The sequence below is a fragment of the Nonomuraea sp. NPDC004702 genome, from assembly GCF_053601695.1.
Genome location: NZ_JBSGCE010000003.1, coordinates 331918 through 387211 on the forward strand (window position 1 = coordinate 331918; position 55294 = coordinate 387211).

Here is a 55294-nt window from a genome sequence, read left to right on the forward strand (position 1 = left end):
GAGCGTGACCAGCACGGCTCCGGCGACGGCGGCCGGGGTGCGCAAACGCATCAGTTTTCCTTGATCTTGGAGGTGGGGTCGAGCGCGCCCAGGATCAGATCGACGGCGAGGTTCACGACCAGCACGATCGCGCCGTAGACGAGGATGACGGCCTGGGCGACGGGATAGTCCTTCTGCGTGATCGACTCGACGATCTTCAGGCCGAGCCCCGGCCAGGCGAAGACGTACTCCACCAGCACGCTGCCGGCGATCAGCGAGGTGAGCAGCAGCCCGCCCACGGTGAGCGTCGCGGTCAGCGTGTTGGGCAGCACGTGCCGCAGGTGCAGGCGGGCGGCGGGCAGCCGTTTCGACCGGGCCAGCCGCACGTAGTCGGTGCCGAGCTCGCGCAGGGTCTCCACCCGGGAGATGCGGGCGATCATCGCGACCGGGCCGATCGCCAGCGCGGCCACCGGCAGGACGTACGACATCGCCCCCTCCTTGCCGGCCGGCGGGAACAGGCCCAGCCCGATCGACAGGACCGCCACCAGCGCGATGGAGTAGAGGAACTCCGGGACGGCGACGGCGGTGCCGGTGACCGAGCTGAAGGTGATCTCGGTGCCCCGGTTCCGGCCGTTCTCCGTGCGGATGGCCGCCCACATGCCGAGCGGCACGGCCAGCAGCAGCGCCACCACGGTGGCCAGCAGCGCCAGACCCAGCGTGTTGGGCAGCCGGGTGGCGATGACCTGGCCGACCGGTTCGCCCGTCAGGAACGAGGTGCCGAAGTCGCCGGTGAGGATGTGCCCGACGTAGGCGGCGAACTGCTCGGGCAGCGACTTGTCCAGCCCGAGCAGCTGCTCGCGGGCCCTGACCAGCTCGACCGGCGCGGCCGGGCCGAGCGAGGCCCGCACCGGGTCGCCGGGGATGAGGTGGATCATCGCGAACGACGCCACGAGCAGCACCGCCAGCGACACGACGAAGCGCACGAGGCGCCGAACGGTCACTCAGCCTCCCTGGGTGAGGCGGATCGTCGAGGGCAGGTACAGGCCGGCCATCGTCCGGAAGGTGGCGCCCTTGGTGGCGGTCAGCGTGTTCATCTCGACCACGGGCACCAGGTCGGCGTTGTCGAACAGGGCCGACTCCGACGCCAGCCACTTGGCGCAGCCCTCGGGGCCGGTCAGCTTGGCGGCCTCGGCGACCAGCCGCTCGTACTCGGCGTTCTTCAGGTGGGCGAAGTTGGCGCCCTTCGGGGCGGCGGGGCCGGACAGGAAGCCGACCAGCTGCGAGGGCAGCGTGACGCCGATGGGCAGCCAGACGACGTCCCAGTCCTGGGTGGCGTTGAGCGACTCCGACAGCTTGGTGTCGATGACGCCGTTGAGCTTCACGTCCACCCCGATCTTCTTCCACACCGCCGCCATGTACTCGGCGGCGGCCACGATGCTGGGGCCCTTGGTGGTGGCGTACAACAGGCGCAGGGAGAGCTTCTTGCCGTCCTTCTCCCTGACGCCGTCGGCCCCGGTCTTCCAGCCGGCCGCGTCCAGCGCCGCGGTGGCGGCCGCCGTGTCGAAGGCCGGGACGTGGCCGGTGACGGTGTCGCCCTGGCACGGGCGGGGCGGCGGCACGAGTGCGGTGGCCGGCTTGCCGGTGCCGCCCGTGGCGATGCCGCCCAGCTCCTTCATGTCGAGCGCCTGGGTCAGCGCCTTGCGCACGGCGGGATCGTGGCCGGGCCTGTCCTCGCCCTGGTGGTAGAAGAACTGGCCGTTGCCCTGCGGCTCGATCATCTTGCCGAGCGCGGGGTTGGCCTCCAGGCGGGTCCGGTCGGGGCCGAAGAAGGTGGCCGAGTTGAGCGAGCCGGCGAGGAGCAGGTTGGCCGCGGTCTGCTCGTTCGGCACCACCTTGAGCACGAGCGTCTCGGGGAGGTCCTTGGCGGTGCCGCCCTCGGGGCCCCAGGCGTACTCCCGGCGCACCTTGAAGGTGTAGTGGTCGCCGGGGACGGCCTCGGTGAGCTGGTACGGGCCGGTCCCGGAGGTGGCCCGCGCGATGAGCGAACGGTCCTTGACGGCCTTGCCGCAGACGATGAACAGCAGCCGTGAGCTCTCCAGGATGAAGCTGAACGGCTCGGGCGTCGACAGCGTCACGGTGCCGGCGGACTCGTCGGCCTCGGCCTTCATGCCGGCCGGTACGAGCACCCCGTAGATGGGCGACTTGACGGCGGGGTCGGCGATGTGGTTGATGTTCTCGGCGACGTCGGCCGGGGTGAGCTTGGAGCCGTCGGAGCAGGTGACGTTCTTGCGCAGGGTGAAGGTCACCCTGTCGGGCTTGACGTCCCACTTCTCGGCCAGGGCGGGCACGGTCTTGCCGTCCGCCGAGACGGACACCAGGGTGTCGTAGGCCACCGACAGGACCTCGTTGGTGACCGAGAGCACGCCCGTGGCGGGGTCGAGCACCCCGGGGTCCGCGCTGATGGCGGCGGTGAACGTGCCGCCCGTGACAGGCTTGCCCGTACTGCCCGCCGTACCTCCGCCGCTGCCGCACGCGGCCGCTAGCAGGGCCAACGCGGTGAGCACCGCTGTCTTCTTCATGGCGACTCCAGGAGAGCGTGGGGTGGTGACCCACCTTCGTCCCTCGCGGCCCGACCTTCTTCGTCGCCCTTCACAAAAAGCGCGGACGACCTCGTGCTAGCGTCCGAAGATCCGCATCTGCAGCATCACGGTGAGTCGCGCGTCGGGGTCGGACAGGTCGAGCCCGCTGATCTCGGTGAGCCGTTTGAGCCGGTAGCGGAAGGTGTTGGCGTGCACGTGGACCTGCGCGCAGGCGGCGTTGACGTCGCCGAACGCGTCGAGATACGCCCGCAGGGTGGCCACCAGCTCGCTGCCGTGCTCGGCGTCGTGCGCCAGCAGCCGCTCGTACGGGCCGGTGGGCACCTGCTCCTCGGCGGCGACCACGTCGGAGACCTGGAGCAGCAGCGACTCGAAGTGCACGGCCGTGTAACCGGCGACCTGGCCGGCCAGGCCGCGGGCGCGCAGCACGCGCAGCGCCCGGTCGGCGTCGGCGCGGGCCCGCGCGACCTGGGAGAGGTTGGCGGCCAGCCGGCCGACCCCGATGTTGGCCGCGTGCCGCGGCCCGACCCTGGCCAGGAAGGACTCGGCGACGCGCACGGCCCGTGTCTCCTCGTCGCCGCCCGAGCTCAGCGGCAGGACGGCGTAGGCGACCGAGCCGATCATCGCGGCGGCCGCCTTGGGATGGATGGCGCCGACGTGCAGCGCCAGGGCGTCGCAGAAACGTTGCCGGTCGCTCTCGCCGCGCGCCGGGTCGGCCGCGTCGCCGTCGGCGAGCTGGGCGGCGAGCACGCACAGGCGCTCGGTGGCGATGCCGAGCCGGCCCGCGGCGTCGGCCGCGTCGGAACCGCCGGCCAGGACCGTGGACAGCAGGTCGGCGCGCAGCCGCCGCTGGGTGTCGGCGCCGGCGCGCTCGCGCAGCAGCTGCAGCGCGACGATCTTGGCCGCGTCGGCCAGGGCGCGTTCGCGCTGCGGGGTGAGCGGCTCGCGCACGGCGACCCAGATGGAGCCGAGGATCTCGTCGCCGATCCGGACGGCCACGGCCGCCCGGTTGATGCTGTCGCCGTCGAGCTCGATGTAGATCGGGTCGCGGCTCTGGTAGAGCTTCTTGAAGAAGCCGCGCTCGTCGAGCATGCGCTGGAAACGCTCGGGCACCTGACGGCCGAGCACGGTCTCGACCCGGCCGGGGTCGGCTTCGTCCTGCCTGCCGGAGAAGGCCAGGACGCGGGTCGACCGGTCCTCGATGGTGACGGGCGCGTCGAGCAACGCGCAGACGGCGTTGGCCAGCGCGAACAGATCGCCCTGCGGCCCCTTCTCCGGCATGGCCAGGTCGCCCTCGGCCAGCAGCGAGCGCAGCAGCGCGGCGACCTGCGACCAGGACGCGGCCCTGGTCAGCCCGAGCACGGCGACGCCGGTCTCCAGGACCTTGCTGCGCACCTGCTCGTCGACGTCGACCGGCAGCTTGACGACGATGCCGCTGGCCTCGCGGGCGGCGTCGAGCAGGCCGCAGATGGCGGTGGCGCCCTGCACGCCGACGGCCAGCAGCAGCCCGCCCGGCGGCACGTACAGCTCGTCGAGCGGGTCGTAGATGTGCACCCCGGTGACCTCGGTGTCGAGGTCACCGGGCGAGGCGGCCACGTCGAGGACCGTGCTGCCGAGATCGAACAGGATCCGCTCAAGGCTGGCACGCGGACGGCTGTTCATCCGCTCACGATAGTCGACGTAGACCGTCATCAGCCGCGCAGGTGCTCGACGGCGAGACGGGCGGCCTGGCCGATGGCGGCGTCCGCGGCCGGGATGCGGAAGGCCAGGTTGTCGCCGTGCAGGAACACCGCGACGGCGTACCGGCCGCCGTCGGGGTACTCCACGACGCCCGCCTCGTTGCGCACGCCCCACAGAGTGCCGGTCTTGGCCGACACCCGCACCTCGTCCGGGAAGCCCGAGGAGAGGCGGTGCGGCCAGATCTGCCTGCTCATGATGTCGCGCACCTCCGCGCACGCCTCGGCGGTGCCCGCCTCGTCGCGCCAGACGGAACCGAGCAGGGTGGTGATCTCGCGGGGCGTGCCCGCGGTGGTCCGTTCCGGATCGCGCACGGCCAGCGCCCTGATGCGCTCCTCGGGGATGCCGGCCACGTCGATGGTGCCCAGCTCCTCCACCACGGACTCGAACAGCGTCGCGCAGCCGCCGATCAGACGGGTGCGCCTGAGCCCGAGGCCCTCCAGCGTGGCGTTGACGCGGTCGAGGCCCACCCGGCGCAGCAGCACGTCGGTGGCCGCGTTGTCGCTCATCGACATCATGAAGTGGGCCAGGTCGCGCAGCGTCAGCGACACGTCGTCGGCGCAGCCCGAGGTGCCGATGCCGCCGTCCTTGTCCGCCGCGGTGACGGTGAGCCGTTCGGTGCGGTCCACCTCGCCCGCCGCGGCCTGCCTGGCGTACTCCAGCAGGATCGGCAGCTTGAACACCGAGGCCAGGACCACCGGGGCGTCCGGGTCGAGGCCGATCTCGGCCCCGCCGTCCACGTCGCGGGCGTGCACGAAGCCGCGCACGCCCGCCGCCGCGAAGACCTGCCGCGCGTCCCGCTCAAACACGCCGGACCGCCCGGCCGTTGTGCAGGTGCGTGGCGACACCGTCCCGCAGGACGAACGTGACGGTGTCGTGCCTGCCCTCCTCGGGCTGCTCGGCGATGAAGGTGTCCTCGGCGAGGTGGACGTACCTGGCGGTGGTGGCCTGCTGGCCCATGCTGGCCATGAGAGCGCCGGGGATCAGGGTGACCTCGACGCCGTCGTCCGCCGGCGAGACCTCGTAGGCCAGCTGCGGCCCCTCGTACCGGCCGACGTACGGCGCGGGGTCCACGGCGCGCGGCTGCTCCGGCGGGGCGGGCAGGTCGGGGGCCGCCAGCCCGCCCTCCCTGAGCAGCGGCAGCAGCAGGTCGTTCATGACGCCGATGAAGTTGCCGCCGTTGATGCTCATCGCGATCGCGTACGAGCCGTCGTCGGCCACCCGCCAGAACGTGCTCTGGCCCGGGGTCCCGCCGTCGTGGCCGTAGGTGCCCCAGGTGAACAGCTCGAAGCCGAGCCCCCAGTTGGCAGCCATCAGGCCGGGCACGCCCGGCACCGCGACCTGCGGGGTGCGCATCGCGGCGACGCTCTCCGCCGACAGCACCCTGGTGCCGTCCTCGGCCAGGCCGTCCGCGGCGAACATGCGGCCGAAGCGCACCAGCTCGCGCGGGGCCAGGCACATGGTGGCCCCGGCGGGCGCGTTGGAGCGGGGCATCTGCCACTGGGCGTAGACGTCGTTGCCCGGCCCGATGTGCCCGGCCGCCGCGCGGAACAGCACGGCCTCCTCGGCCAGCAGCGCCGCGTGGGTGGCGCCGAGCGGCTTCAGCAGGTGCTCCCGCATGGCCTGCTCCCAGGTCGTGCCGCGCAGCCTGGCCACGATGGCGCCGAGCACGCAGTAGCCGGCGTTGCAGTACGAGAACAGCTCGCCCGGCTCGTGCACCTTGCCCGCGCCGTGCAGGTAGGCCACGAACTTCTCAAGGCTGTCGTCGCCGCGCCCGGTGTCCTCGAACAGGTCGCCGTCGAAGCCGCCGGTGTGCGTCAGGAGCTGCCTGACGGTGATGACGGCGTCGTAGGACAGGGCGAACTCGGGCAGGTAGTGCCCGACCTCCTCGTCCAGGTCGAGCAGGCCCTCCTCGGCGAGCTGCATGATCAGGGCGGCCGTCCACACCTTGGTGGTCGAGCCGACCTGGAAGACGCTGTCGGTGGTGGTCTCGACGCCGGTGTTGCGGTTGACCACGCCGGTGGCCGCCTCATGCAACTGGCCGCCGGTCCACACGGCGATGGCCGCGCCCGGCACGTCGTGCGCCGCGGCCGCTTCGTCGAGGCGTTTCTGCAGGTCCATGCGGTCTCCTCAGGCGATCTTGGGGGTGGCGCGGACGCCGAGGTGGAAGTAGGGCGAGCCGTCGTCGAGCTGGTAGAACACGCCCGAGACCCAGTCGGGGTCGCCCTCGCGGCGGCCGACGAAGGTGACGTCGTCGACGGCGACGAGGTCGAGGTCGAACGGCTCCTGCAGGGCGGCGAGCGCGCCCGTCGACTCGACGCGCAACCTGAGCGCGCCGTCGTGCACGCTGGCGGTCATGCGCGCGCCGACCCGCTCGTAGACGCCGGCGTACCGCTCGACGTCCACCTGCACGGGGGTCTCCGGCGGGCCGAGCACCGGCGGCACGGCCAGGCCGTCGAGCTCGGCGAACAGCTCGGTGGCCACGGCGTGGGTGAGGGCGCCGCTGTGGCCGCCGTTGGTGGTCACGCACACGACGGTGCCGGTGTCGGGCACGACCCAGAGCATGGCGTGCTGGCCGATGGTGTTGCCGCCGTGCGAGATGACGCGGTGGCCGGACCACTCGTCGAGGATCCAGCCGATGCCCCACTGCCTGCCCAGGGTGTGCGGGTTGGGGATGTCGACCTGCGGCTCCCACATCGCCCGCGGGTCGTCCAGCAGGCCGCCCTCCAGGTGGGCGCGGCCGAAGGCGACCACGTCACGCGGACGGGCGCAGATGAGGCCGGCCGGGCCGCACGAGCGCATGAGGCCCCACACCGGGGCCGCCTTGCCGTCCTCGACGTGGCCGTGCGCGGCACGGAAGCGCAGCACGTCCTCCGGCAGCGTCCAGGTGTGGGTCAGGCCGAGCGGCTCGCAGATGTTCTCGCGCAGCACCTCGTCCCAGGTCTTGCCCTCCAGCACCTCCAGGATGCGCCCGGCGATGACGAAGCCGGAGTTGCAGTAGGACTGGGTGGCGCCGAGCGGGTGGTTCTGCGCCAGGTCGGCGCAGGCCTCGACGTACTTCTCGATGCAGTCGTCACCGCGGCCGGTGTCGAGGAACAGGTCGCCGTCGATGCCGCTGGTGTGCGACAGCAGGTGCCGGACCGTGACGGTCTTGGTCACCTCGGCGTCGGCGACCCGGAAGCCGGGCAGCAGCTCGGCGACCGGGGTGTCCAGGGTCAGCCGGCCGCGCTCGACCTGCTGCATGAGCAGGGTCGCCGTCCAGACCTTGGAGACCGAGCCGATCTGGAACAGGGAGTCGGGGGTCGCCTCCACGCCGGTGTCGACGTTGAGCACGCCCGCGGCGAACTCGTGCAGCTCCCCGTTGTGCAGGTAGGCGAGCGCCGCGCCCGGGACCTCGTACTTCTCGATCAGTTCGGCGAGACGCTGACCCATTGATCCAGCCACGCGAGGATCCTTTCGTTGTAGTCGAAGCGGTGTGAAGGCCGTCCGTTGAGGATGAACAGGTGTGAACCACCGGGATACCGGACCAGGCGGACCGGCACCCGGCGCTCGCGCAGCGCCTCGAACCACTGCTCGGCCTGGCCGATCGGGCAGCGGTCGTCCGACCCGCCGTGCAGGATCAGCGTCGGGGTGACGACGTCGCCGGCGTAGGTGATCGGCGACTGCTCGACGAACTCGTCCCTGACCTCGTGCTTGGCCAGGAAATAGCCGAGGTCGGCGGTGCCGGCCATGCTGCGCAGGTCGACCACGACCCCGCCGGGCACGGCGGCGGCGAAGCGCCCGGTCCTGCCGGTGAGCCAGCAGGTCATGTAGCCGCCGTAGCTGTAGCCGGTGACCGCCAGCCGGGCGGGGTCGGCGACGCCCTCCTCGACCAGGACGTCGAGCGGGGTGAGGAAGTCGTCCTCGTCCGAGATGCCCCAGGCGCCGAGCCCGGCGTTGTAGAACGCCTCGCCGTACCCGTCGCTGGCCCGTGGGTTCACCAGCAGCACGGTCCAGCCCTGGGCGGCGAGCGCCTGGTGGTAGAGGTGCACGCCGTCGAAGACGGGCGCCCAGGCGTTGTGCGGGCCGCCGTGGATGTCCAGCAGCAGCGGGCCCGGCTCGGTCAGCGTCTCGTCGCGCAGCACGAACGCCTCGACCGGCGTGCCGTCCGGGGCGGTGAAGGTGCGGCTGCGCGCCTGGAACAGCTCGACGCCCTCGGGGGCGTGGTCGGTGAGGGCCTCGCCGTCGAGGTAGACGTCACCGGAGCTGCGCGGCGTGGCGGCGACGTAGGCCACCCGTCCGGCGGCGACGCTGACGCCGGCCACGTTCCGGTCTTCGTCCACGATGCGCTCGGCGACGCCGCCGGGCGTCAACCGGTACAGGTGGGTGAATCCGCGGTCGCGGACGCAGAACAGCAGGTCGTCGCCGTTCATCGTGGGCGTCGCCCCCGGGTAGCCGGGCGCGCCGATCATCACGTTGCGGTCGAGGCCGATCTCGATCTCGGCGAAGTCATCCCCTTCCAGCGCGAACAGGCGGGTGTGGCCCTCGGGCACTCCGCGGTAACCGGCCACGATCCAGCGGCCGCCCAGCCACCAGACGCCGGCGCAGATCACGCCGTCGCCGCCCGCGCGTTCGAGCGCGCCGTCCTGCTTGGGCTCGACCAGGTAGAGGCCGCCGCAGATGTCCAGGTCGCGGTCGGGGTCCAGGCCGGCGGTGAAGGCCAGCAGGTCGCCGTCCGGGGCCCAGGCGGGCGCGCCGGCGTGGAAGTCGCCCGAGGTCACCTGGGCCGTGGCGCCGTCCTCGACGTCGACGACGAACAGGTGCGTGGTCAGGCCGCACAGCAGCCCGGCGCCGTCGGCCTTGTACTCCAGCGTGTCGATGACGATCGGCGCGTTCGGGTCCACCTCGCCGGACGGCCCGGCGTAGGCGATGCGGGTGCCGTCGGGCGACCAGACGGGCACGCCGGCGCCCAGCGGCGCCGAGGTGAGGACGCGCGGCTCGCCGCCGTCCATGGGCAGCAGATGGATCTGCGGCGGCCCGCCGGCCGGGCGCAGGAAGGCGAGAGTGCGGCCGTCGGTCGACCAGCGGGGGGCCGCGCCGGTCGCCAGCCTGCGCGGGGCGGCGCCCGGGGTGGCCAGCCAGATCTCGGTCACGTTGGCGTCGGACTCGCGGTCCGCGGTCGTCAGGGTGTAGGCGACGGCGGAGCCGTCCGGACGCAGCTGTGGATCACCGGGTACGGCCAGGCCGTACAGGTCGTCGAGGGAGAGGCGGCGCATGACCGAACGCTAGGCCAGGCTGCCGCCGTCCTCTTCATCGTGGACGACGAATAGCGTCTGAGACCTTGTGCCCGGGGCCAAAGCGCCCGGGCCGCCGGTTCGTGCGGGACCTTCTACCGGGCCGCGGCGCTCTCCCGCTCGGCCCGCTGCCTGATCAGCTCCTCGACCGCGCTCGGCAGCGTCGTCTCGAAGTCGATCAGCTTCACCCACGTCGGGGTGACGATGATCCGGACCATGCCGTCGTAGAGCGAGCGGACCTCGGCCTCCCACTCGACCCGCTGCTCGGCCGTCATCTCGTACGAGCCGTTCATCTGGAGGAACTCCTCCGGGATGCCGTCCACGACGTCCAGTTCTGCGCGGCCGCGGATCAGCAGGATCTTGGGCGGGTGCACCTCGGTGTCGATCGTCAGGGCGACCATGGGGTTCGCGCGAAGGGACGCCAGCTTGGGGGCGTTCTTCGTGGTGCACATGACGATCTCGGAACCGTTCCAGGTGAACGAGATCGGGATGTTGCGCGGCGTGCCGTCCTTGGCCACGTACGCCAGCCGGGTCAGGTCGCGGGCCAGCAGCTCCTGGCTGATCGGCCGGTTCAGGATCTCGGTGATCTCGTTCGTCCGCATGGTCGTCCCTTCGGGGTCGTCTTCGTGTTCCGCCCCTGGGACGGAGCCGCCTGAGGGTTCTCGACATCCGCCGGCGACTATTTTCTCGGCCACCGGTGACCTACCCCTGACGGCCACCGGGGTTCGCTCAGTGGTGCGCGCACACGATCAGGCCCGCCGTCCTCGGCACGCGGGAGGCAGCCGTTGCCCGCTGACCGGGCCGAACCGCCGGGCGGCCTCCCGCGTCACCTGACCCCGGTCAGGCGGGGCTGCCGAACCAGCGGGACAGGTGGCCGTCCAGGTCACGCTGGTCGTCGCCGATCCAGGCGACGTGGCCGTCCGGACGCAGCAGGACGCACGGGACGTCGAGGGCCGCGGTGGGATCCGCGAGGTGGTCGACCCGGTCCGACCAGCCGCCGGGGGTCAGGCGTTCGGTGCGGTCCAGCAGCAGCCCGCGGCCGCGGCGCAGCAGGTCGTAGAGGCGACCCTGTTTCACGTCGATGTCGCGCAGGCGGCGGCCGACCAGGTCGGGGCCCTCGCCGAAGTCGTAGCGGACGCCGATCGCGGTGATCTTCTCGATCAGGTGGCGGTTCACCTCGTCGAAGTCCATCAGCTCGGCGAGCAGCCTGCGCACGGCCCGGGGGCCCGGTTCGGCGGACAGCAGCTCCGTCTGGGCGCGGGTGTTGTCCAGCACGTCCGCCGCGACCGGCCGGCGTTCGGCCTGGTAGGTGTCCAGCAGCGGGTCCGGCGCCCAGCCGCGGATCCGCGCGGCCAGCTTCCAGCCGAGGTTGACGGCGTCCTGAACGCCCAGGTTCAGGCCCTGTCCGCCGATGGGCGGGTGGATGTGCGCCGCGTCGCCGGCCAGCAGCACCCGCCCGACCCGGTACCGCTCGGCCAGGCGGGTGGCGTCCCCGAAGCGGGACAACCAGCGCGGGGAGTGCACGCCGAAGTCGGTTCCGGCGACGGCGCGCAGCTGTCGCCTGAAGTCGTCGAGGGTGGGCGGTTCCGCACGGTCGCCGGCCTCGGCCGCGGGCACGACGACGCCGTAGATCCCCCGGCCGAAGGGCCGGAGCCAGAACGGCTGGGGCTTCTCGCGCATCCCGGCCACCGTGGCGGCCACCGTGGCGGCGATCTCCTCCTGCGATACGCCCGCCTCCATCTCGCCCATCAGCGTCCCGTTCCGCGAGGGTTCGCCCGGGAAGCCGACGCCGAGCAGTTTGCGCACCGTGCTGCGCCCGCCGTCGCAGCCGACGAGGTAGCGGGCGCGCACCCGTTCCCCGTCGGCCAGTTCGACGGTCACGCCCTCGTCGTCCTGGTCGAGACCGGTCACCTCGTGACCGCGCCGGACGTGCGCGCCCAGGTCGAGCGCGTGCTCTTCGAGCAGCCGCTCGATGACCGGCTGCGGGATGCCCACCATGTAGGCGTGCGCGGAATCCAGGCCCTTGGGCGCGGGCTTGTCGATGGCGGCGAAGAACCCGGCGGCCGGACGCTGTCGTCCGTGCTGGAGCACGCGCTCCAGCAGGCCGCGCATCGCCATCAGTTCGAGGCTGCGAACGTGCAGACCGACGATGCGGACGAACGACTTGGGCTCGGTCTCCTTCTCCAGGACGAGGACCCGTACGTCGTGCAGCCGCAGTTCGGCGGCGAGCATCGCGCCGGTCGGCCCGCACCCGGCGATGACCACGTCGTGGTCGAGGGGCGCTGCGGTGGGCTGGGGAGAATGCATGGTTGTTGCCTTTCGGGAGTGCCTGCTGGCGCGGCGCTCCCGGCGACACCTGCCTCAGTCGCCGACCGTGACCCCTGAGGGGAGCACCCATGTCGTTGCTGTGTCCACGGGTACCACCTCCTCGATCTCTCGCACGGCCACCGGCAAACTAACAGCGGCACCCGCGGCCCGCCAACAGGTTTTCAGGCAGGCTCCGCGCGGCAGGCGGCCGGTTCTCAGGACGGCGCCCGGTAGCGGGTGGCGAGCGCGGTCGCGCGGGTGTGCAGGGAGTCGCGCAACCACTGCGGGGACAGGGCCTCGGCGTCCGTGCCGAGCTGCCACAACGCCCAGACGGCGTGCCTGTCGTCCTGGAACGTCACCTCCAGCCGCAGCAGGCCGTCGGCGTCGGCCTCTTCGGCGAGGACGGCCAGCGCGGTGCCCAGCAGTTCCTCCCGCCGCCTCGGGGCCATCCGCACCAGCACGGTGACCTGGTCGCCGCCGGTACGGAACCGGGTGCTGCGCTCCTGCCAGGCCCGGTCCAGGTCGACCCGGTCGGGCCGCTGCGCGGGTTCGGGAAGCGCCCTGGCGGCCTGGACGCGCGACAGCCGGTAGGTGCGGTCGGCCCCGGACCTCGTGGCCAGCAGGTAGCCCCGGTCGCGGATGGTGACCAGGCCGATCGGGTCGACCGTCCGCCACTCGGGCGCCCCGCCGAAGGGCGCGTAGTGGATCTCCAGCTTGCGTCCGGCGAAGACCGCGCGCAGGACCTCGGCCGCCACGGCGTCGGGCACCTCCTCGGCGGCCAGCCGGCGGGACAGCAGGTCGGTCTCCGGGTCGATGAGCAGCCGCTCGGCCGCGCCGGCCGCGGTGTCCCGGTAGCTGTCGGGGAGCGCGTCGACCACCTTGAGCATCGCCGAGGCGAGCGCCGAGCCGAGGCCGAACGCCTGCGCGCCGCGCCGCGACCCGGCGACCAGCAGGGCGAGCGCCTCGTCGGGGTTGAGGCCGGTGAGCTCGGTCCGGAAGCCGGGCAGCAACGCGAAACCGCCGTGCCGGCCGCGCTCGGCATAGACCGGGACGCCCGCCGCGGACAGCGCCTCGATGTCGCGCAGCACCGTGCGGGTGGACACCTCCAGCTCGCGGGCGAGGGTGGCCGCCGACAGCCGTCCGTGCTGCCGCAGCAGCAGCACCAGGGAGACCAGCCGGTCGGCACGCATGCGAAAACCCTATCGAGATACACGACACAGGATGTCGTGATTCGTTGGGAGGCTGATCACCATGACGTCGAAGAACGTGACATCGAACGGAGCTGACATGACACTGGAACGAACGGCGATCAACCCGGTCACCTGGTCGGTCGAGATGGGGTTCAACCAGGGCGAGCTGGTCTCCGGGCAGACCCGCACCCTGTACTGCTCCGGGCAGACCGCGATGGGCGACGACGGCACGCCCCGGCATGACGGCGACCTGGCGGCGCAGCTGGCGTTGAGCCTCGACAACCTGGAGGCCGTCCTGGGGAAGGCCGGCATGTCGTTGACGGACCTCGTCCGGCTCAACGTCTACACCACGGACGTGGATCTGCTCTTCCAGCACTACGGCGTGCTGGCGGCGAGGCTGGGGGCCGCCGGGGCGGCGCCGGCCACCACGATGCTCGGCGTGACGAGGCTGGCGATCCCCACCTTGATGGTCGAGCTGGAGGGTACCGCGGTCGCCTGACGCGCCCGCCACGCACTCCTCCCGGGCCCGCTCGTGCGAACTGACCAACAGAACCATTTTGGTCAGTTCGTTCGCTAGCATGCTCAGGGAAGCTCATGAAAGGAGTGCGCCATGACGCATGCGGGCAGGACGACCGGCCGGGCGCTGGTGGTCGGGCTGGGGATCGCCGGCATCGCCACCGCGTTGCGGCTGCGCCAGATCGGCTGGGAGCCGGTGGTGGTGGAACGGGCGCCTGCCCGCCGCTCCGGCGGTTACTTCATCATGCTGTTCGGCGCCGGCGTCGCCTCGGCCGGGCGGTTGGGCGTGCTGGAGGCCATCGGCGACCGCAGCGGCCCCCATGTCACCAGCTACGAGGTGGACCGGGCGGGGCGCCGGCGTCCCGGGATGAACCCGTCCCTCCTCCCCGGCGGGCCCCGGCCGCTGCTGCGCGGCGACGTGGAGCGCGGCCTGTTCGCGGCGCTGCCGGACGACGTGGAGATCCGCTACTCCACCGTCCCCGCCCGCATCACCCAGGACGACGCGGCGGCGGAGGTGACGCTGCACGACACCGCGTCCGGCGCCACCGTGACCGAGCGCTTCGACCTGGTGATCGGCACGGACGGCCTGCGCTCGACGGTGCGCCGGCTCGTCTTCGGCCCCGACGAGGAGTACCTGCACCCGATGGGCTACATGGTCGGCGCCACCGTGCTGGACGGCCCGGTCGACGGCTTCGGCCTGCACGAGGGGCTGGTCCTGGCCGAGCCGGGCCGCTCGGTGTGGGCCTTCCCGTTCGCCGACCACGCCCCGAGCGTGCTGTTCTCCTACCGCACCGCCGACGCCGACGCCGAGTTCCGCCGCCCGCCGGTCGCCTCCATCCGCGCCGCCTTCGGCCCCGAGCCTGCCGGCCCCCTGCTGGAGGGGCTGCTGACCCGCTACGAGCAGGCCCCTGACGCGCTGTTCGACTCGGTGCAGCAGGTCAGGATGCCGCGCTGGCGCCGCGGCCGGGTCGTCCTGGTCGGCGACGCCGCCTGGTGCGTCACCCTGTACGCGGGCATGGGCGCCTCCAGCGGCCTGGCGGGCGGCGAGCTGCTGGGCACCATGCTGCAACGCCACCCCGGCGACCTGCCCGGTGCGTTGCGGGCCTGGGAGGCGCGGATGCGGCCGTTCGTCCACCTGCAGCAGGAGAGCGCGCTGCCCGGACGGCGCATCTTCACCCCGCACGACCGTAAGGAGCAGTTGCTGAGAGCTGGGATGATGCGCCTGATGCGGATGCCGGGCGTCGGCAGGGCCATGGGCAGGAGAATGCTCAACAACAAGGACATGCGGGCCAAGAACCTCGACGTCGCCGCCCTCTGACGCACAACCGAACATCATGCCCCACGACCCGGAGGACAGCGCAGTGAGCCGCCTGATCGAACACCACTCGCACAAGGCCGCCCGCATTCTGGACAGCGCGCGCGAGCTGGTGGCCGACCACGGCGTGCGGAAGGTCACCGTCAGCGAGATCGCCGCGGCGGCCGGGGTCGGCAAGGGCACCGTCTACCTGTACTGGCCCACCAAGGAGGACCTCGTCCTCGGCCTGTTCGCCCGGGAGCTGCTGGCCTTCCTGGAGGCGGTCATCGCCCGCATCACCGCCGACCCCGCCGCCGTGCTGCCGCGCCACCTGGCTCCGCTGCTGATCCGCACCGCGCTGAGCTCCCCGCTGGCCCGCCGCCTCGCCACCAAGGACGCCGACCTGGTGCGGCTGCTCACCGAGCAGACGGGCGACCGCGACCTGTTCGACCGCACCCGGCCCAGCGCGATGTGCCAGGCGGTCATGCCGGTCCTGCGCCGGCACGGTCTGCTCCGCCAGGACCGCCCGCTGGCCGACCAGTCGTACGCCATGCACGCCCTGCTCACCGGCTTCGGCACCGCCATGTCCGTCCCGGACTCCGCGCCGCCCAGCGCCGGCGACCCCGCGGACGTCCTCGCCGACGCCGTGGCCCTGCTGCTCGAACCGGTGATCGTTCCCGCCGGCCAGGCCGTCACCGCGGCCGCCGCCGACACCGCCGCCGCCTTCCGCGAGACGAGGAACGCCGTCCTGGACATCATCGACCGCACCCAGACCGCCGACGACGCCCCCGGCCGGCGGTAGCGGGCGCGGGGACGTCGCCGGGGTCGTTCAGCGGGCGGCGGGCCGGTAGGCGCCGCCGCGCTGCCGGTTGATGACGGCGAAGCGGTTGGTGGCGTTGATGAGCGCGATGAACGCCACCAGCGCGGCGAGCTGGTCGTCGTCGTAGTGCTCGGCGGCGTTCGCCCAGGCCTCGTCGGTGACGCCGCCGGCGCCGTCGGCGATGCGGGTGCCCTGCTCGGTCAGCTCCAGGGCGGCCCGCTCGGCGTCGGTGAACACCGTCGACCCGCGCCACGTGGCCACCAGGTTCAGGCGCGTGAGGGTCTCACCGGCGTGCGCGGCGTTCGTGCCGTGGACGTCGGTGGCGTAGCCGTCGCCGTTGATCTGGCTGGCGCGCAGCATCACCAGGTTCTGGGTCGTGGCCGGCAGCGCCGACTCCTGGATGAGCACCGGGGCCACTGCGCCGTAGTGTCCCAGGGCCTTGGCGACGACCGGGCTGCCGAAGAGGTTGAGGCGGGTTTCCATGATGTGCTCCTTGCTTCTCAGTGGTTCGACCAAGAGATGCCGGAGACCCGCGTCCTGTGACAGCCGAACGTGTGACGTGCGCCACACCGGCGCGGGCCGTCAGCCAGGAGTGGGCTGGGTGCGCCGGGCGTAGGCGCGGGCGGCGCGGGCGCGGTCGCCGCACCGCGTGGAGCACCAGTGGCGGCGGCCGTGCCGCAGCAGGTAGCGGTTGCAGGGCGGAGATCCGCAGCTGGTGAGGCGTTCGGCGTCGGGGCCGGTGAGCAGGTCGGCCGTGTCGGCGGCCAGCGTCGCGAGGGCGCGGTCGAGGATCTCGTTGGTGGGGCACGGCGTCACGCGGTAGGGGCCGTTCTTCTCGTCCCAGTACAGCAGGGCGGCGGTGGGGGCCTTGCTCAGCGCGTCGTTGACGGCGGACAGGGCCGCGGGCAGGACGGGCAGCCCCGCGACCCGCGCGCTGAACAACGCCCTGACGTGCTCGCGCAGCGAGCGCAGCTGCGTCGCGCACATCTCCTGCACCCCGGCGTCGGCCGGCGCGAGGCCGCGCTCGGCGAGCCAGAGATTCGTCGCCGCCGGGGTGCCGAGCAGGTCGACGAACTGCCCTCCGGGCAGCGCGATGGCACTGTTGACGAAGTCGAGGGCGAGGTGGTCCTCCGCCCCCGGCGCGGGCGGCAGCACGGACTCGGCGGTCGGCGTCTCGCTCATGTGTCTCATGGTACGGCTTGCGCTCGTCCGTGAGACACCGTTACCGTCATCACGGATAAACCGCTTCCCATCCGTGAGGAATTCGCATGGCCAACTTTGGCGCGCCCATCGAGCAGATCCCCGTCCGCGTCCTGGGCGGTCCCACCGCCCTGTTCGAGTACGGCGGCCTGCGCTTCCTGACCGACCCGACCTTCGACGCTCCCGGCGACTACCACGTGCCGGGCGGCCGGCTGACCAAGACGGCTCCCCCGTCCGCCACGCCCGCCGACCTCGGCCGCATCGACGTGGTCCTGCTCTCCCACGACGAGCACCCCGACAACCTGGACCACGCGGGCCGCGCGCTGCTGGCCGACGTCCCGCTCACGCTCACCACGCCCGGGGGCGGGCAGCGGCTGGGCGGCACGGCCAGGGGCCTGGCCGACTGGGAGTCGATCGAGCTGGACCGCCGCGACGGCGGCACGATCACCGTCACCGGCGTGCCCGCCGTGCACGGCCCCGGCCCGCGCGAGGAGGTCGAACCGATCACCGGCCAGGTCGTCGGGTTCGTCCTGACCGGGGAGGGCCTGCCCACGGTCTACGTCAGCGGCGACAACGCCTCGCTGGACGCGGTCCGGCAGATCGCCGGCCGGTTCGGCCCGGTGGACACCGCCGTGCTCTTCGCCGGTGGGCCCCGGTTCTCCGTCCTGTTCGACGGGCGGCTGATCGTGCTCGACAGCGCGCAGGCCGTGGCGGCGGCCGGGATCCTCGGCGCCCGCCGGGTGGTGCCCGTGCACTACGACAGCTGGGCCCACTTCACCGAGGGCCGCGACGACCTGGTGGCCGCCTTCACCGCCGGCGGCCTGCTCGACCGCCTGGACCTGGGCGATCGGGCCTGACCACGCCTGCGGGCCTGGGCCACGCCGTCGATGCAACCCCTCTTCGAAAGAGCTCTCTCGTGACGACCAACGTGCCCGTCCGGGCAGCCGACGTCCCGCGCGTCGAGGCGCAGCGCCGCTCCCTGATCGTCCTGGTCATCGCCCAGGTCCTCAGCGGCGTCGGGCTGGCGGCCGGCGTGACCGTCGGCGCCCTGCTCGCCCAGGACATGCTCGGCTCCACCGGCCTGGCCGGGCTGCCCAGCGCCGTGGGCACCGCCGGCTCCGCCCTGGCGGCCGTCGCCGTCGGGCGCCTCTCCCAGGCCCGCGGCCGTCGCCCCGGCCTCGCCCTGGGGTATCTCGCCGGCGCCGTCGGCAGCGGCGGCGTCATCGTCGCCGCCGTCGCCGGCCACCCCGGCCTGCTGTTCCTCTCCCTCTTCCTGTACGGCGCCGGCACCGCCACGAACCTCCAGGCCCGCTACGCCGGAGCCGACCTGGCCGCCCCCGCACGCCGGGCGGCCGCGGTGTCCACCGTGCTGGTCGCCACCACTCTGGGCGGCGTGGCAGGGCCCAACCTCGCCGCGCCCACCGGCAGCCTCGCGGCCGTCCTCGGCATCCCGTACCTGGCCGGGCCGTTCCTGCTCGCCGGTGTCGCCTACGCGCTGGCCGCCCTGGTCCTGGCCGTCTGGCTGCGTCCCGACCCGCTCCTGCTGGCCCGCGTACTCGAAGCCGACCTCACCGCCGCGCCGGAGGACGCTGCCGGTCGGCCGCGTCCGGACGCCGCGCGGCGCCGCCCCGGCGTGCCGGCCGGTGCGCTGGTCATGGTGCTCAGCCAGGTCGTCATGGTCGCGATCATGACCATGACGCCGGTCCACATGCACGACAGCGGCTCCGGCGCCGCCGCGTCCGGCCTGGTCATCGCGATCCACATCGGCGCGATGTACCTGCCCTCGCCGCTGACCGGTCGGCTCGTGGACCGCCACGGCCCGCTCCGGGTCGCCGCCGCCTCCGGGCTGGTCCTGCCGGCCGCCGGAACGCTCGCCGCCGTCGCCCCCGACGACTCCGTCGCCGCGTACGCGGTGGCCCTCGCGCTGCTGGGGCTGGGCTGGAACCTCGGCCTCGTCTCCGGCACCGCGATCATCACCGACGCCGTCCCGCCGGCCACCCGGGCCGGGACGCAGGGCTGGGTCGACGTCTCCATCGCGATCGCCGGCGCCGCCGGCGGCATGGCCTCGGGCCTCGTCGTCGCCGTCGCCGGTTACCCGCTCCTCGCCGTCGGCGGCGGCGTTCTGGCGCTGGCCATCGTGCCGGTGGCGGTCAAGGCCGCGCGCGACCGGTGATCGTTCAGGGACGTTCACCGGCGGGAGCGCCCGCCCACCGTGTCAGGGCGTCGGTGAGGCCGGAGACGTCGGTGACGGAACCGGCCCAGCAGACGTAGCCGTCGGGCCGTACCAGGACGGCGTCCGCCCCGAGCTCCGCCTGCGCGTGCACCCGGCCGATCCTGGCCGACCACGGCCCGGCGGCCCGCGCGAACGCCGCCTCGTCGGCGGTCGTCAGCAGCAGGCCGCGGCCGTCGCGCAGCAGCCGCGCCACCCTGTCGGGCCCGGACGACGTCACCAGGTCGAGGTCGGGGACGCGGCGTCCCAGCAGGTGATGGCGGCGGCCGGGCAGGTCGTAGCGGACGTCCAGCCCGGAGATCATGCCGGCGACGATCCGGTTGGCCTCGGGCACCCGGACGAGCTGCTCGACGATGTCGCGCAGGGCCAGGTTCTCCTCCTCGGGCACGATCAGCACCGCCTGCGCCCGGGTGTTGGCCAGCACGCGCGCGCCGACCGGATGCCGTTCGGAGTGGTAGCTGTCGAGCAGCCCCTCGTGCGCCCATCCGCCGATCTCGGCCGCCAGTTTCCAGCCCAGGTTGAACGCGTCCTGCAGCCCGAGGTTGAGTCCCTGTCCGCCCATGGGCGAGTGGATGTGCGCGGCGTCCCCGGCGAGCAGGACCCGGCCGTGCCGGTACCGTTCGACCTGCCGCGAGGCGTCGGTGAACCGGGACGCCCACCGGACGCCCGTCAGCCGGACCCCCGGCCCGAACTCGTTGCGCAGCGCCCGCTGCACCTCCTCCTCGGTGATCGGGGTGTCGCGGGACAGCGCCTGCTGCTCGGCCCCGTAGAACAGGAACCGGTGCACGCCATCGCCGATGGGCGCGATGTAGCCCTTGCCGGTCTTGTCGGGCGTCATGACGGGCAGCGTCCAGGTCTCCGGCACGGCGCCGTCCGGGTCGGCGATCGTGATGTCGGCGACCACCGAGAGCAGCCTGCCGTCCAGGCCGGGAAAGCCGACGCCCAGCAGCTCGCGGACGGTGCTGCGGCCGCCGTCGCAGCCCACCAGGTAACGCGCGGTGACCCGCGACCCGCCGCCCGCGGGCCCGAGCAGGGTCGCCTCGACCCCGTCGGCGTCCTGCGACAGCGCGGTCACCTCGTGCCCGCGCAGGACCTGGACGCCCAGCTCGCCGAGCCGCTCCTCCAGCAGCGCCTCGACGCGCCCTTGGGGGATGCCGATCGAGTACGGATGCCGGGTGTCCCAGGCGGTGTAGTCCAGTCGGAGCCCGGCGAAATGCCCGCCGGGCACCCGCTGGATCGCCCGGTCCATGAGGGGTTCGAGGAGACCGCGCAACTCCAGCGCCTCCGCGGAGCGGGGCTGGATGCCGAGCGCCTTGGACTGCCCGCTGCGCCGGGGAAGCCGTTCGACGACCACGGCCGCCACCCCTGCCAGGCCCAGCTCTGCGGCGAGCATGAGCCCGGTCGGCCCGGCTCCGACGACGATCACATCGACGTTCATCACGGATGCTCCGTTCGACAGGGATCGGCGATGAGGCCGCCGACCGCTGCGCCGACGCTAACGGCGAGGGTGCCGGTTCCCGCAACGATAGTCACCGCACCGATGACCGAGATTCACACCTTCTGCGACGATCTATAATTTCGACTGATATCGAATTAAGGAGCCGTGTCATGGCCGCCCCCGACAGTGTCGTATGACCGGGATCCCGCACCTGGCCGACGTCGTGGTCATCGGTGCCGGCCAGGCCGGACTGGGAGTCGGATACCACCTGCGCCGGGCCGGCGCCGACTTCGTCATCCTGGACGCCCAGGAGGCCCCCGGCGGCGCGTGGCGGCACGGCTGGCCGGCGCTGCGCCTGTTCACCCTCGCCCGGCACAGCTCGCTGCCCGGCCGCATGATGCCGACTCCCCCTGGCGACGGCTACCCGGACGCCCCCCACGTCGTCTCCTACTTCGCCGACTACGAGCGGCGTTACCGGCTGCCGATCGTCCGGCCCGCCGCGGTGCGAGCGGTGCGGCGGGCCGACGACCGCCTCGCCGTGGAGAGCACCGCCGGACTCTGGCACGCCCGCATCGTCGTCAGCGCCACGGGCACCTGGTGGCGGCCGTACGTGCCGTACTATCCCGGCATCCGCGACTTCTGCGGCGAGCAGTTGCACACCGCCGGCTACCGCGGTCCCGAGCCCTTCCGTGGCCGCCAGGTGCTGGTCGTCGGCGGCGGCAACTCCGCCGCGCAGATCCTCGCCGACCTGTCCCGGGTCACCGAGGTCGCCTGGGCGACGTCGCGCCCGCCCCGGCTGATGCCCGACGAGCTGGACGGCCGCGCCGTGTTCGCCCTGACCGCCCGCCGCTACCGGGCCGTCCTGGCCGGGCGGGACCCCGGGGACATCCCCGACCTGGGCGACATCATCGCCGTCCCGCCCGTGCGCGAGGCCCGTGACCGGGGTGTGCTCAAGGCCGAGCCCATGTTCACCCGGATCACCCCCGACGGGGTGACGTGGTCCGACGGCAGCGCGGCGGCCTTCGACGCCATCGTGTGGGGCACCGGTTTCCGTCCCGCTCTCCACCACCTGGCCCCGCTGCGGCTGCGCGGCCCCGGCGGCGTGATCGCCACCGCGGGCACCCGCGTCCTGGCCGAGCCCCGCCTGCACCTGCACGGCTACGGCGACTGGACCGGCCCCGCCTCCGACACCCTCATCGGCGCCGGCCACAACGCCCGCCACCTCGCCGCCGAGATCGTCACCCAGCTGCGCTCCGGGCCGCCGCGCCGGCGCCCCGCGTAGTCCCGTCGGCCGATCGGGCCGGCGCCGGCTCCACCGCACGAAGCGGGCAGCCGATCTAGGTGCGGTTCAGGCCGGCTTCCAGGTGCGCCAGCGCTGTGTCGATCTCAGCCGGGCCGTCCAGGCCGGGATCGTGCGCCCACTGCATCCAGACCATGGCCACGATCCCGAAGACCGCGCCGACCGCGTCGCGTACGCGCGGGTCGTCGGGAGCACAGCCGGACTTGTCCGCCACGAGCCGGCGGACCTCTGCGATCAGGCCGGGACTCCTGCGCACGTTGGCGGCCAGCAGTTCAGGCACGGTGACCGCGAACACCTCCCGGGCGCGCCCGGCGGCGATCTCCTCCGGCGACAGGGACGCGAAGGCGGCGCGGAAGGCACCCCGCAGCAGGGGGACGGGGGCGCTCGGCGGCTGAGCGGCCAACGCCTCGGTGAGCGGCGGGAAGCGGTCGAGGACGACCAGATGCTCCTTGGTCGGGAAGTAGCGGAAGAAGGTGGCCGGAGAGACTTCGGCGGCCTCGGCGATCATTTCGGTGGTGGTGGCGTGGTAGCCCCGCTCACGAAAGAGCCTGAACGCCTCGCGAAGGATCGTCTCCCGTGTCCTGGCCTTCTTGCGTTCGCGCAGCCCGCCCTCTCCCATGCGGGACACTCTACCGAAGCAATAATGAGAGATGACTATCAAACGATGGTGTACTCTCAAAAACTCCGATCAGGGGAACACGCCCCCAGGACCGCACGCATGGAGGCTCACCATGGGCGACGACATCACCGGCCTGCACCACGTGGGCCACATCGTGCACGACATGACCCAGGCCATGACCACCTACCGCCGACTCGGCTTCACCGTCGCCGCACCCACCTACCCCATGCTGCCGCGGGTCGCCGGAGGAGCCGCCGAGCCGTTCGGCGTGGCCAACGCGCACGTGCAGTTCCCGCGCAACTTCATCGAGCTGGTGGCCGTGATCGACGACGCCGGCCACCTGCCCGGCGAGGCCCGGCCGATCCCGCTGCGGGTGCCCGACGACAGGCTGCCCGGACTTCTGGCCGCCGTCGGCGCCACCACCGCCAACATCGCGTCGTTCCTGCAGCGGTTCCAGGGCCTGCACATCATGATCGCCAACACACCGGACATCGACGTCATCGCCGCGGGACTGACCGCGGCCGGCGTCGACCATGCCGGCGTGCACGCCGTGCAGCGCCCCGTCGAGACCCGCACCGGCACCACGATGGAACCGGTCCGATACCTGGAGATCTCCGCCCCCGGCCTGCCAGCCGGGCGCGTGCCGGAAGGCAGGATCGGATTCGCCGAGAACACGCCGACCCGACCGGGCGGCGTCCAGCCGCACACCGTCCACCCCAACGGCGCCACCGGGCTGGTCGAATGCGTGCTGTGCGTCGCCGACGAGGCGCTCCCCGCGCTGATGCGGCGTTATGCCACCTACTTCGGGCAGGCGTGCGACGGTCGGCCGCACGTCTTCGACCGGGCGGACGTCACCGTCGTCACCGCCTCGGCGCTCGGCGACCTGCTGCCTGGTGAGCAGCCCGCGGCCCTGCCCGCGTTCGTCGCCTGCACGGTGTCGGTGCGGGACATCACCGCCACGCGACAGCACCTGCGCGACAACGACGTGCCCGTACGCGTGACCGGCCGCCAGGAGATCTTCGTGCCCGCCGAGGCCGCGTCGGGCACCGCGATCATCTTCCGCCAGGAGGAGTGAGCCCCGGTGTCCGGACAGCTGCTAAGCTGCCGTTCGTTCGGTACTGGATCTGTGTGGAAGGGAGGTGAGGTTCGATGACCGCGGTGAAGACCGCTGCCCCGTGCAGCGCCCGGACCGACCTCACGTCCCGGGCCCCGGTCTGACCCACTTCCTCTCCCTGCCATGAATCAGGCGGGGTGACGTCCACGTCTCGTCGGGGCCCCTTCTCCGCAAGGGTCTCACGTTGTCACACACGTACACCGATCCATCCGGCCTGTCCCGGTACGGGTGGACCAGCACACTCGACCGAACCTTCACCGAACACTACGAAGCGGGCCTCGTCCCGGCCCGGATCTCCCGGGTCGACCGCGGCCTGTGCACGGCGGTCACCGCCGAGGGCCCGGTGCGGGCCACGTTCGCCGCGCCGCACCCGCCCGACCCGCTCCTGACGCCGTGCACCGGCGACTGGGCCGCGCTGCGCCCAGGCGCCCAGCCGCAGCTGGTGGCGCTGCTGCCGCGGCACAGCGCGATCGTGCGTTCGTCGGCGTCCAGGTCCTCCCACGGACAGGTGCTCGCCGCCAACGTCGACACGGTGCTCATCGCCCTGTCCCTGGCCACGCCCCTGGACGCGGCCAAGCTGGAACGGCTGCTCGCCCTGGCCTGGGAGAGCGGGGCGCAGCCGGTGATCGTCCTGACCAAGGCGGACCTGGCCCACGACGCCGGAGCCGTCCACGACGAGGTCGAGGCGCTGGCGCCCGGCGTGGACGTCCTCGTCACCAGCGTCGCCACCGGTCGCGACATCGACGTGCTGGCCGCGCTGGCGCGCGGCACCACCGTGCTGCTCGGCCCCTCGGGCGCGGGCAAGTCCAGCCTCGGCAACGCGCTGCTCGGCGCGGACCTGCTGGCCACCGGCACGGTGCGGGCGCAGGACGGCAAGGGCCGCCACACCACCGTTCGCCGCGAGCTGCTGCCCCTGCCGGGCGGCGGGGTCCTCATCGACACGCCCGGCCTGCGCGGGATCAGCCTGCACGACGCCGCCGACGGCCTGGAGCAGGTCTTCGCCGAGATCGAAGAGCTCGCCGCGTCCTGCCGTTTCGCCGACTGCGCCCACGACACCGAGCCGGGATGCGCGGTCCAGGCCGCCATCCAGTCGGGTGAGCTGTCCGGACGCCGCCTGCGCAGCTACCGGAAGCTGCAACGGGAGAACGCCTGGGCGGCCTCGCGGACCGACGCCCGGCTGCGCGACGAGCGCGTCAACCACAAGAAGGCCATCACCGGTCACCTGCGCGCCACCTACAGGTTCCGGGACCGGCAGTCATGACCGGCCGCATCCCGCGCCCGTCCGTTCCGTCCGCCACGAACACCGGCCAGGTCCCGCATCCGCAGAAGGACAAGGAGACGAACCCGATCATGACCTCTACCTGGATCACCCGTCCCGAGAACGCCGCCGACGCCGCCGCCGTCCGCGAGATCAACCTCTCGGCCTTCCCCGGCCCGCACGAGGCCGACCTCGTCGAGGCGCTGCGGGCCGACCCGCAGGCGTGGCTGCCCGGCCTGGCCTGGCTGGCCGAGGCTCCCGGCGGCGAGCTCGCCGGATACGCGCTGCTCACCCGCTGCCACGTCGGCGACTCCCCCGCCGTCGCCTTGGGCCCGTGCGCCGTCCGGCCCGGACGCCAGCGACAGGGAGCGGGTTCCGCCGCCATCCGCGCCGCTCTGCGCGCGGCCCGTGAGCAGGGCGAGAACCTGGTGGTCGTGCTCGGTCACGCCGAGTACTACCCGCGGTTCGGCTTCACCCCGGCCTCCGGCTTCGGCATCCGGCCGCCGTTCGAGGTCGAGGACAAGTACATGATGGCGCTCGCCCTCGACCCCGAGCGGCCGGTCCCGAACGGCGTCATCCGCTACGCGGCGGCGTTCGGCGTCTGATCCCCCGCTTCTGACGGCCCTCAGCACCGCTGGGGGCCGTACGGCCGGGCAGGCCGGAATTCTTTCCCGCGCGGACGTCGAGACCGGCGCCGCCGCTCCGACTTCGCTGTGACCGGCTCCCATCAGGGGAGCCGCCTACGGCGAGGAGTCGACATGGGGACGCTGGAGAACAAGAACGCACTGGTGACCGGCGGATCGCGGGGAATCGGGCGGGCGATCGTGCAGCGGCTGGCCCGCGAGGGCGCGGCGGTGCTGTTCACCTACCACCGCGACGGGGCGGCGGCCGAGGCGGTGGTGGCCGAGGTGACGGCCTTCGGCGGGCGGGCGATCGCCGTACGGGCGGACCAGGGGCGCCTGGAGGACCTCAAGCACCTCTTCGGCGAGGTCGACCGGTGCCTGTGCGGTCTGGACGTGGTGGTCAACAACGCGGCGATCAACCCGATGGGAGACATCCGCGACGCCGTCGAGAGCGACTTCGACGAGGTGATGGCGGTCAACACCAAGGGCCCGTTCTTCGTCATGCAGGCCGCCGCGGAAAGGCTCGGTGACGGCGGACGGATCGTCAACATCTCCTCCAGCGGCGCGGTGGCGGGCCTGGCCCTGTACTTCGCCAGCAAGGCGGCGCTGGAGTCGATCACCGCGGTCGCGGCCCGCGAGTTCGGCCCCAGGGGCATCACGGTCAACAGCGTCTCCCCCGGCGCCACCGACACGGACATGATGCGCGCCGCCGCCGGTGAGCACCTGGAGCAGGCCATCGAGCACACCGTGGCCCTGACGCCGCTGCAACGGCTGGGACGTCCGGAGGACATCGCCAACGTCGTCGCCTTCCTGGCCGGGCCCGACGCCCAATGGATCACCGGCCAGAACCTGCGCGTCTCCGGCGGCCTGGTGATCTGACCGGCGGCGGCGAGCCGTTCCGCCGGGGCGTCGCGTCAAGCAGTGGGTTCCAGGGACTCGTCGAACGGTTCCAGAGGGCGGGCGGCGAGCACGCAGCCGGCCGGCACGTACGGCAGGCACGCCTGCACACCGGCGACCTCCTCCTCGCCGATCGACCAGTCCATGGCGGCCGGGCCCGCGCCCAGCAGGACCGCCTCCATGAAGTCGTTCCAGCGTCCGTACGAGCTGAGCAGGACCAGGTCGTCCGGCACGTCCAGGTCCAGGACGACGTAACGGGCGTACTCCTCCTCGGTCTGCGGGCAGAGCAGGGCCTCGGCGGTGACGGCCACCGTGGCGTCGCGGGTGTCCGGGCCGGGCCACGCCCACACCGGCGGACGGCCCCGGCAGTCGAGGCCCCGCCTGGCCATCTCCCCCACCATCGCCTCGTACACCGGCCGGTACGAGGGGATCGACAGGCGGGCCCAGTCGCCGGCCAGTTCGCCCCCGGTCTCCAGCGTGGCCAGGACCGCCCGGTGCTGCACCGTCCACAGACGCATACGACGATTGTGGCAGGACCGGCCGCCGCGCCCGGTGTATCGCGGGCGTATCGAAAAACGCATACCTCACGGCAACAGCCGTCCCCCTTGACTGGGGGGCATGGAAAGGGAGAAGGCTTCGGCCGATGACGGGAGATGGGACCGGCGCTCGTTGTTCCGGGGGGCCGCCGTGCTGGCCGGCGCCGCCGCGACGGCGCCGCTGCTGGACGGGGCGGCCACGGCGCTGGCCGACGGCGGCGACGCCGACGCGCTGTTCAAGGCCGGGAAGTTCGAGCAGGCCGGCCGCGCGTACGAGGAGATCCTGAAGAAGGACCCCGGGAACCTGCACGCGGCCCGCCGGCGCGGCCATGTCGCGCTGCTGTCCAACCGGTTCCCCGAGGCCGAGAAATACCTCAAGACGGCCGTCCGCCTGGCGCCCGGCGACAAGGAGGCCAACGAGCTCCTGGGCGACTGCTACATCCGGCAGGACAAGTTCGCCCTCTCCGTTCCGTGCTGGAAGGCGGCCGGCGCGGAGGACTACGCCAAGTGGTTCGCGGCGATCAGCGGGGAGGCGTACCAGATCAAGGGCGACGTCGGCCGGGTGCGGTTCCTGCAGATGGACCCGCGGCCGCTGGTGGAGGCCTCGGTCAACGGCGGACCGGCGAAGCGCTTCACGTTCTACACCGGCGCCCCGAACCTGAGCCTGACCGCGTCGGCGGCCAAGGAGGCGGGGCTGAAGGCCGTCGTCAGCCAGAAGACCGACTTCGAGGGCACGCCCATCTGGGTGCACTACGGGGTGCTGGACTCCTTCAGGCTGGGCGGCATCGAACTGCGCAACGTCCCCGTCGGCTGGTCGTCGACGGAGTCCGGCGCCGACGTCGGCACCGACGGCGACGGCCTGATCGGCACGTGGGTCTTCTACCACCTGCTGACCACGTTCGACTACGCGGGCCGGCACCTCATCCTGCGCCGCCGCACCCCCGAGGCGGCCAGGGAGGCACGCGCCGCCGCCGCGCGGGCGGGCGCCGAGCCGCTGCCGATGTGGTTGTCCCGTGACCACGACGTGCACAGCGTGGGCAGCATCGCGGGGTCCGGCCCGCGGGTGGTGGGCGTGAACCTCGGCGGGGTCGGCGAGATCGCCGCGGGCATGCCAGGAGAGGTGGCCAGACGTCTGGGGGTCCGGGTCGACCTCGACCGCCCGATCGAGACGTTCGCCCACAGCCACCCGACCATCACCCACCCCTGCTATCCGGAGGAGCTCCGGCTCGGCGACGCCGTCGCTCAGCGGGTCTACTGCGAGGCGGACCCGAACATGCCGGTCAACGTGCCCTGGCCCTACGGGTCGGGCTTCGACGGGATCGGCCACTTCGCCCACTGCTTCTTCAAGCCCTACAACCTCACCCTCGACTTCACCGACATGAAGCTCTACATCGCCCGCGGCAAGGCCGCCTGATCACCCGGGCCGCAGCCGGTCGCGGCGGCGGGTCAGCGAGGCGGTCTCGGCGGTGTTGCCGGCCAGGTCGATGGCGCTGTCGTAGGCGGCGCGCGCCTCCTGGCCGCGGCCCAGCCGGCGCAGCAGGTCGGCGCGGGTGGCGTGGTAGGCGTGGTACCCGGCCAGCCTGTCCCCGAGACGGTCGACGGCCGCCAGCGCCACCTCGGGCCCGTCGAGCTCGGCGACCGCGACGGCCCGGTTGAGCGCGACGATCGGCGAGGGGTCCACGCGGACGAGCTGGTCGTACAGGGCGAGGACCTGCGACCAGTCGGTGTCGCGCATGTCGCGGGCGGAGGTGTGCACGGCGTTGATCGCCGCGAGGATCTGGTAGCGGCCCGGCGCCACCCCGGCGGCGGCCGCGGCCAGACGCTCGCGCACCAGCCGGTGGCCCTCGGCGATCAGCGCCGCGTCCCAGGCCCCGCGGTCCTGCTCGTCGAGCGCGACCAGCTCGCCGCCGGCCGAGACCCGGGCGGGGCGGCGGGCCTCGATGAGCAGCATCAGCGCCAGCAGCCCGGTCACCTCGCCGTCGTCCGGCAGGAGGGCGCGGATCAGGCGGGTGAGCCGGATCGCCTCGGCGGTCAGCTCGTGCCGTACGGGATCGGTGCCGGAGCCGGTGGCCAGGTAGCCCTCGTTGAAGACCAGGAACAGCACGGCGAGCACGCCGGAGACGCGCGCCGGGAGATCCTCGGCGGACGGCACCCGGTAGGGGATGCGCGCCGCCTTGATCTTGGCCTTCGCGCGGGTGATCCGCTGCCCCACGGCGCTCTCCTGGGCCAGGAAGGCGCGGGCGATCTCGGGCATGGTCAGGCCGGCGACCAGGCGCAGCGTCAGCGCCACGCGGGCCTCCATCGCCAGCGCCGGATGACAGCAGGTGAAGATCAGCCGGAGCCGGTCGTCGTCGATGGCGCCGGCAGGCTCGGGTGGGTCGTCGTGGGACATCTGAGCCTTCCTGTGCTTGTCGTCGCGCTTGCTCTCGCGCCGGATCCGGTCGATGGCCTTGCGGTTGGCGGTGGTGGTCAGCCAGGCGCCCGGGTTGGGCGGCACGCCGTCGGCCGGCCACCGCTCGACGGCGGTCGCGAACGCCTCGGCGGCCGCCTCCTCGGCGATGTCGAGGTCACCGAAGCGCCTGGTCAGGGCGGCGACCACCCGCGCCCACTCCTCGTGGTGGGCCCGGGCGACCGCCTCGCGGACGTCGGTCACAGGAACGGTCGCACCTCGACCTTGCGGTTGCAGTGCTTCGACCCGTCGGCGGCGAGCCGGAGCGCCACGTCGAGGTCGGGGGCCTCGATGATCCAGAAGCCGGCGAGGTACTCCTTGGACTCCAGAAAGGGCCCGTCGGTGACCATCGCCTCCGCGCCCCGGTTGTCGATGACGGTGGCCGTGGCGGGCGCGGTGAGGCCGCCGGCGAAGACCCAGTGGCCCTGGGTCCGGAGGCGCTCGTTGAACACGTCGATCGCCGCGTGCTCCTCCGGGGTGGCCGAATTGGTCCTGTCGTCGATCACTGAGATCAGGTATTGCATGTGCAGATCGTCTCCAATGGGTCAGGGCGGCGGATCTCTTGTACGTACTTTTACCTGGAACGCCGAGGGCGGGACGCCCGATCATCTGGTGTGCTCCTCAGCAACCGTGCCGTCTTCGCCAGCTCCGACCTCGACGAGGTCCGCGGCGAGGTCGCCAAGGTGTTCTGCCCGCACCGGCTGGACCTGGCCGGGGACGCGGACCTGCTGTCGGCCCGGTTCAACTCCGTGCAACTCGGCGCGGTCCGCATCAGTTACCTCGACTACGGGGCCGACGTGCACATCGAGCCGGGCGACCTCGACACGTTCTTCCTGGTCATGATCCCGCTCGCCGGACGCAGCCTGATCCGCGCCGGAGACGAGGAGGTCGTCTCCTCCCCGTCCCTGGCCTCGCTGCCCTCGCCGACCCGCCACCTCGACATGCGCTGGGCCGCCGGCTGCCCGCAGTTGCTGGTCAAGTTCGAGCGCACGGCGATCGAACGCGCGCTGGAGCAGATGCTCGGCGAGCCGCTCGACGGCCCGGTCGTCTTCGACCTCGGCATGGACCTGACGACCGGCTGGACCCGCTCCTGGCGTGACATGGCCGACCTGCTGGTCAGGGAGGCCGAGCGGGACGACGGGCTGGCCGGCCACCCGCTGGCCGTCGCCCATCTGGAGAACGCCCTGATCACCCTGCTGCTGACCATGCAGCCCTCCAACTACCTGGACCGGCTGACCGCTCCCAGGCCGCCCGCGCTGCCGAAGGTGGTGCGCCGGGCGATGGAGTTCATCGAAGGGCACGCCCACCTGCCGCTGAGCACCACGGACATCGCCGGCGCCGTCGCGGTCAGCAGCCGCTCCCTGCAGGAGGGTTTCCGCGCGCATCTCGGGCTGTCCCCGATGGCCCATCTCAGGCAGGTGCGGCTGACGCGCGTGCACGACGAGCTCAGGACGGCCGACCCGGCCAGGGCCACGGTGACCACGGTGGCCGCCCGATGGGGATTCCTGCACCAGGGACGGTTCGCCGCCCAGTACCGCGAGAGGTACGGGCAGCCGCCGTCGGAGACGTTGCGCAGAGGTCCCGCGTCAGGCGGATGAGATCCGCGCTCAGCGGATGGCACGGGCGCACGCGCCGCCCGTACCGTTCTTCTCAGGCGCCGATCAGATCCTCCACACCACACCAGAAGGACACCACCATGCGCGACATCCTCATCGTCGGCGCCGGCCAGGCCGGTCTCCACCTGGCCATCGGCCTGCTCCAGCACGGCTACGACGTGACCGTGGTCTCCAACCGCACCCCCGAGTCCATCCGCGACGGCCGGGTGATGTCCGGCCAGGCCATGTTCGGCACCGCGCAGGCCCACGAGCGCGAGCTCGGCCTCGACTGGTGGGCCGACGTCTGCCCGCCCATCGAGGGCATCGCGCTCACGGTCCCGAGCCCGGAGGGCGGCAAGGCCCTCGACTGGGCGGCGCGGCTGGACGTCCCCGCCCGCTCGGTCGACCAGCGGCTGAAGATGCCGGCCTGGCTGGGCGAGTTCGAGCGGCTCGGCGGCAAGCTCGTCCTGCACGACGCCACCCCCGACGACCTGGAGAGCTACGCGGCCCGGTACGACCTGGTCCTGGTCGCCGCGGGCAAGGGCCAGATCGCTTCCCTCTTCGAACGCGACCCCGCCCGCTCCCCCTACGCCACCCCGCAGCGCGCGCTGGCCGTCACCTACGTCAACGGCCTCGCCCCGCGCCCTGGTCACTCGGCGGTCTGCTTCAACCTGCTGCCCGGCGTGGGCGAGTACTTCGTCTTCCCCGCGCTCACGCACACCGGCCCCTGCGAGATCATGGTGTTCGAGGGCGTCCCGGACGGCCCCATGGACTGCTGGGGCGACGTCCGCGGCCCCGCCGAGCACCTGGCCCGCAGCCGCCGGATCCTGGAGACCTTCTTCCCGTGGGAGGCCGAGCGCTGCGCCGGCATCGAGCTCACCGACGCCAACGCGGTGCTGACCGGCCGCTTCGCCCCCACCGTCCGGCGTCCGGTGGCCGTGCTGCCCTCCGGCGCGCCGGTGCTCGGCGTCGCCGACGTCGTGGTGCTCAACGACCCGATCACCGGGCAGGGCAGCAACAACGCCGCCAAATGCGCCGCCACCTACCTGCGGGCCATCGTGGAACGCGGCGACCGGCCGTTCGACGCCGACTGGATGCGCCAGACCTTCGACCTGTTCTGGACGCAGGCCCAGCACGTCACGAACTGGACCAACGCCCTGCTCGCGCCGGCCGAGCCGCACCACCTGGCGCTGCTGGGCGCCGCCGGTCAGCGCCCGGAGATCGCCTCCCGCTTCGTCAACGGCTTCGACGACCCGGCCGACTACGCCGAGTGGTTCATGGACGCCGGCCGTGCCGAGACCTATCTGGGCAGGGTGACGGCATGAGATCGCTCCGTGACGCCTTCGGGCAGTTCGCGACCGGGGTGGCGGTGATCACGACGGTGACCGCCGACGGGGAGCGGGCCGGCGTGACCGTCAACTCCCTCACCTCGGTCTCGCTCGATCCGGCGCTGCTGCTGTGGTGCCTGTCGAACCGGGCGCCCAGCGCGCCGCTCTTCCTGCGGGCCGGGCGGTTCGCCGTCAATGTCCTGGCCGCCGACCAGGGCCACCTGTCCAGCCGCTTCGCCACCCCCGCGGCCGACAAGTTCGCCGGGGTGGAGCTGCTCGGCACGCCGCTGCCGATCCTCGCCGGGACGCTGGCCAGCTTCGTCTGCCGCACCGAGCGCGTCCACGACGGCGGCGACCATCACATCCTCGTCGGAGCGGTGGAACGCTTCCAGCGGGCCGGGGGCGAGCCGCTCGTCTTCCACTCCGGCCGGTACCGGGAGTTCTGGCCCGAGATGAGCGCCGGCGAGGGCCGCGTGGCCAGCCACGCGTGACGGCCACCGGGGGGGTGTCAGTCCTGCGCGGGCGCCGGCGGGCGGCCCGACCGGTCCTCCGCCCGGAGGACCGGCACGCCCGGCAGCCCACCCGCTAAGGGCGCGAGCCGTGCCAGGAGTTCCACAACCCCTGATAGACCCCGCCGGCCGCGACCAGCTCGTCATGCGCGCCGACCTCCACGACGCGGCCGCCCTCCATCACCACCACCCGATCCGCGTCCCGTGCCGTGTGCAGCCGGTGCGCGATCGCGATCACCGTGCGTCCGTCCAGCACCGCCGCCAGCGACCGTTCGGCGCGCCGGGCCGTACGCGGGTCGAGCATGGCGGTGGCCTCGTCGAGGATGACGGTGTGCGGGTCGGCCAGGATGACCCGGGCCAGGGCGAGCTGCTGCACCCGGTCGGGGCCGAGTTCGCCGCCGGAGGAATGCGGGCCGAGCTCGTCGTCCAGCGAGGCCACCCAGTCGGCGCCGACCGCCGCGAGGGCCTTCTCCATCCGGTTGTCGTCGGCCGTGGGGTCGGCCAGCCGGAGGTTGTCGCGGACGGTGCCGAGGAACAGGTGCTGCTCCTGGGTGACCAGCACGACGTGCTTGCGCAGCTGGGCGGGAGACAGGTCGGCGACCGGGACCGAGCCGACGGTGACCGTGCCGAGGCGGGGCCGGTCGATGCCGGCCAGCAGCTTGCCGAGCGTGGACTTGCCGGCTCCCGAGGGGCCGACGACGGCCAGGCGCTCGCCGGGCCGCACGGTCAGGTCCACGCCGGTGACGACGTCGCCGGTCGATTCGTAGGCGAAGTGCACGCCGGCCGCCACGATGTGGTCGTCCCGGGGTTCGGGGGCGACCACGTCGGTCTGCGCCGCCGGGGGCCGGAGCCCTTCGATCCGGGCGAAGGCGGCGCCGCTGCTCTGCAGCTGTTCCATCCACATGAGGACGGTCTCGATGGGCTGCTGGAGCTGGCGCAGGTAGAGCACGCACGAGACGACGGCGCCGAGGGTGACCTGGCCGCCGTCCAGCAGCATGCCGCCGAGCAGCAGGACCAGCACCGGCGGGAGGAGGGCGGAGACCTCCACCGACGGCCAGAGCACACCGCGCAGGAAGAGGGTGCGCAGCTGGGCCACCCGGCCGCGCTCGATCACCCGCTCGGCGGCGCGGGTGCGCCGGTCCTGCAGGCCGAGGGCTTCGATCGTGCGGGCGCCGGCGGCGCCCGCGGCCAGGTGTTCGGCCAGTTCCGAGCGGGCGGCGCCCTCCTCCAGGTAGGCGTCGCGGGCGCGGCGCAGGTACCAGCGGGAGGCGGCCGCGACGCCGGCGAGCGCGACCAGGCCGCAGGCTCCCAGCAGCGGGTCGACCAGGAAGACGGCCGCGACGAGGAAGAGCGCCTGCAGGGAGGAGATCAGCACGGCCGGGGCGGCGTTGCGCAGGGTGTACCCGACCACGCTGACGTCCGTGGTGCCGCGGGCGGTCAGGTCTCCGGTGCGGACGTGCTCGACGGTGGCGGCGGGCAGGGCGAGCACGCGGTCGAGGAACTCCTGCCGGATGTGCTCCTGGACGCGCTCGCTGAAGCGGGTGCCGGTCCGCTCGGCGTATCGGGACAGGACGAGCTGCAGCAGCGCCCCGCCCACGGCGACCGCGGCGAGCAGGTCGATCGCCCCGCCGGCGGAGATGGTGTCGATGATGCGGCCCAGCAGCCACGGGCTGACCAGGGCCGCGGCCGCCGCCAGGCCGTTGAGGAGCAGGGTGGCAGTGAACCCGGGGACGTCGCGGCGGATCAGGCGCAGGGCCGCCTGCCGTACGCGCCTGCGGTCGGCGACGGGGAGGTCGCGGGTCACGACACCACCGTCCGGTACGCGTCGCTGGATTCCAGCAGGTCGCGGTGGGTGCCGGTGGCGGCCACCCGGCCGTCCTCGATCAGGAGGACTTGGTCGGCCTGGGCGAGCAGCAGCGGCGACGTGGTGGCGACGACCGTCGTGCGGCCGGCGCGCGCCGTGCGAAGGCGCTGGGCGAGCAGGGATTCGGTGTGCGCGTCCAGCGCGGAGGTGGGGTCCGCCGCGAGCAGCAGCTCGGGATCGGCCACCAGCGCCCTGGCCAGGCGCACCCGCTGGCGCTGGCCGCCCGACAGGTTGCGGCCGCCCGGCTCGATCACGGAGTCCAGGCCGTGGCGCAGCCCGGCGACCACGTCCTGGGCGGCGGCGACGGCGACCGCGCGACGGATGGTCTCGTCGTCGGCCTCGCCCCGGCCCTGCAGGACCTCGCGCAGCGTACCGGTGAACAGCGCGGCGTCGTGGTCGGCGATCAACGACGTGCCGTCGAACCCGCCGAGGCTCTCCAGCAGCGCCACGCTCTCCTCGGGACGGGCGCTGACCAGCCCCACGAAGCTGCCCGGCGTGATCTCCGGTTCGGTGGAGCGGGGCCGGTCGCCGGGCCGCAGCGCGAGGAAGCGGGTGACCCGCCGGGCGGAGACCAGGCCGTGGGTGATCTGGAAGCTGCCCTCGATGAAGAAGGACACCGGGACCACCAGCATGGCGATGTATCCGTACACGCCGACCAGCTCGCCCACCGTGATCGTGCCTTCCGCGGCCAGCCTGGCGCCCAGCCAGGTCACCGCGGCCAGGAACAGCGCCGGCAGCCCGACGCCCAGCGCGCCGATCCAGCTCGTCAGCGACGCCACCCGGTACCCCTGCTCGCGCAGGCGCGCCGAGTCGGCGAGGTGACGCTCGGCGTAGGCGCCCTTGCCGCCGAACGCGTTGAGCACCCGCAGCCCCTCGATCAGGTCCACCAGCCGGGCGGTCAGCCTGCCCTGGCTCTCGCGGTAGCCGTTCTGCACCTTCATCAACCGCCCCAGCAGCGGCCCGAGCACGATCCCCAGCACCGGCACGCCGAGCAGCACCACCACGGCCAGCACCACGGAGACCTGCAGCAGCAGCGCCGCCACCACCCCGTAGCTGATCACCGCGCCCACCCCGGGGCCGGTCACCGTCAGCGCGGCGGCGATCGTGATGACGTCGCCGATGCCGATCGTCACGACCTCGCCTGCCGAGGTGCGCCTGTTCAGGTCCGCGCCGAGCGTGTTGATCTGCTCCACCAGGGCGCGCACTGTGCGGAAGTTGGCGTCCATCCGGATCTTGGTCATCGTGCGGTGCCGCATCATCGCCAGCCAGGCGTTGACCAGGCCGGCGCCGAGCAGCGCCAGCACCCAGCCGGGCGCCAGGTCGTCGTCGATCGCCCTGGACAGGTACGGCGGGAGCGTGAGGCCCACCGTCCACAGGGTGCCCAGCGTCGCGCCTAAGGCGACCCGGCCCTTCTGCGCCCACGCCAACCAGCACAAATACCGAGCAGCCGCCTTCATGGCGATCACGGTAGACCATGGCCGTACCGGCCGGTCGGCGGGGTTCCTCCGTGGTGGCGCGGTCGCTTCGGGGCCGAGGACGCCTTGGTTCAGCCCCGTGTGACGTCGAAGGGCGGCAGGCCGGCCAGGTCCAGCACGGCTGCGGGCGGGAAGTCCGGCCACGAGTTCGGCGGGTCCTGGTTCAGGTTGCGCAGATGCCTGTCGATGAAGCGCTGGGTGTCCCGCAGCACCCTGGCCGTGGTGGCGGCGTCGATGACGCCGTCCCGCAGCGCGTCGGCGAGCTCGTCGAGGTCCAGGACCTCGTAGCGGGGGCCGGCCGGGGGCACGACGATGTCCACGTAGAGGTCGCGGACCGTCAGCCGCTTCGGGCTCGACTCCTCCACCTCGACCAGGTCGATGTACCACCCGCCTTCGAGTGCGTCCACGAAGGTGACCGGCCTGCGGATCTGCACCCCTTCGTCGGCGATCACGAAGCAGCGATCGGTCGTGGGACGGCCGGGAACCCGCCAAGGGGGAAGGATCTCGACGTCGTAGGCCACGATGTTGTCGCCGGTTCGGACGCCGGAGCACCATTGCCCGGTGCGGTGGTGGACACGTACCTGTTCAAGAGTCACGAATCGCAGTATGGCCGCGCCGGGACGGCAGGGCTGTTCTGACCGCCGCGCGTGGTCACCGGTCCGGAGCGCAGGCGTGCACATCAGCAGTTCTCGACCGGCGGCCCGCAGAACAGGACCTCGGGATGGCGCTTGGAGGGCTTGTTCAGCAGGGGTTGCGGCCGGCCGCGCAGGTGCAGGTCGAAGAAGGCGGCGACGTACCTGCGGGTGAGATCCAGCGAGCGGGTCTCCTTCAGGCCGCTGCCGAGGTCGACGCCGAGCTGCTGGAGCAGCATGTCGTAGTCGGTGAACGACGGGTGCAGCGCCCCCTTCACCACCAGCCAGCGTCTCCACCCGGTCAGGCGTGCCCAGTCGCGTCTCCAGGTGCCGTCGTTCGAGGGGGCGCCCATCAGCATGAACGGCCGCGCCAGTCCGCCGTCGGGGATCGGGAGGAACAGGCTGCCGTCCATGTTGATCCCCGCGCGTACCCGGGCGTCCCGCAGCATGGTCTCCGGGACGGCGGCGCCGCCGATGGACTGGCCGACCATCGCGATCCGGGCCGGATCGATCAGGGCGCCGCCCTTCCACGCGGGCCGCGACCCGGTCAACTGGTCGAGCACGAAACGCGTGTCGATCGCCCGGCTTCTGATCACCCTCTGGCCGAAGTCGTCGTCGTCGGCGTTCGCGCAGGCGGCGCAGGTGGCGATCCGCCCGTCAGGGAAGGTGGTGGCGAAGTTCTCGTAGGTGTGGTCGATGCCGGCCACCACGTACCCCCGGCTCGCCAGGTCCTCGGCCAGACCCGTGAGGGAACTGCGCGGCCAGGTGAAGCCGGGCGACAGCACCACGAGCGGCAGGCCGCGCCGGCGTCCCGAGGGCTCGGCGTCTTCGAGGGCGTTCGTACGGGTGCGGCTCAGCCCGTCCGGCGGAATGCTCTCCAGTTCCTTGATCCCCGATCCCTTCAGGAGCAGCTCCGACTCCTTGGGGGTGACGTACGGCGCCCGCCGTCCGGCCTGCGCCGCCGTCGGGTACCACAGGGAGACCATGAGCTCCCTCGTCCTGGCCGCGGGGACCCACGGGTCGGGACGGGCGGCGTCGGTCAGGTGCAGGGACGTCGTGCCGACCCGGTGCGGGCCGGTCGGCTTCGGGAGGTACGGCGTACCGGGTGCCACGGCGGCGGCGGCGGGTGTCCATGCGAGGGAGGCCGTGAGGGCGAGCACCCCGGCTACGGCGGCTACGAGTACGGGCCTTCTGGGTTTGTCGAGTGCCATGCGGTTGATCTTGCGGTTCCGGGGCAATGCCGACATCGGCCACGAGTCCACAACCCCCTCGGCCGAACGGCTGATCTTGCCCCCCTCCATGGACGCGGACGTTCCGGCATCCGACCTGGGACGGCTGCGCGCCACAGCCCGGCCGGCGCCCTTCGAGCAGGGCGACCTCGCGCGGTTCCCGGCCGACGAACGACTCCAGCCGATCGGCAGCTCATCTCAGCCGCCGACCGGCCAGGCCCGGCCCGTGGTGCTCGTGGACGGCTTCAAGCCCGACCGCCGCCACCAGCTCGCAGCCGTCACCGTCGATCGTGGTGTTCTTGCGCGGCGGCGGCGTCGAGGCGTTCGAACGGGCCGGGGCCGTCGTGCGGCTTCGGCGGGGCGCCGAGGTGGCGGACGCGCAGCTCGTCCATCAGCTCCTCGATGAACGCCGGGCCCTCGTCCCGCATGGCCTGTTGCCGGTTCCGGAGGTCGTCGCTGCCCGGACGCCAGTCGAGGCCCCAGTCGCCGAGGGCGTAAATGATCGGAAGGGTTCGGATGCCGGCTTCGGTGAGGCTGTAGCGGGCGCGCTGACCTCGCGCGGCGGTGCCGCGGGCGAGGATCCCCGCCTCGACGAGCCGCACGAGGCGGTCGGCGAGGATGTTCGAGGCGATGCCCTCGATCGACCCGGTGAGCAGCGCCCGGAAGTGGCGGCGGTCGTGGAAGATGACGTCGCGCAGCACGAGCAACGTCCAGCGATCTCCGAGCACCTCGACGGCGGCGTTGATCGGGCATCCGGACCGTGGTTCCACGATTCCTCTCCTCCTTGACAGGGTTTTCGCTCCTCCTATAGTAGTTGCAAATTGCAAGCACTTTTTCCGAGGAGGAGCTGATGGGTCGCTTCGTCTACGCGATGCAGGTCTCCCTCGACCTGCGGATCGAGCAGGTTCCGGGGGACGCCGGCGCCGGCGAATGGCTGCGTGTCGACGAGGAGCTGCACCGCGCGGCCAACGCGCAGATGCGGGCGCTCGCGCTCATGGTCCACGGGCGGGTCTACTACGAGGTCATGGAGGAGTACTGGCCACGTGCGGGCGAGGACGCGTCGTTGCCGGACTACATGCGTGAGTACGGCGAGATGTGGACCGCCAAGCCCAAGGTGCTCGTCTCCCGCACGCGCCGCAGCGCCGCTCACAACACCCGGATCATCGGCGGCGACGACGCGATCGAGCAGCTCGCCGCCCTGCGCGCCGAGACCGACGGCAGCATCAGCGTGGGCGGCGCGACGCTCGCGACGCAGCTGCTCCGGGCGGGGCTGCTGGACGAGTTGCTGCTCTTCACCCACCCCGCGATCCTCGGCTTCGGCAGGCCGCTGTTCGACGACTACGACCTGCCGATCGATCTCGACCTGCTGGAGCAGCGGACGTTCGAGCAGGGCGTCACGATGCACCGCTACGCCGTCCGGGACGCGAAGGAGGCGAGCTCGTGCTGAAGCAGGTCGCGGAGGGCGTGTGGGTTCACGAGAGCGAGTTCGTGCAGAGCAACGCCGTTGCGGTGCGGGGCCGGGCCGGGGTGCTGCTCATCGACCCCGGGGTGACCGGCGCCGAGCTCGACTGCCTCGCGCACGATCTCGCCGGATCAGGCCGGGCTGTGGTGGCGGGGTTTTCCACCCATCCGGACTGGGATCACCTGCTCTGGCACGCCCGGCTCGGCGACGCGCCCCGTTACGGCACGGCGCGCTGCGCGGCCACCGTCCGCGAGCAGCTGCCGGACGAGGCCGCGAAGGCCCGCGTCGCCGACCACCTGCTGGAGACGGAGATCGCCGGCCAGGTACCGATGGACCTCCTCGGCCTCGTCACCGGCCTGCCCGCCGGAACCACGCGGATCCCCTGGGACGGCCCCGAGGTCCGCATCATCGAGCATCAAGCACACGCCCCCGGCCATGCGGCGCTCTTGATCGAGGAACGCGGGGTTCTCGTCGCCGGCGACATGCTGTCCGACGTCCTGGTTCCGATGCTCGACCTGGACGGCACCGCCGACCCGATCGAGGACTACCTCACCGCCCTCCGGCTGCTGGAGGACGTGGCGGGCGGCGTTGACGTCGTCGTCCCCGGCCACGGTTCCGTCGGCGGGTCCGACCAGATGAAGGCGCGGATCGCGCAGGATCGGGCGTACGTGCTCGGGTTGCGGAACGGCCACGTCTCCGCCGATCCGCGGATCGGCCCGTCGGCCAAGCCGGGCTGGGAGTGGGTGAGCAGCGTGCACGAAGGGCAGCTCCAGAGCCTCGCCGGAAGAAGCGGGCGCGACGGGACGCCCCGCTAGCGAGAGCCCAGAAGCCCCGAGCCGCGGTCGGCCCAGGACCTGTGCGGGCGCGCGCCGGTCAGCAGCAGGCGAGGGTCCGTCGGCCGCGCGCGGCGGACGTCTCCTCGTCCTGGGCGATGCGGCCGCGCATCATGACCTTCATGAAGCGCTGCGTCCTGGCCCGGCCGATGACGAACGGGTTGGGCGCACCCCCGTTCGCCGACTGCGGGCTCGGCCGCAGCCTCCTGAAGGACCTCAACAGACTGTTTCAGCCAGGCATCGGCGGGATGTTGTGGTTGAAGCGGAACATGTTGCCGGGGTCGTGGGCCGTCTTGACGGCGACCAGCCGCTCGTACGCCTCCGGTGTGAACGCCTGCCGCACGTCCTCCGGATCGGTGTGGGCGACGCCCGCCATGAAGTTGAGCGTGCGCATCCCGCTGTTCCAGGGGGCGAGGGTCTGGACGACCCGGTCGTGCCCGGCATGTACGGCCTCGTCCTCGCCGATGCCGAGGACACCGGCGGAGTACAGCTGGAACTGGGCGGCGGTGCGCGCGACCGCGTTCGGCAGGCGCGGCGGCCGGGCGAGGGCGCCGCCGAGATGACGGATCTCGATGCCGACCGCGCTGTTCGACCCGGGGCCCACCAGCGCCAGGATCGCCTCGACGGCGTCGTGGTCGAGGTGGGTGAGCTGGAAGTTGTCGATGTGGTACGAGCCGGGCGTCGGCGGATCGTTGTGGATGGTGCCGACCTCGGTGTACGGGAGGTCGGTGACGGTGTCGAGCAGTGGCGTGGCGATCTCGCGCAGCGGCTTGACCAGCCGGTCGCCGTCCTGCGGCGAGCCGAGGTAGCTCAGGCGCAGGTGCAGGGCGAAACGCCCGCGCAACTCCCCGGGGATCTCGGGCACATCGGGCCAGGGCATCATCAGGAAGGAGGAGCTGAGCTCGTCGGGCGCCTCGGTGACCCAGGTGCGGTAGAAGTGCAGCACGTCGCGGATCGACTCGGCCGGGAAGAACAGGCCGCCGCCGTAGATCCGCGACACCTCCACCAGTTCCACCTCAAGTGAGGTGACCACCCCGAAGTTGCCCTTGCCGCCGCGCAGCGCCCAGAACAGGTCGGTGTTCTCCTCCTGCGAGGCGGTGCGCGGTTCGCCGTCGGCGGTGACGACCTCGATGGAGCGTACGTAATCGGCGGCGTAACCGTAGCGGCGGGACAGCACGCCGATGCCGCCGCCCAGCGTGTAGGAGACGGCGCCGACGAACGGCGCCGAGCCGTTCAGCGGGGCCAGGCCGTGCCGGGCGGCGGAGTGGATGACCTCCCGCCACAACACGCCCGCCTCCAACCGCACGGTGCGGCGCTCGGGGTCGACCCAGTGGCCGTCCATGCGCCGCGTGGAGATGAGGAGGGCCCCGTCGGCGGGCGGCCCCACACCGTGGCCGGTGGCCTGGACGGCGACGCCCAGCCCGTGGTCGCGGGCGAAGCGCACCGCGGCCACCACGTCGTCGGCGCCGGCCGCGCCGACGATGACGGCCGGGTGGTGTACGACGGAGCGGTCGAAGCCCTCCGCCTCCTCGGTGTACCCCGGGTCGCCGGGGAGGAAGACCGGGCCCTTGACGCTGCCGGCGAGTACCGTCACCGCCCCGGCGGTCAGAGCTGGGCCGCCCGTCGACGAAATTTGCTCGATCACTGGCGTGTCCTCACGTGTCGTCATTCAGGGGGTGCGGTCCCGGTCAGCCTGTGGTGAACTCGAAGGTCGGGTTGCGCCGGGCCCCCACCCGCTCCAGCGCCTCGGCCAGCAGGTGGACCTGGTCCAGGGAACTGCTGACCGGGTAGAGCACCAGGTCGTCGACGCCCGCGTCCGACAGAGCGATCAGCTCCTTGAGCAGGCGCTCGTCGGAGTCGAGCGAGTCGGCGCGGACCGACTCGTAGTAGGGCGACTCCTTGGAGCCGTAGTAGTGGGCCACGTACTCGTCGGTGAGCTGGACGGCCTCGGGACCGCAGCAGAAGTAGCGGCCGGTGAGGATGTGCGGCCTGCCGGGCCGCCCAGCCGCGGCCCATGCCTCGGTGACGCCTTGCACGCCGTTCACCAGCAGGTCCAGGCTCAGCGTCGGCGCCACCCAGCCGTCGCCGAAGCGGGCGGCGCGGGCATAGCCGGCGGGGATCAGGCCACCGATGAGCAGCTTGGGACGGCCCTCGCCGGGCAGCGGGGTCGGGCCGGAGATGCTGGTGACCTCACCGTCCCAGACGCGGCGCATCTCGGTCAGGGTGTCGTCGAAGATCTTGCCGTGGCCCTTGTCGGGAGCGCCGCTGAGGGTGAAGTCGTCCGGCCAGCCCCCGATGCCCAGGCCCGCCGTGAGCCGGCCCTGCGAGATCAGGTCGACGGTGGCGAGCTGTTTGGCGAACAGGATCGGGTTGCCCCGCCATCCGACGTTCAGCACGCTGGTGAACAGCTGGACGCGCTCTGTCACCGCCGCGGCGATGCCGAGGGAGACCAGCGGGTCCAGGATGTCGTAGACCAGGCGGTCGATGGATCCCAGGGAGTGGAAGCCGAGGCGCTCGCTGTCCTCCGCCCACTGCTTGACCTCCCGCGCAGGACGTCCGGGAACGGCGATCGGCAGACCGATTCCAATATTCACGAGCACTCCGTCTCAACCAGATCTCACTAGGGCACAACGATCCGGACGGTCCATTTCCGGCCGTCCTCATGCGCCCGCCGAGGGGCACAGCCGTGACGATATTCAGCGAGATCGGCATCGAGCTTGTACGGATCGGACATGCTCCGAACCGGCCGGCCCGGGCGCCTCCGCACCACGCTCTAGGCGGACGTCGTGAGGCGCTGTGCCTGTGCGCGGCCCACCGAGGCGGCCCGCTCCAGATAGTCGGCGATCAGGGCGAGCGCGTCGTCGTCGTAGTGGTCGAGCATCTCGACGAACGCCCTGCCGGGAACGTCCCAAGCCGCACCGATCCGGGCACGGGCCTCCGGGGTCAGGGCGACCAGGGCGCGCCTGCGGTCGGCCGGGTCGGCGTGCCGCACGACGAGACCCGCCTTGTCCAGGCGGTCGACCAGGCGCGTGGCCGAGCCGGGGGTGAGTCCGGCCAGGCGGGCGATCTCGCCGGTGCTGATCGGCCCCTGCTCCAGATCGAGCAGGGCCACGCATTGCAGGTCGGTGGGGTGGAGGCCGAGCCGGTCGGCCATGGCCTGGTTGAACAGCGTGTAGGCCGCGTAGTGGCGCTGACTCTCGTCGCTGATGCGCTTGAGCATCTCGGCTCGATTTGACACGTGCGGCTCCGTACTCCTCATAATGTTCGTCACGCAATCATTGCATGGCACAACTTCTGTGTCGCGCTTTCATTCTATCGACGGGCGTCGTGCTCACGTCGCGAAGAGTCTGCGAAGGGATCTGCACCGACATGACCACTCTTGTCACCGGCGCTCGCGGCGCCGTCGCGATCGCTCTCATCGGCCTCCTGCGCGAGCGGGGATTGTCTGTACGACCGGCGTCCAAGGCCCCCGCCGACTCGTCCGTCGTCAGGTGCGACCTGGGCGATCCGTCCACCTTTGACCGTGTGCTCGCAGGCGTGACCTCGGTGTTCCTGTACGCCGAGCCGTCGCACGCGCAGGAGTTCGCCGCGGCGGCCGAGGCGGCCGGGGTCGAGCATGTCGTGCTGCTGTCCTCGGCCGCCGTGCTCATGCCCGATCCCGACAGCAACCCCTTGGCCGCCACGCATCTCGTCCCGGAACGCGCCCTGGCCGCCTCGCCCGTGCCGAGCACCGTCCTGCGGCCCGGCACCTTCTGCGGCAACGCGATGGCGTGGTCACGGGCCATCAAGTCGGGGACGCCGATCACCCTGCCCTACCCGAACGCGCACGTCGACGCCATCCACGAGGCGGACATCGCGGCGGTCGCGGCCGCCGTGCTGGCCGACCCCGCGCTCGGCGGCAGAGCGTACACACTGACCGGACCCCAGTCGCTCACGTTCACCGACCAGATCGAGATCCTCTCCCGCGTCACCGGGCGGGACATCGCGATCACGCCCGTCACCAGGCAGGAGTGGACGGCCGAAATGGCGCAGTACATGAACGCGGCCTTCGCGGACGCCCTGCTGGACTACTGGCAGAGCTGCGACGGCCGTCCGATCGAGCTCACGCCGGTGGTGGAGGAGCTGACCGGCACGCCCGCGCGGACGTTCGCCTCCTGGGCCGAGGAGAACCGGGCGGCGTTCCTCGGCCGGCACGCCTGATCGCCGCGGCGCGGCCGCTTGCGACTCCGGTCGCAGACAGTTCGCGGCGGTCATACCGGGGTCGCATGCGGCTCTCGGCCTCGGGCCCGATGTCCGGCCGAGGTCATTGCGACACCGTGATCACATGAACGTGACCGTGTTCGGCCTGTCCCTCGTGGAACTCCTGGCCCTGGCAGCCGCCGTCGCGCTGGTGCTGGCCCGCTGGCTGCCGTCCGGAGCGCGCCGGCCGTCGATCCTGGCCGGTGCGGCGGCCCTCGTGGTGTCCGCGGGCGTGCTGGCCGTGCTCGGGATCCGCTGGCAACTCCTCCCCGTTCTCGCAGGCGGGGGCATCGCGCTGGCGTTCGCCGCGCCGTCCCTGCTGGGGCAGCGTGCCGGGCGGCGGGCTCGATGGTGGCTGGCGCTGCCCGGGTCGGCGGCATGCCTGGCGCTGGTCGTCGCGGGCGCGACGGCGGCGTGGGCGCTGCCCCTGCCCGTGTTCCCCGAGCCGTCGGGCGCCTACGCCGTCGGCACCACCGTCGTCCAGTGGACCGACGCTGATCGGGCGGAAGCCGCCACGTCCAGGACCGATGACAAGCGGGTGGTCGTCGTCCAGCTCTGGTATCCCGCGCGGGACGTCGCCCCGGCCGCCGAGCGGGCGCGGTACCTCGGCCGCACGGCACGCGAAGCCCAGGTCGTCGCCCATGGCCAGGCCGAGTACCTGGGCCTTCCCGCCTTCGTTCTGGACGAGCCGGCACGCGCCCGCACGCGTTCGGTGCCCGATGCGCCGGTGGCCGGCGGGGGCCGGTTTCCCTTGGTGCTGTTCTCGCCCGGGCTCGGAGGTGTGCGCACCCAGAACACCGCCTGGGCCGAGGAACTGGCCGGCCGCGGGTACGTCGTGGCCGCACTCGACCACCCGTACGACTCGGCCGTCGTCACCCTCGCCGACGGCCGAACGGTCCGCACGCGCGTCGCGGCCACCGGCGACCAGGCGGAGGACAACAGACGCGCGGCCGGATGGACGGCGGTCAGAGCCGCCGACCTCAGCTTCGTCCTCACCCAGCTCGGCCGCCTGGACCGTGGAGAGATCCCGGGCCTCCTGAGCGGACGCCTCGACGTCCGCCGCGCCGCGGCGACCGGTCACTCCCTCGGGGGCGCCGCCGCCCTGCAGGCCGCCCGCCAGGACCCCCGCTTCGCGGCCGTCATCGACCTGGACGGCTTCCCCCGCGACCCCGTCGCGCGCCCCTTCCACCAGCCCGTGCTCGCGCTCACCCACGACGTCGAACCGGGCGAGTCGCCGGACTACATCCCGCGCCTCACGCAGGTGCTCCAGCTCAGCACGGCGACCGGCTACCGGCTCACCGTCCCCGGCACGGCGCACCTCACCTTCACCGACGCGCCGCTCTTCATGCCGCCCCTGCCCGCGCTCATCGGCTCTCTCGGCCGGACCGCCGGGCCGCGCATCACCGCGGCCGCCACCGTCGCCTTCCTGGACGCCACACTCCGCGGCACCTCCGGCGACCTGGCCGCGGCCCTGTCCAGGTACGGCCACCTGACCGTCCTGTGACGCCCGTTCTTGTCGTCGCGTTCAGCGGCGCGACAGGAACGGCAGCAGTCGGCTGATCTCGTCGTCCACTGCCTGCTGTTCGTCCCGGGAGAAGCCGCCGAACGGGGTCAGTCGTACGTCGCCTGCGGTGAAGGACCAGGTGCCGCGGACGTAACCGTCGACGAGCACGGTGGGCAGGACCCTGGCCTGCCCGGGGGTGACGTGCCTGCGGTCGGCGTCGGCGATGATGCGGCTGCGGTCGGCGTGGCCCAGGAGGGCGTTGTCGTAGGCGGGCAGCAGCCGCACCGGCGCGGGGGTGTCGGGGTCAGGGAGCGGGGCATCGGGCAGGTCGAACAGGCGCCGGCCGTCGGGGCCGGTGCAGTGGCGCAGGTCCGAGCCCATGTCCGAGACGATCTGGTCCAGCCGGGTCAGCCCGCACCACGCCTGGACGTCCGCCACGGTGGCGGGCCCGAAGGCGGCCAGGTAGCGGCGGACCAGGTCGCGGAGCGCGGCGGGCTGCGGGGCCTCGACCGGCGCGGCGCTGACGGTGATCGATGAGCGGGTCCCCCACCCGCCCCAGGACGCGGTGGCCGGATCGTGGACGAGCGGGGTGCGCAGCTCGACCTCACCTGCCAGGACTCGGCTGTCGCGGCCCGGGTGGAGGGACGCGAGGCGCCCGGCGAGCTCCTTCCTGGGCAGCGGCCCGGTCCGCAGCAGGGCGCGTCCCTCGGCCACCAGCGTTTCGGGGTCGAGTCCGGCGTTGTTGCGCCGGAAGTGCGCCGAGTCGGCGGTGCGGTTCAGGACGGGCTGCAGCACCGGCCGCAGCCGACGGAAGTCGTCGGCTGCGGCGAGGTGCATCGTGCTGCGCAGGAAACCGGACCGGACGACCCGTCCCTCGGTGAGCAGGGCGGTGAGGTCGGCGTGGGTGAAGTCGCGGATGCGGGCCCACAGGCCGACGTAGGGCCAGTTCGGCTCCTGCGCCTGCATGGCGACCAGGCGGCCGATCACCTCCAGGGCCGTCAGGTCGGTCCGCTCCAGCAGGAACTGCCGCTGGAGCAGGGCCCGGTTGAGCGCCCGGCGGGACAGGACGGTCATACCAGCCGCACCGAGACGTTGCCGCGGTACTCGCCGCGCAACAGGGCCAGGAACGCGCCGGGGACGCCGTCGATGCCGGTCTCGACGACGGTCCGCGGGTAGACGAACCGGCCCTGGTCGAGCGCTGTGCGGAAGTGGCGGTGCCAGGCGGCGATCTGGTCGGGGGTGTGGTGGCAGGAGAACGGCAGCAGCTCGACGTCCCTGGCCAGGGCGGCGTCGCGGTCGGGCTCGGGGAAGCGGTCGGCGGCGGCGCCGAGCTGGGTGGACAACGATCCGCACAGGGCGAACCTGGCGCCCGGCGCGGCGACTTCGAGCGCGGCGTCGTACAACGCGCCGCCGACGGTGTCGAAGAAGACGGTGATGCCCTCCGGGGCCAGCTCCTTGAGCGCGGCGACCGGGTCGTGGTGGTAGTCGAAGGCGGCGTCGAAGCCGAGTTCGTCCATGAGGTAGTCGGCCTTGGCCTGGCTGCCCGCGCTGCCGATCACCCTCCTGGCGCCCAGGTTGCGGGCGATCTGCCCGGCCAGCGAGCCGACACCGCCGGCCGCGCCGGAGACGAAGACGACGTCGCCCTCGCCGACCTTGGCCACGTCCGCGACGCCGTGGTAGGCGGTCGGGCCCTGGGCCAGGTGGTAGGTCGGGTCGGGATAGGCGTCCGGGTCGAGCTTGATGTAGGAGGCCGCCGGTCCCGCCGAGTGCGTGCTCCACCCGCTCATCGACTGGACCAGGTCGCCCTCCCGCAGGTCGGGGCTCGCCGAGCGCAACACGGTGCCGATCGCCATGACGCCCACCCGCCGGCCGGGCTGCCAGGCCGGGATCGGAAGGCGGCAGTCGGCGCGCATGAGTTCGAGACAGGTGGCGGCCAGCCCCAGATAGTCGGTACGGACCACGACCTCCCCCTCGATCTCGGCCGGAGCGACGGTGAAGTGCTCGGGGCCCGGGACGGCGGCGATCTGGGCGGTCAACTGAACCTCTTGAGTGATCATGGTGACCACTCTAGGAAGGCTTCCGGCCACTTTCTGACCGGAAGTATCCAGATAATGGCGATATGGCCAACACCAGTTCCCGCACCCTCACCCTGCTGTCGTTGCTGCAGACGCACCGCCACTGGCCGGGCGCGGACCTGGCCGAGCGGCTCGGCGTGTCGGAACGCACACTTCGCCGCGATGTCGATCGCCTGCGCGAGCTGGGCTATCCCGTGCACGCCTCCCGAGGCACCGACGGCGGCTACCAGCTGGCGCCCGGGGCCGTGCTGCCGCCGTTGCTGCTCGACGACGAAGAAGGGGTCGCGCTGGCGGTCGGCATGGGAGACGCGGCGCAGAGCGGCATCGCGGGGCTGGAGGAGGCGGCGGTGCGCGCGCTGACCAAGGTGGTACAGGTCCTGCCGCCCCGCCTGCGGGCTCGGGTGAACGCGCTGCGCGCGATGACCGTCTCGGCGGCCTCGGCCGGGCCGGTGATCCCGGCGGAGGTGCTGACGATGATCGCCCAGTCGTGCCGGGACCAGGAACGGCTGCGCTTCGACTACGTCGCACGCGCCGGCGCGCGCACCGAACGCGAAGTGGAGCCCCATCGCCTCGTCGCGCTCGGGGGCCGCTGGTATCTGGTGGCCTACGACCTGACCAGGCACGACTGGCGCAGCTTCCGCCTCGACCGGCTGGCCCAGCCACGCAACACCGGCGCCCCCTTCCTGCCACGGCCGCTGCCCGGCGGGGACGCCGCCGCGTTCGTCCGCACCGCGGCCCAGGTCCCCACCGCCAAAACCGTCGTCGCGCTGGTTCACGCACCGGCGGAACAGGTACGCCGGAGGGCCGGCCGATGGGGCGAGATCGAACCGGTCGACCCCGATCGATGCCGGCTCACGATGACCTCCACCAGCCTGGACTGGCCCACGCAGGCCCTGGGCAACATCGGCGCGGAGTTCGAGGTGCTGGAATCGCCGGAGTTCGTCGATCACCTCAGAGACTGGGGCACCCGGTTTCTCGACGCCGTCGACAGATCGTCCCCCGGGTCGCGGTGACAGCTGTGCATTCGGGTCGCCGGGTGGCGCGTGACGACGGTCAGAATGCCGTGCGGGTCCCGCTGCGGGGATCCTCCGGCACCAGGTGATCGTCATAGAGTCCGGCACGTGCCAGGCGTCGCCAGGGCCGGGCCAGGCGGACCGACACGTCGATGTCGGCGTCCGTCGCGTCCAGGTCCAGATCTGCCACGGCCAGGGCCGGTCGGCCGTCTGCCGGACAGCGCGCGAGCCGGCGGCCGCCCGGCGCGACGATCCCTGACGGGGCGGTCGCGCTGAACTGCGCCGGGACGGAGTACCCGAGCCAGTAGCCGTACAACCTCCCGTACGCCTGCGCGACGACCGCCCGCGCCGCGTCGTCGACCATCACCGACAGCAGCACGCAGTCCACGTCCAGGCGCTCGTACTCGGCGAACACCTCGGGGAACTCGGCCTCGATGCACAGTGCGCACCCGAAGCGGACGCCGTCGATCTCGAAGACGACCGGGGACGAACCGGGCGCGTACAGGAACGACACCTCGGTGTTCGACAAGAACCGCTTGTCGTAGCGCGTGACCAGCCGGCCCTGGTCGGAGACCACGTACAGGCTGTTGTGCGGCCGGTTCGGCGGGGTCAGCGGGTGGATCGAGCCGAAGGCCACCCAGAGCCCGAGTCGTCCTGCCAGATCGGCGATCGACTCGGCCTCCTCGTGCAGCACGTCCCAGCGGACCCGGCTCCAGTCCGCCGCGCTCGGCGTCCCGGACGGCCCCGAGCACATCACGTGCTTGCTCGGATACGTGAGCGCCCCCTCCGGGAACTGCACCAGCCGCGCCCCGGCCGCGCTCGCCTCCCGCATCAGGCCGCGCACCTGCGCGCCACTCGCCCGCAGCGCGCCGGGATCGGTGGGGTCCTCGGGCACCGTGCTCTGCGCGACCGCCAGCCGTAACGTCCTCGCCATCCCGGGGACGCGCAGGGCCTGGGCGCCTCGGAACAGTCCTCGGCGATCCCGAGAACACGCAGGACCCTGGTTGACGTCGTCCATCACGGGAGACTCCTGCCGTTGACCATGTCGGGCACGGTGGCCGCCACCACGATTCTCGCCTCGACCGGCACGGTGAATGCACTTGCATGAACCGCCACCCTTCCCTATGGTTGGTTTGAGCCAACCAACTAATGGTGGGAGGGGGCCGGGATGTCGGGAACGGCGGAGAACGGCGACGCCCGGCTGCGCGAGGCCACCGATCGGGTGGCGGCGGCGCTGGCCACCGTGGGCAACTGGATGTTCGCCCCGACGACGCGGCGACGGATCATGGCCGCCTCCGGGCTGGAGTTGTCGCTGGGCGACTACACCCTGCTCGCGCAGATCTCCCTGCACGCCCCCGTGCGGTTGTCGGTGCTGGCCGAACTGATGGAGGTGGACAAGTCCACGCTCTCGCCCCCCGCCAAACGCCTGGAGTCGCGCGGGTTCATCGAGCGGCAGCCCGACCCGGACGACGCCCGGGCGAGGCTGGTGAGCGTCACGCGGGAGGGCAAGCTCGCCATCCGCGAACTCTGGAAGGCCCGGACGACCGCCGTCGCCGCGCTCATGGAGGGCTGGGAACCGTCCGACATCGAGCATCTGGCCGACGGTCTGGCCGCCTTCGCCGGGGCGATCAAAAAGGGCGCATGACCCCGCGTCGCCGATAGAACGAAAACACAGCATCAGGCTCGCTGCCGCGCTGCGGACATTCACGCCATCAGCCGGCAGGCTCCTTCTCCTTCCTGAGTCCAGCACGGACGCCATGACGCCCGAAGAGCCGTTACCGGCCTGGGCGAAACACCGATTCGCTCTCGAAAGGAGCCAGTGAACGTGTCCAGTTCCTCGAAGGTCTTCGTGGCCGGCGCCACCGGACTGCTCGGCCGTCAGATCGTCAGCTCCCTTCTCGACCAGGGCGCCGCCGTCCGCGCCCTGGTCCGGCCCGGCGCCGACGCGAGCAGGCAGGCCGCGCTCGCAGCACTGCGGTCGCGCGGCGTGGAGGTGACGGAAGGCGACGTCACCGACCCGGCCGAGGTGCTGGCCGAGGCCGTCGGCGACGCCGTCACCGTCGTCTCGGTCGTGCAAGGCGGCCCCGACGTGATCGTGGACGGCCAGGCCAACCTGGCGCGCGCCGCCGCGAAGGCCGGCGCCCGCCGGTTCATCCCCTCCGACTTCGCCATCGACCTGACCAAGCTCGACGACGGCGACAACGTCATGACCGACTGGCGTCGCCGCGCCGCCGCCGCGTACGCCGACGCCGGCCTTGAGGTGATCTCCGTGCTCAACGGCGCCTTCTACGAGGTGATGGTCGGTTTCATGGGCCTGGTCGACTGGCAGCGGGGCACTTTGTCGCACTGGGGCGACCCCGATCAGCCGCTCGACCTGACCTCGGTGTCCGACACCGCCGCCTACACCGCCGCCGTCGCCCTGGACCGGCAGGCCACCGGCACGCTGCGTTTCGCCGGTGACGTGCTGTCCATGCGGCAGTTCCACGAGGCCGTCCAGCGCGGCTCGGGCCGCACTCTGGAGCTGCGGCACCTCGGCACCGCCGACGAACTGCGCGCGGAGATCGAACGCCAAGCCGCCCGAACCCGGAACCCGTTCGACTACGTCGCTCTGCAGTACCAGTGGTGCATGGTGACCGGAAAGGCGAAGTTCGCCGCCCTCGACAACGACCGGTACCCGCAGATCACGCCGACTCCGGTGACGGACTTCGTGCGCGCGACCACGCCTACGGCCTGATTCACGCTCTCACCTCAGCCATCTGCGTAAACATTCCGTCACTCTGTGTGACATGCGCCCGGAATGAGCCATAAGGCGCTGATCAGCCCAGTGGTTCGCTCTCGCCGGACGGCCCTTGGACGCTGCGCAGCCACGATGCGGCTTTTCTGGGCGGATTCGCCATGCTCAAGCCTTCTTCCTGGCGCGTGACGTGCATCGAGCGCCAGGAGGCGAACAGTCCACGGAGGACGCAATGAGACGCACAGCCCTTCTACGGTGTGCCGCCGTTCCGGCGCTGGCCGCCGCGCTGCTGATGGGAGCCGTGTCGACGGCCCACGCGGCGGCCGGCGGCGACGGTGACGGAAAGGGCCCCTGCCCGCACGCCTGCCCGCCGGGACGCCCCGGCCCGCCCGGACCTCCCGGACCGACCGAGCCGACCCAGATCATCCGGACCCCGCACACGCTGACGCCCGGGCTCAACACCGGGAGCGCCACCTGCCCGGCGGGAACCGTCATCACGGGCGGCGGACTGGTGACGCCCCTCGGCGGCAACAACCTCACCGTCCAGGTGTACGAGTCCTTCCCGTCCGCCGAGAACGCCTGGACGGTGTCCTTCAACAACTCGGCGAGCACCACGGGCACCTACACGGTCTACGCCGTGTGCATCCCCGTGACCCCGACCACCTGACGCCCACAGGCCCGGGTCACGCGACCAGGCGCAACCAGGCCGCCGCGAGCGCCGCGTGACCGGCCGGCGTCGGGTGCACGCCGTCCACGGCCCAGTGCTCAGGCCCGGCCGTCGCGGCCAGCTCGGCGAACATGCCGTCCGCGGCGAGCAGGCGGTCGTAACCTGCCCCGTAGTCCTCGGCGGAGATCACGTAGCCGTCCGGGTCGTAGGTGTGCCAGCCCATGTCGTTGCCGCCGACGAGGATCGACACCACGTCCGGGCGCGCGTCGAGCACGTCCGCCTGCCAGCGGGCTTCGAGGTCCATCACCTTGTCGCCGCCGTTCCCGGTGTTCAGCCAGGTCACAGGCCGGTCCGGGTGCCGGAGGCCCCACTCCCCCGCGATGCGCGACGGGTAGCCGACCCCGAGGCCCTCGTCGCTGTCCAGCCGCCCGCGGTCGGTGATGGAGTCGCCGGTGAACATCACGGTGCTTCCCGCGCAGAGGGTGATCGTCATGTGGGTCTCCTGGAAAACGGTTGAGAGAGCGTCACATCGGTCAAGCGCGGCGCCGACCGCTCGCCGGACGGCCGAACCAACGGCTCGCGGCCCGCTCGTCGGCCGCTGTGAGCGGTCGACCGCGCCGCCGTCGAACTCCAGCATGCCGACGTACTGTCCGGGCTGGCCCGGATGTTCCGGGCCCGGCTCGCCGAGAACGCGGGCGACCTCGACACGACGCGCGCCGACGTGACCTCGGCCCTGGCCCGCTTCCGGCAGGTCGGCGACCGCTGGGGCCAGGCCACCGCGCTGCCGATGCGCGCCCAGCTGCGGCAGTACGACGGCGACCTCGACGGCGCGCTGGCCGACCTGCGCGAGGCCCGGTCGCTGGCCGCCGAGTTCGGCTCGCTCAGCCTCGGCGACCAGGTCTTCAGCGACCTGCGCTGGATCGACCTGCACCTGCGGCGCGGCGACACCGTCCTGGCGATCGCGATGATCGAGTCGGCCCGCGAGCGGGTGCGGCGGGCGACCTCGACGGAGCTGCGGGCCCTGTTCGACGCGTGGGAGGCCGGCTTCCGGATGCGGCTCGGCGACCTGGACCGGGCGCGCACACTGCTGGACGACGCCGGACGGGACCTCGACGGCGACGCCACGTTCGCCGGTGACCACGTGCGCACGCTGGTCGGCAGCGCGCGGGCCTGGCTCTGCCTGGAGACCGGCGACCCGGCCGGCGCGGAGAAGGCGCTGGAGCAGGCGTACGCGGCGGCGTCGCGGACCGGGGACCTGCCGATCCTGTCGCTGGTGGCGGTGAACGCCGCCGCGCTCGCCGAGGCGCACGGACGGCATCACGACTCGGCCGTCCTGCTCGGTGCCGCGTCCCGGCTGCGCGGCGCTCATGACCGCACCGATCGGCAGGTCGGCGAACTCAGCCGCCGAGGACGGGCCGCGCTGGGCGAGGCGGCCTTCGCCGCGGCGTACGGGCAGGGCCGGCGCCTGGACGGCAAGACGGCCGCGATCGCAGCCGACCCGGCCCGGCTGCGCGGACCGGACGTGGCGTAGGCGTCACCGGTCGAGTTGCACCGCCCGGGCATCGGATGTTAGCGTCGCCGACGTCCGGTTGATCACTTCCCGGACTGTCTACGGCCTGGCGATCCATCGGGAGCCTCGAGAACAGACGAACACATGAAGGACCTTGATCGATAATCCCGCACGCGGGTGGATCAGGGTTGAGAGGGCCTAACAGGCCGGTTCGCGTCAGGTTCGTGCCTGACCATTCCCATCTCCATCGCCCGTTCAGGGTCGATGTTCTTCCGTTCGTTCGCAGGCTCCGCCGGAGCTTGCCTCCTGATCGCTAGGATCTTCGTGACCTCCCGTTCTTCCGCACCTGTCGTGACCGTGCCGGCCGGCGCCACCACAGTCGTCGTCCTCCTGATGGCGGCGGTCTTCCTGTCCCTGCTCGACTCGCAGATCGTCGCCACGGCGCTGCCCCGCATCGTCGCCGACCTCGGCGGCCTGGACCGGTTCGCCTGGGTCAGCACCGGTTACCTCATCGCCGGCAGCGTCGCCGTCCCCGTCTACGGCAAGCTCGGTGACCTGTACGGCCGCAAACGCGTCTTCCTCGTCTCGATCCTGGTCTTCCTGGCCGGCTCGGTCGCCTGCGGCCTGGCCCACACCATGACCCAGCTGATCGTCTTCCGGGTCGTCCAGGGCCTCGGCAGCGGCGGCCTGTTCATCTCGGTGCTGTCCATCCTCGGCGAGATGTTCACCCCTCAGCAGGGCGCCCGCTACTACGGCTGGTTCTCCCTGACGTTCGGCGCCGCGTCCCTGACCGGCCCTGCCATCGGCGGCCTGCTCACCGACCTGGCCGGCTGGCGCTCGATCTTCCTGGTCAACCTGCCCCTCGGCGCACTCGTCGTCGCCGTCGTCGCGATCCGGCTGCACCTGCCCGTCCAGCGCGGACAGGCCCGCCTCGACCACCTCGGCGTCATCCTCCTGGCCGCCGCGATCGTCGCGGTGAACCTGCTCACCACCTGGGCCGGCACCGCCCACGCCTGGACCTCGCCGGTCATCCTCGGCCTGGCCGCCGCCTGCGTGCTGCTGCCGGTGCTGTTCGTGCTCGCCCAGCGCCGCGCGACGGACCCGGTCATCCCCCTGCGCCTGTTCCGCGATCGCACGTTCTCCGTCGTCGTGGCGGTCGGCTTCGTCGCCGGGTTCCTCGGCCTGGGCATCGTCAACTACCTGGTGCTCTGGCTGCAGGCCGTCCTGTCCCTCGGCGTCCGTACCTCC

At 72.4% G+C, this 55294-nt stretch carries 55 protein-coding genes (2 of these 55 running past the window's edge); 24 read left to right on the forward strand and 31 right to left on the reverse strand.

What is annotated here, in order from left to right:
• The 11 genes from ACWEJ6_RS06495 to ACWEJ6_RS06545 form a co-directional block, all read right to left on the reverse strand.
• Positions 1-51, reverse strand: the 5' end (the start) of a protein-coding gene (locus ACWEJ6_RS06495; protein ID WP_452421799.1) for a dipeptide/oligopeptide/nickel ABC transporter permease/ATP-binding protein. It extends 1749 nt beyond the left edge of the window; 51 of the gene's 1800 nt are visible here — the first part of the coding sequence; its start codon is at positions 49-51; its stop codon lies off the left edge, out of view.
• Complete coding sequence (locus ACWEJ6_RS06500) at positions 51-980, reverse strand: ABC transporter permease (protein WP_452421801.1); 930 nt, start codon at positions 978-980, stop codon at positions 51-53. Before ACWEJ6_RS06500 ends, ACWEJ6_RS06495 begins: the two co-directional genes overlap by 1 nt.
• The gene (locus ACWEJ6_RS06505; protein WP_452421803.1) at positions 981-2558 is read right to left on the reverse strand and encodes an ABC transporter substrate-binding protein; all 1578 of its coding nucleotides are present in this window, start codon (positions 2556-2558) and stop codon (positions 981-983) included.
• A 96-nt stretch (positions 2559-2654) separates the two neighbouring features.
• Positions 2655-4238, reverse strand: coding sequence for a PucR family transcriptional regulator (locus tag ACWEJ6_RS06510; RefSeq protein WP_358287157.1), 1584 nt, complete (start codon positions 4236-4238; stop codon positions 2655-2657).
• Positions 4239-4267: 29 nt separating this feature from the next.
• Positions 4268-5122, reverse strand: coding sequence for a serine hydrolase (locus tag ACWEJ6_RS06515; protein ID WP_387674610.1), 855 nt, complete (start codon positions 5120-5122; stop codon positions 4268-4270).
• Positions 5115-6434 (reverse strand): serine hydrolase domain-containing protein, encoded by a 1320-nt coding sequence (locus ACWEJ6_RS06520; RefSeq protein WP_452421806.1) that lies wholly within the window; start codon positions 6432-6434, stop codon positions 5115-5117. Before ACWEJ6_RS06520 ends, ACWEJ6_RS06515 begins: the two co-directional genes overlap by 8 nt.
• A 9-nt stretch (positions 6435-6443) precedes the next feature.
• Positions 6444-7757 (reverse strand): serine hydrolase domain-containing protein, encoded by a 1314-nt coding sequence (locus ACWEJ6_RS06525; RefSeq protein WP_352323281.1) that lies wholly within the window; start codon positions 7755-7757, stop codon positions 6444-6446.
• A complete protein-coding gene (locus ACWEJ6_RS06530) occupies positions 7721-9568 on the reverse strand; it encodes a S9 family peptidase (protein ID WP_452421808.1) in 1848 nt (615 codons plus the stop codon). Before ACWEJ6_RS06530 ends, ACWEJ6_RS06525 begins: the two co-directional genes overlap by 37 nt.
• Before the next feature lie 113 nt (positions 9569-9681).
• Positions 9682-10188 carry a pyridoxamine 5'-phosphate oxidase family protein gene (locus ACWEJ6_RS06535; protein ID WP_452421810.1) on the reverse strand — a complete coding sequence of 169 codons (507 nt, stop codon included), beginning with the start codon at positions 10186-10188 and terminating at the stop codon, positions 9682-9684.
• 238 nt (positions 10189-10426) lie between these two features.
• Entirely contained in the window at positions 10427-11893 is a 1467-nt protein-coding gene (gene rox / locus ACWEJ6_RS06540) for a rifampin monooxygenase (protein ID WP_452421812.1), read from the reverse strand.
• Between the two features lie 215 nt (positions 11894-12108).
• Positions 12109-13083 (reverse strand): helix-turn-helix transcriptional regulator, encoded by a 975-nt coding sequence (locus ACWEJ6_RS06545; protein ID WP_452421814.1) that lies wholly within the window; start codon positions 13081-13083, stop codon positions 12109-12111.
• Between the two features lie 103 nt (positions 13084-13186).
• On the opposite strand from ACWEJ6_RS06545, the gene ACWEJ6_RS06550 reads away from it, so the two are divergent.
• The 3 genes from ACWEJ6_RS06550 to ACWEJ6_RS06560 all read left to right on the forward strand — a co-directional run bounded on the left by ACWEJ6_RS06550 (position 13187) and on the right by ACWEJ6_RS06560 (position 15695).
• Positions 13187-13582: a RidA family protein gene (locus ACWEJ6_RS06550; RefSeq protein WP_364336172.1), complete on the forward strand. Its 396-nt coding sequence runs from the start codon at positions 13187-13189 to the stop codon at positions 13580-13582.
• A 111-nt stretch (positions 13583-13693) separates the two neighbouring features.
• On the forward strand, positions 13694-14917 hold the full coding sequence (locus ACWEJ6_RS06555; RefSeq protein WP_452421816.1) for an FAD-dependent monooxygenase: 1224 nt from the start codon (positions 13694-13696) through the stop codon (positions 14915-14917).
• A 43-nt stretch (positions 14918-14960) separates the two neighbouring features.
• Positions 14961-15695: a TetR/AcrR family transcriptional regulator gene (locus ACWEJ6_RS06560; protein WP_452421818.1), complete on the forward strand. Its 735-nt coding sequence runs from the start codon at positions 14961-14963 to the stop codon at positions 15693-15695.
• Positions 15696-15722: 27 nt separating this feature from the next.
• Here ACWEJ6_RS06560 and ACWEJ6_RS06565 read toward each other — a convergent pair whose 3' ends face one another.
• Both ACWEJ6_RS06565 and ACWEJ6_RS06570 read right to left on the reverse strand, forming a co-directional pair.
• Complete coding sequence (locus ACWEJ6_RS06565) at positions 15723-16196, reverse strand: carboxymuconolactone decarboxylase family protein (protein ID WP_452421820.1); 474 nt, start codon at positions 16194-16196, stop codon at positions 15723-15725.
• Between the two features lie 99 nt (positions 16197-16295).
• A complete protein-coding gene (locus ACWEJ6_RS06570; protein ID WP_452421822.1) occupies positions 16296-16895 on the reverse strand; it encodes a CGNR zinc finger domain-containing protein in 600 nt (199 codons plus the stop codon).
• A gap of 86 nt (positions 16896-16981) precedes the next feature.
• Here ACWEJ6_RS06570 and ACWEJ6_RS06575 point away from each other — a divergent pair, with 86 nt between their 5' ends.
• Both ACWEJ6_RS06575 and ACWEJ6_RS06580 read left to right on the forward strand, forming a co-directional pair.
• Positions 16982-17770, forward strand: coding sequence for an MBL fold metallo-hydrolase (locus ACWEJ6_RS06575; RefSeq protein ID WP_452421824.1), 789 nt, complete (start codon positions 16982-16984; stop codon positions 17768-17770).
• A 59-nt stretch (positions 17771-17829) separates the two neighbouring features.
• The gene (locus ACWEJ6_RS06580) at positions 17830-19086 is read left to right on the forward strand and encodes an MFS transporter (RefSeq protein WP_452421826.1); all 1257 of its coding nucleotides are present in this window, start codon (positions 17830-17832) and stop codon (positions 19084-19086) included.
• Positions 19087-19090: 4 nt separating this feature from the next.
• Here the strand turns inward: ACWEJ6_RS06580 and ACWEJ6_RS06585 are convergent, their stop codons facing one another.
• On the reverse strand, positions 19091-20581 hold the full coding sequence (locus tag ACWEJ6_RS06585) for an FAD-dependent monooxygenase (RefSeq protein ID WP_452421828.1): 1491 nt from the start codon (positions 20579-20581) through the stop codon (positions 19091-19093).
• A 193-nt stretch (positions 20582-20774) separates the two neighbouring features.
• Here ACWEJ6_RS06585 and ACWEJ6_RS06590 point away from each other — a divergent pair, with 193 nt between their 5' ends.
• Complete coding sequence (locus ACWEJ6_RS06590) at positions 20775-21863, forward strand: ArsO family NAD(P)H-dependent flavin-containing monooxygenase (protein ID WP_452421830.1); 1089 nt, start codon at positions 20775-20777, stop codon at positions 21861-21863.
• A 55-nt stretch (positions 21864-21918) separates the two neighbouring features.
• Here the strand turns inward: ACWEJ6_RS06590 and ACWEJ6_RS06595 are convergent, their stop codons facing one another.
• The gene (locus ACWEJ6_RS06595) at positions 21919-22500 is read right to left on the reverse strand and encodes a TetR family transcriptional regulator (RefSeq protein ID WP_452421832.1); all 582 of its coding nucleotides are present in this window, start codon (positions 22498-22500) and stop codon (positions 21919-21921) included.
• 112 nt (positions 22501-22612) lie between these two features.
• Here ACWEJ6_RS06595 and ACWEJ6_RS06600 point away from each other — a divergent pair, with 112 nt between their 5' ends.
• From ACWEJ6_RS06600 to ACWEJ6_RS06615, 4 genes are all read left to right on the forward strand, one after another.
• A complete protein-coding gene (locus ACWEJ6_RS06600) occupies positions 22613-23575 on the forward strand; it encodes a VOC family protein (RefSeq protein ID WP_452421834.1) in 963 nt (320 codons plus the stop codon).
• A gap of 223 nt (positions 23576-23798) precedes the next feature.
• Complete coding sequence (rsgA, locus tag ACWEJ6_RS06605) at positions 23799-24875, forward strand: ribosome small subunit-dependent GTPase A (RefSeq protein ID WP_452421836.1); 1077 nt, start codon at positions 23799-23801, stop codon at positions 24873-24875.
• An 89-nt stretch (positions 24876-24964) separates the two neighbouring features.
• Positions 24965-25477 (forward strand): GNAT family N-acetyltransferase, encoded by a 513-nt coding sequence (locus tag ACWEJ6_RS06610; protein ID WP_387675573.1) that lies wholly within the window; start codon positions 24965-24967, stop codon positions 25475-25477.
• A gap of 153 nt (positions 25478-25630) precedes the next feature.
• Positions 25631-26374, forward strand: a complete 744-nt coding sequence (locus ACWEJ6_RS06615; protein WP_452421838.1) for an SDR family oxidoreductase — start codon at positions 25631-25633, stop codon at positions 26372-26374.
• Positions 26375-26409: 35 nt separating this feature from the next.
• Here the strand turns inward: ACWEJ6_RS06615 and ACWEJ6_RS06620 are convergent, their stop codons facing one another.
• On the reverse strand, positions 26410-26910 hold the full coding sequence (locus ACWEJ6_RS06620) for a hypothetical protein (RefSeq protein WP_452421840.1): 501 nt from the start codon (positions 26908-26910) through the stop codon (positions 26410-26412).
• A gap of 100 nt (positions 26911-27010) precedes the next feature.
• Between ACWEJ6_RS06620 and ACWEJ6_RS06625 the strand changes: the two genes are divergently transcribed.
• Positions 27011-28342, forward strand: coding sequence for a tetratricopeptide repeat protein (locus ACWEJ6_RS06625; protein ID WP_452421842.1), 1332 nt, complete (start codon positions 27011-27013; stop codon positions 28340-28342).
• On the opposite strand, the gene ACWEJ6_RS06630 is transcribed toward ACWEJ6_RS06625, so the two are convergent.
• Together ACWEJ6_RS06630 and ACWEJ6_RS06635 are read right to left on the reverse strand one after the other, a co-directional pair.
• Positions 28343-29581 (reverse strand): RNA polymerase sigma factor, encoded by a 1239-nt coding sequence (locus ACWEJ6_RS06630; RefSeq protein ID WP_452421844.1) that lies wholly within the window; start codon positions 29579-29581, stop codon positions 28343-28345.
• Positions 29578-29901, reverse strand: a complete 324-nt coding sequence (locus tag ACWEJ6_RS06635; protein WP_452421846.1) for a YciI family protein — start codon at positions 29899-29901, stop codon at positions 29578-29580. Before ACWEJ6_RS06635 ends, ACWEJ6_RS06630 begins: the two co-directional genes overlap by 4 nt.
• A gap of 90 nt (positions 29902-29991) precedes the next feature.
• On the opposite strand from ACWEJ6_RS06635, the gene ACWEJ6_RS06640 reads away from it, so the two are divergent.
• The 3 genes from ACWEJ6_RS06640 (at position 29992) to ACWEJ6_RS06650 (ending at position 32791) form a co-directional block, all read left to right on the forward strand.
• Positions 29992-30975: an AraC family transcriptional regulator gene (locus ACWEJ6_RS06640; protein WP_452421848.1), complete on the forward strand. Its 984-nt coding sequence runs from the start codon at positions 29992-29994 to the stop codon at positions 30973-30975.
• Positions 30976-31073: 98 nt separating this feature from the next.
• On the forward strand, positions 31074-32297 hold the full coding sequence (locus ACWEJ6_RS06645; protein WP_387674541.1) for a styrene monooxygenase/indole monooxygenase family protein: 1224 nt from the start codon (positions 31074-31076) through the stop codon (positions 32295-32297).
• The gene (locus ACWEJ6_RS06650; protein ID WP_364336114.1) at positions 32294-32791 is read left to right on the forward strand and encodes a flavin reductase family protein; all 498 of its coding nucleotides are present in this window, start codon (positions 32294-32296) and stop codon (positions 32789-32791) included. The genes ACWEJ6_RS06645 and ACWEJ6_RS06650 overlap by 4 nt, the downstream gene beginning before the upstream one ends.
• Positions 32792-32885: 94 nt before the next feature.
• Here the strand turns inward: ACWEJ6_RS06650 and ACWEJ6_RS06655 are convergent, their stop codons facing one another.
• The 5 genes from ACWEJ6_RS06655 to ACWEJ6_RS06675 form a co-directional block, all read right to left on the reverse strand.
• On the reverse strand, positions 32886-34613 hold the full coding sequence (locus tag ACWEJ6_RS06655) for an ABC transporter ATP-binding protein (protein WP_452421850.1): 1728 nt from the start codon (positions 34611-34613) through the stop codon (positions 32886-32888).
• A complete protein-coding gene (locus ACWEJ6_RS06660) occupies positions 34610-36130 on the reverse strand; it encodes an ABC transporter transmembrane domain-containing protein (protein WP_452421852.1) in 1521 nt (506 codons plus the stop codon). The genes ACWEJ6_RS06655 and ACWEJ6_RS06660 overlap by 4 nt, the downstream gene beginning before the upstream one ends.
• A gap of 89 nt (positions 36131-36219) precedes the next feature.
• The gene (locus ACWEJ6_RS06665) at positions 36220-36744 is read right to left on the reverse strand and encodes a DUF402 domain-containing protein (protein WP_452421854.1); all 525 of its coding nucleotides are present in this window, start codon (positions 36742-36744) and stop codon (positions 36220-36222) included.
• An 83-nt stretch (positions 36745-36827) separates the two neighbouring features.
• Positions 36828-37991 carry an alpha/beta hydrolase family protein gene (locus ACWEJ6_RS06670; protein WP_452421856.1) on the reverse strand — a complete coding sequence of 388 codons (1164 nt, stop codon included), beginning with the start codon at positions 37989-37991 and terminating at the stop codon, positions 36828-36830.
• Between the two features lie 296 nt (positions 37992-38287).
• Positions 38288-38779 (reverse strand): winged helix-turn-helix transcriptional regulator, encoded by a 492-nt coding sequence (locus ACWEJ6_RS06675; protein WP_452421858.1) that lies wholly within the window; start codon positions 38777-38779, stop codon positions 38288-38290.
• 80 nt (positions 38780-38859) lie between these two features.
• Here ACWEJ6_RS06675 and ACWEJ6_RS06680 point away from each other — a divergent pair, with 80 nt between their 5' ends.
• Positions 38860-39456 (forward strand): dihydrofolate reductase family protein, encoded by a 597-nt coding sequence (locus ACWEJ6_RS06680; RefSeq protein WP_452421860.1) that lies wholly within the window; start codon positions 38860-38862, stop codon positions 39454-39456.
• Positions 39450-40286: an MBL fold metallo-hydrolase gene (locus ACWEJ6_RS06685; RefSeq protein WP_452421862.1), complete on the forward strand. Its 837-nt coding sequence runs from the start codon at positions 39450-39452 to the stop codon at positions 40284-40286. The genes ACWEJ6_RS06680 and ACWEJ6_RS06685 overlap by 7 nt, the downstream gene beginning before the upstream one ends.
• A 58-nt stretch (positions 40287-40344) precedes the next feature.
• Here ACWEJ6_RS06685 and ACWEJ6_RS06690 read toward each other — a convergent pair whose 3' ends face one another.
• The 4 genes from ACWEJ6_RS06690 to ACWEJ6_RS06705 all read right to left on the reverse strand — a co-directional run bounded on the left by ACWEJ6_RS06690 (position 40345) and on the right by ACWEJ6_RS06705 (position 43542).
• Positions 40345-40524, reverse strand: a complete 180-nt coding sequence (locus tag ACWEJ6_RS06690) for a hypothetical protein (protein ID WP_452421864.1) — start codon at positions 40522-40524, stop codon at positions 40345-40347.
• 9 nt (positions 40525-40533) lie between these two features.
• The gene (locus ACWEJ6_RS06695) at positions 40534-41949 is read right to left on the reverse strand and encodes an FAD-binding oxidoreductase (protein ID WP_452421866.1); all 1416 of its coding nucleotides are present in this window, start codon (positions 41947-41949) and stop codon (positions 40534-40536) included.
• Between the two features lie 43 nt (positions 41950-41992).
• A complete protein-coding gene (locus tag ACWEJ6_RS06700) occupies positions 41993-42898 on the reverse strand; it encodes an LLM class flavin-dependent oxidoreductase (RefSeq protein WP_452421868.1) in 906 nt (301 codons plus the stop codon).
• Between the two features lie 179 nt (positions 42899-43077).
• Positions 43078-43542, reverse strand: a complete 465-nt coding sequence (locus ACWEJ6_RS06705; protein ID WP_358287222.1) for a MarR family winged helix-turn-helix transcriptional regulator — start codon at positions 43540-43542, stop codon at positions 43078-43080.
• 131 nt (positions 43543-43673) lie between these two features.
• Here ACWEJ6_RS06705 and ACWEJ6_RS06710 point away from each other — a divergent pair, with 131 nt between their 5' ends.
• Positions 43674-44504 carry an NAD(P)H-binding protein gene (locus tag ACWEJ6_RS06710; RefSeq protein WP_452421870.1) on the forward strand — a complete coding sequence of 277 codons (831 nt, stop codon included), beginning with the start codon at positions 43674-43676 and terminating at the stop codon, positions 44502-44504.
• 124 nt (positions 44505-44628) lie between these two features.
• Positions 44629-46047 (forward strand): alpha/beta hydrolase family protein, encoded by a 1419-nt coding sequence (locus ACWEJ6_RS06715; protein WP_452421872.1) that lies wholly within the window; start codon positions 44629-44631, stop codon positions 46045-46047.
• A gap of 21 nt (positions 46048-46068) precedes the next feature.
• Here ACWEJ6_RS06715 and ACWEJ6_RS06720 read toward each other — a convergent pair whose 3' ends face one another.
• Both ACWEJ6_RS06720 and ACWEJ6_RS06725 read right to left on the reverse strand, forming a co-directional pair.
• Positions 46069-47121, reverse strand: a complete 1053-nt coding sequence (locus ACWEJ6_RS06720) for a winged helix DNA-binding domain-containing protein (RefSeq protein WP_452421874.1) — start codon at positions 47119-47121, stop codon at positions 46069-46071.
• Positions 47118-48104 carry a zinc-binding dehydrogenase gene (locus tag ACWEJ6_RS06725; RefSeq protein ID WP_452421876.1) on the reverse strand — a complete coding sequence of 329 codons (987 nt, stop codon included), beginning with the start codon at positions 48102-48104 and terminating at the stop codon, positions 47118-47120. The genes ACWEJ6_RS06720 and ACWEJ6_RS06725 overlap by 4 nt, the downstream gene beginning before the upstream one ends.
• 62 nt (positions 48105-48166) lie before the next feature.
• On the opposite strand from ACWEJ6_RS06725, the gene ACWEJ6_RS06730 reads away from it, so the two are divergent.
• Positions 48167-49135: a helix-turn-helix transcriptional regulator gene (locus ACWEJ6_RS06730; protein ID WP_452421878.1), complete on the forward strand. Its 969-nt coding sequence runs from the start codon at positions 48167-48169 to the stop codon at positions 49133-49135.
• Positions 49136-49175: 40 nt separating this feature from the next.
• Here the strand turns inward: ACWEJ6_RS06730 and ACWEJ6_RS06735 are convergent, their stop codons facing one another.
• Entirely contained in the window at positions 49176-50069 is an 894-nt protein-coding gene (locus ACWEJ6_RS06735; RefSeq protein WP_452421880.1) for a carbon-nitrogen hydrolase family protein, read from the reverse strand.
• Positions 50070-50303: 234 nt separating this feature from the next.
• On the opposite strand from ACWEJ6_RS06735, the gene ACWEJ6_RS06740 reads away from it, so the two are divergent.
• The 3 genes from ACWEJ6_RS06740 (at position 50304) to ACWEJ6_RS06750 (ending at position 52536) form a co-directional block, all read left to right on the forward strand.
• Positions 50304-50780: a MarR family winged helix-turn-helix transcriptional regulator gene (locus ACWEJ6_RS06740; protein WP_452421882.1), complete on the forward strand. Its 477-nt coding sequence runs from the start codon at positions 50304-50306 to the stop codon at positions 50778-50780.
• A gap of 180 nt (positions 50781-50960) precedes the next feature.
• Positions 50961-51869: an NmrA family NAD(P)-binding protein gene (locus ACWEJ6_RS06745; RefSeq protein WP_452421884.1), complete on the forward strand. Its 909-nt coding sequence runs from the start codon at positions 50961-50963 to the stop codon at positions 51867-51869.
• Between the two features lie 232 nt (positions 51870-52101).
• Complete coding sequence (locus tag ACWEJ6_RS06750; protein WP_452421886.1) at positions 52102-52536, forward strand: hypothetical protein; 435 nt, start codon at positions 52102-52104, stop codon at positions 52534-52536.
• A gap of 16 nt (positions 52537-52552) precedes the next feature.
• On the opposite strand, the gene ACWEJ6_RS06755 is transcribed toward ACWEJ6_RS06750, so the two are convergent.
• Positions 52553-53029, reverse strand: a complete 477-nt coding sequence (locus ACWEJ6_RS06755) for a GDSL-type esterase/lipase family protein (protein WP_452421888.1) — start codon at positions 53027-53029, stop codon at positions 52553-52555.
• 171 nt (positions 53030-53200) lie between these two features.
• Between ACWEJ6_RS06755 and ACWEJ6_RS06760 the strand changes: the two genes are divergently transcribed.
• Together ACWEJ6_RS06760 and ACWEJ6_RS06765 are read left to right on the forward strand one after the other, a co-directional pair.
• Positions 53201-54067: a hypothetical protein gene (locus ACWEJ6_RS06760; RefSeq protein ID WP_452421890.1), complete on the forward strand. Its 867-nt coding sequence runs from the start codon at positions 53201-53203 to the stop codon at positions 54065-54067.
• Between the two features lie 303 nt (positions 54068-54370).
• Positions 54371-55294: the 5' portion of an MFS transporter gene (locus ACWEJ6_RS06765; RefSeq protein WP_452421892.1), read on the forward strand. It continues 480 nt past the right edge of the window; the window shows 924 of its 1404 coding nt (coding positions 1-924); its start codon is at positions 54371-54373; its stop codon lies beyond the right edge, outside the window.

What these genes read in the sequence shown, in the direction of transcription:
- ACWEJ6_RS06750 (WP_452421886.1), top strand. Translation starts at nt 52,102, where the DNA reads ATGAGACGCACAGCCCTTCTACGGTGTGCCGCCGTTCCGGCGCTGGCC.
- ACWEJ6_RS06735 (WP_452421880.1), bottom strand. Translation starts at nt 50,069, where the DNA reads ATGGCGAGGACGTTACGGCTGGCGGTCGCGCAGAGCACGGTGCCCGAG.
- ACWEJ6_RS06590 (WP_452421830.1), top strand. Translation starts at nt 20,775, where the DNA reads ATGACCGGGATCCCGCACCTGGCCGACGTCGTGGTCATCGGTGCCGGC.
- ACWEJ6_RS06620 (WP_452421840.1), bottom strand. Translation starts at nt 26,910, where the DNA reads ATGCGTCTGTGGACGGTGCAGCACCGGGCGGTCCTGGCCACGCTGGAG.
- ACWEJ6_RS06720 (WP_452421874.1), bottom strand. Translation starts at nt 47,121, where the DNA reads ATGACCGTCCTGTCCCGCCGGGCGCTCAACCGGGCCCTGCTCCAGCGG.
- ACWEJ6_RS06625 (WP_452421842.1), top strand. Translation starts at nt 27,011, where the DNA reads ATGGAAAGGGAGAAGGCTTCGGCCGATGACGGGAGATGGGACCGGCGC.
- ACWEJ6_RS06615 (WP_452421838.1), top strand. Translation starts at nt 25,631, where the DNA reads ATGGGGACGCTGGAGAACAAGAACGCACTGGTGACCGGCGGATCGCGG.
- ACWEJ6_RS06715 (WP_452421872.1), top strand. Translation starts at nt 44,629, where the DNA reads ATGAACGTGACCGTGTTCGGCCTGTCCCTCGTGGAACTCCTGGCCCTG.
- ACWEJ6_RS06635 (WP_452421846.1), bottom strand. Translation starts at nt 29,901, where the DNA reads ATGCAATACCTGATCTCAGTGATCGACGACAGGACCAATTCGGCCACC.
- ACWEJ6_RS06650 (WP_364336114.1), top strand. Translation starts at nt 32,294, where the DNA reads ATGAGATCGCTCCGTGACGCCTTCGGGCAGTTCGCGACCGGGGTGGCG.
- ACWEJ6_RS06730 (WP_452421878.1), top strand. Translation starts at nt 48,167, where the DNA reads ATGGCCAACACCAGTTCCCGCACCCTCACCCTGCTGTCGTTGCTGCAG.
- ACWEJ6_RS06660 (WP_452421852.1), bottom strand. Translation starts at nt 36,130, where the DNA reads ATGAAGGCGGCTGCTCGGTATTTGTGCTGGTTGGCGTGGGCGCAGAAG.
- ACWEJ6_RS06710 (WP_452421870.1), top strand. Translation starts at nt 43,674, where the DNA reads ATGACCACTCTTGTCACCGGCGCTCGCGGCGCCGTCGCGATCGCTCTC.
- ACWEJ6_RS06645 (WP_387674541.1), top strand. Translation starts at nt 31,074, where the DNA reads ATGCGCGACATCCTCATCGTCGGCGCCGGCCAGGCCGGTCTCCACCTG.
- ACWEJ6_RS06510 (WP_358287157.1), bottom strand. Translation starts at nt 4,238, where the DNA reads ATGAACAGCCGTCCGCGTGCCAGCCTTGAGCGGATCCTGTTCGATCTC.
- ACWEJ6_RS06555 (WP_452421816.1), top strand. Translation starts at nt 13,694, where the DNA reads ATGACGCATGCGGGCAGGACGACCGGCCGGGCGCTGGTGGTCGGGCTG.
- ACWEJ6_RS06565 (WP_452421820.1), bottom strand. Translation starts at nt 16,196, where the DNA reads ATGGAAACCCGCCTCAACCTCTTCGGCAGCCCGGTCGTCGCCAAGGCC.
- ACWEJ6_RS06530 (WP_452421808.1), bottom strand. Translation starts at nt 9,568, where the DNA reads ATGCGCCGCCTCTCCCTCGACGACCTGTACGGCCTGGCCGTACCCGGT.
- ACWEJ6_RS06505 (WP_452421803.1), bottom strand. Translation starts at nt 2,558, where the DNA reads ATGAAGAAGACAGCGGTGCTCACCGCGTTGGCCCTGCTAGCGGCCGCG.
- ACWEJ6_RS06610 (WP_387675573.1), top strand. Translation starts at nt 24,965, where the DNA reads ATGACCTCTACCTGGATCACCCGTCCCGAGAACGCCGCCGACGCCGCC.
- ACWEJ6_RS06740 (WP_452421882.1), top strand. Translation starts at nt 50,304, where the DNA reads ATGTCGGGAACGGCGGAGAACGGCGACGCCCGGCTGCGCGAGGCCACC.
- ACWEJ6_RS06575 (WP_452421824.1), top strand. Translation starts at nt 16,982, where the DNA reads ATGGCCAACTTTGGCGCGCCCATCGAGCAGATCCCCGTCCGCGTCCTG.
- ACWEJ6_RS06545 (WP_452421814.1), bottom strand. Translation starts at nt 13,083, where the DNA reads ATGCGTGCCGACCGGCTGGTCTCCCTGGTGCTGCTGCTGCGGCAGCAC.
- ACWEJ6_RS06680 (WP_452421860.1), top strand. Translation starts at nt 38,860, where the DNA reads ATGGGTCGCTTCGTCTACGCGATGCAGGTCTCCCTCGACCTGCGGATC.
- rox (WP_452421812.1), bottom strand. Translation starts at nt 11,893, where the DNA reads ATGCATTCTCCCCAGCCCACCGCAGCGCCCCTCGACCACGACGTGGTC.
- ACWEJ6_RS06520 (WP_452421806.1), bottom strand. Translation starts at nt 6,434, where the DNA reads ATGGACCTGCAGAAACGCCTCGACGAAGCGGCCGCGGCGCACGACGTG.
- ACWEJ6_RS06595 (WP_452421832.1), bottom strand. Translation starts at nt 22,500, where the DNA reads ATGGGAGAGGGCGGGCTGCGCGAACGCAAGAAGGCCAGGACACGGGAG.
- ACWEJ6_RS06585 (WP_452421828.1), bottom strand. Translation starts at nt 20,581, where the DNA reads ATGAACGTCGATGTGATCGTCGTCGGAGCCGGGCCGACCGGGCTCATG.
- ACWEJ6_RS06670 (WP_452421856.1), bottom strand. Translation starts at nt 37,991, where the DNA reads ATGGCACTCGACAAACCCAGAAGGCCCGTACTCGTAGCCGCCGTAGCC.
- ACWEJ6_RS06570 (WP_452421822.1), bottom strand. Translation starts at nt 16,895, where the DNA reads ATGAGCGAGACGCCGACCGCCGAGTCCGTGCTGCCGCCCGCGCCGGGG.
- ACWEJ6_RS06760 (WP_452421890.1), top strand. Translation starts at nt 53,201, where the DNA reads ATGTTCCGGGCCCGGCTCGCCGAGAACGCGGGCGACCTCGACACGACG.
- ACWEJ6_RS06535 (WP_452421810.1), bottom strand. Translation starts at nt 10,188, where the DNA reads ATGCGGACGAACGAGATCACCGAGATCCTGAACCGGCCGATCAGCCAG.
- ACWEJ6_RS06755 (WP_452421888.1), bottom strand. Translation starts at nt 53,029, where the DNA reads ATGACGATCACCCTCTGCGCGGGAAGCACCGTGATGTTCACCGGCGAC.
- ACWEJ6_RS06725 (WP_452421876.1), bottom strand. Translation starts at nt 48,104, where the DNA reads ATGATCACTCAAGAGGTTCAGTTGACCGCCCAGATCGCCGCCGTCCCG.
- ACWEJ6_RS06600 (WP_452421834.1), top strand. Translation starts at nt 22,613, where the DNA reads ATGGGCGACGACATCACCGGCCTGCACCACGTGGGCCACATCGTGCAC.